The following is a 56,907-nucleotide window of genomic DNA, read 5'->3' on the forward strand; positions in this document are numbered from 1 at the left end:
TACCTCTATTCGGTAATCTCGACTTTACGCCGGATCGGAGTGACCAGGCGCCGTGTGTGTCCCGTGAAGGCGACTGAGGAGGTGCGTCCTGTGAATGCAGATCCGAGAGGAAGTCAGGACACACCCGAATTTCCCGACGAATCCGAAAGTGAGAGAGGGCGCCGCGCATCAGTCGAGTTGCCGATGACCGCGAAACTGTGTCGACAGTGTTTGAGGCTGGCGGAAGTTCAAGGGGCGGCGATCACAGTGCTCAGCAGCTCTTCGTCGAGGGAATTGATGTACGCGACGGACTCGGTGGCACAACATCTCGACGAACTACAGTTCACCGGCGGTGACGGTCCGTGCGTTGATGCATTTACAACTGAGCGACCGATGTTCTGCAACGACACTTCCAGTGATTCCGCCAATGACATCTGGCCGGGGTTTGCCAGCGAGGCAGACAAAGCCGGTGTCGGATCGGTGTTCGCCTTTCCGCTCAGGGGCGGAGGTGATGTCTTCGGTGTGCTCGAACTGTACCGTCTCGATCCCATTGGCCTCGACGACGAGCAGATCGAATTGGCGACTGCGAGTGCCGCTGCGATTTCGATGGCGATTCTTGCCGAACTTCCTGTCACCGGTGATCTGGACGCCGGGATGCTCGTCAATGCCTTTCACCGACCCGAGGTGAACCAGGCAGTCGGGATGATCGCGATCCAACTTCGTGTCTCGGTCGAAGAGTCGCTTTCTCGGCTTCGAGCCGCCGCGTACTCCTCGGGGAGGCCGATTTGGGAGATCGCCGCAGATGTCGTGAATCGGCGGATCCGATTCGCACACGGTGGTGACGACGGATGACATCTGATTCGGAAAGATCGCGCAATGTCTCTGCAGTACTTGACGATGGGAGCCCAGGATGAACACCCCCGCAATACAATTGAGCATTGCCGAGGTGACTCATCTTCTCACCACCGACTTCGATTCCCTGCGTGTACTCGAGACGATCGTTGAGCGATCGAGACAGAATCTGAGCGGTGTGTGGTGCGTCCTCGTCGTGCGAAACGGGGAGCAAGGTTATCTCGATGTGTTGGTGGAGTCGGCAAATGCCGAGTTCGTTCCCGACCGGACTCTTGCCATATCGGGTCCGGCTGCGCTGAGCGCTGAGAGCGGAGCGGTTGTGATGGTCGACAGCTTCAAAGACGTGGGGGAGCGGTGGCGGAAATTCGGTCGCTCAGGACTCGAACATGGGCTGGGCGGGTGCCGCTGCTTTCCGATGAGGTTGGGTCGGACATCGCTCGGATCACTCGTGGTCTTTACTCACGATTCGTGGCACAGCGCGGAGCGTAGTAATGCATACGGGCAGTCGATGGCAGATTTGGCCGCTCTGACTCTGTCCACGGACAGTCGTCAGGATCGTCATTCGCAGGTGGTGACGGCGGTCAAGAAGCTGATCGCGGTCCGCGGCGACGTGGAACAGGCAGTCGGCATGATCGCCGAACTCGACGGTATTTCGATCGAACTCGCAACTGCACGGCTGGCGGAGAACGCGCGGCGACGAGGGATCAGCGCCGCGGCGTACTCGTCGTTGGTGCTGGCGAACCCGGATGCCCGGTGAGGCAGAGCCTCCTAGGTGGCACGAGCATGAAGTGATCCTTACCGGGAAGTTTTCGTATCGTATGCACTCTCAGACCCGGTCGTGCAGTCGTTCCCGAAAGAGCTGTTAGACAACGTATTCGGATACAGAGATGCCTCGGGTCGGCAGGGCGTTCCCTGCCCGGTTGGTGTAGTGCACCAGTCGGACAGGGAACCTCAGCGTTCGTCGTCGAGCGGGGCGGGTGTCGATTGTTCGAGCAGATCTCCCTCGGGCGCCGGCCATGGGGTGTCGAGTTCTGTGGTGAGGGCTTCGAGGTCGACGGCATCCACTGCATTCGGGTCGGCTGGGATGGTTTGTTCGAGGTAGTCGGTGTCGGGTGTCGCGTCGAGGGCTGAGCGAATGCGGTTGTCTTCCATGGCGGTGGCCCTTTCTCTGTCGGGCGATCACGGACGTTTCTCTGTGTCGTGTGTGTTTTTCCGGCGTAGGTGGGCGTTGTCTGCGCGTAGCCGGGTGTTGTCGCGGCGTAGTAGGGCGGTGCTGTCTTCGAGTTCGAGGACTCGTTTGATGCCGACGAGGTTGATGCCGTCGGCGATGAGTTCTGTGATGCGGCCCAGACGAGTAAGGTCCTCGTCGTTGTAGCGGCGGGTACCGCCGCGGGTGCGGGCGGGGGTGATCAGGCCGTACTGTTCGTAGAGTCGCAGCGTGCCGGCGGTGAATCCGGAGAGCTCCGATGTCACCGAGATCGCGTACAGGCCAGGGGGTTCGGCGATAGCGGGGTTGCGCGCCATGATGGTCCTCCCATCAAAGAAATTTCGATATCTGCGGGCAAGCTCTTGATCCGATGTGTGTTTGATGATATACCAAATCTACAGCATCTACTGTAGAAGTTCGGTGGATGCGGTGGTGGTAGTCAGTGAACGGTTCCAGTGACTTTTCCTGGAGGTGACCGAAAATGTTGATGCGCACCGATCCTTTCCGTGACCTTGACCGCCTGACCCGACAGCTGTTGGGTACTGCTTCGCAGCCGGCGGTGATGCCGATGGATGCATGGCAGGAAGGTGAGCAGTTCGTCGTCGAGTTCGATCTTCCCGGCATGGACCCGGATTCACTCGACCTCGATGTGGACCGCAATGTGTTGACGGTGCACGCCGAGCGGCCGGTTCGCGCCAGCGAGGCGGAGATGATTGCCGCTGAGCGCCCGCGCGGGGTATTCAGTCGTCAACTGTTCCTGGGCGAGAACCTCGACACCGACAATATCGAGGCCGGCTACGACGCGGGCGTACTGAGGTTGACGATCCCGCTCGCGGAGCGGGCCAAGCCCCGCAAGATCGAGATCAGCAGCGCCGGGAACAGCAACGGGAGCAGCAAGGAGGTGGGCCACAAGCAGGAGAGCAAGCAGCTCGATGCGTGAACAGCACGCCGGAACAGTCCGCAGTCCACAACAGCAGGTTTCGAGAGGGTGCAGCGACAATGACTGGGGTCGATGACGTCGAGATCGACCGCATCGCCGAGGATGAGCGTGAAGTAGCCGGCAGGGGTCGGCGCGGCGACTCGGAGTGGGAGAGGCTGGGTATCCGCCTCTGGCACGAACTGGAATATGCTGCCGTGGTGGAGGATTCGGATCGGATTCTCGCCGATGCGCTCACTCCGGCGGCGTGGGTGTTGCTCACCCGGATTGCCGGCTGCACCCTCGACCCCGGCTTGGTGGCCCCGCCGATCATGATGTCCCGGTATACGTATCGGGTTCCGGTGATGCGGCCTCGGGCGACCCAACGCTCCCCTCCACAGGGTTAGGGGCGTGGGCGGGTTTCTCGTTGCCCGGCCCTCGACGGCGCAGCGGGGGACCCTCGGGTGTGAGGACTTGCGGGCAGGGTCCGTGGGTTCTTGCGCGGTGGTTGCCGAGACGCTCACACACTGTGACGTCTTTTGCGAGTACCGAGCAGCAGCGGGTACAGGCCTTGGACGGTAGAAAGTGCGAGAGGTGTGACCGGCTCGGCAATCACCTTTTCCGGCGCGCAGCGTGAACGCATACCGTGCAGAGTTTCGTCCGAACACAATGTCTACGAGTTATTTTCGGTCTACCAGCTTCTTTCGACAGACGGCGAGGTTGCGTGATGGAACGGTACAGGTTCACGTTCGCGGACGGATCGACCGCCGAGGAGTTCTTCGATTCGGACAACGAGGCGATCGTGGCGGCGACGGCGGCCAACGGCGGTAGTAGTGGGGGATTGCATGTCCAGCGCTACGACCACCTCGGGGCGTTGTTGCCCACGAAACTGCCTCCCGGCGGGCACCGCGGCACATGGTGCCCGAAGATCGGCATGCCGAGCCCGGCGCTGGTGGCGGAGTCGACGGTCGATCCGACGTCGAAGCTGTGAAGGGTTTACAGGACCGTAGGCGGGGTAACAGGTGGTCAGAGGACATGAAGGAGTACTCGCATGGATGTCGATGACCTCGATGTGGTGGTGTGGCCGGAATCCGAGGAACGTGAAGCGTGGTGGCGTCAGGTCGTCACAGGGGGCAGCGCGGGTGCCGCGACGTCGACGATGACACCGAATCGGAGTATCGAGGACGCCTCTTCTCGGATTCTGCACGCTGCGTAGATTCGTCGAGAGCGCAATCCCACCCGCCATGGGCGGTGGCGTGTGTCCGCCGGTGGGGGTCGATAGTTCCCCGTCTGGAATCTATCGACGCCGTTGGCGGAGTGCAGTTGTGCGTCCTTCCCGTCGGCAAGGGCGTGCAGGGTCCGTCTGGTCGTTACTGACGAACGATCAGACGGACCTACCCGGCTCATGTCGTGTGGTCTGACGCCGTTCGGCCGAACCGCTTCTAATCTTCAATCCTCAATGTGTGAAGGACCTTTCAGATGAACGTTCAGACTTCGAGATCGAACTCGTGGCCGGCTGTGCACAGCGGTTCGATGAGTACTGCCGAGATCAAGGCTCGTATCGAGTCGATGTACGCCGACCGAGGCGCTCTCGTTCCGAAAGGCACCGGAACAAAGTCCTGAGTATCGGCTGGGACCGAGTTGGGAGCGGCAGTAGGTCGATCCGTGGCCGAGCCCCGGGAGTTCGCGGGTCAGGGTGCGGTGGGGAAACCGTAGCGGCGGCGCATGTGGGCGACGTCGTCGTCGGTGCACGCGGTGGCGGCGATCCATCGGCAGGCCTGCTGAGAGTCGGCGTGCGTCCCGGGCTCGGCTCTCACCGGCGATGCCGAGGTAGGGGCAGTGTTCTGCGGGTGCTGCGTACGAGGATGTTATCCAATCGCAGCTGCTGATTATCCGCGAGGCGAATTTTGTCGTAGAGCACAGTGTGCGGAGTTCCGGTCAGCGAGGTGTGACCGGTTGCGGGCGACCTTTTCGGGGGTTTCGCTGGGTGTGGGCGATTCGCCGGCTGCTGGTGACGGCAGCCGACGAATCGGGCGTATCCCGTTGGCTCGCGTCGTGTGGGATGCGCGCGGGCCGTTACCGGTTGGTGCTTGCCGGGAAGGGCCCTGTTCGGCGACTCGTTGCCTGGGCAGCGTTCCGCCGTCAGGGCGGATTACCCGGCAAGGCGGATGGTGAAACCGGTGCAGCGTCAGGACTGATGCGCGTACACGTCAGTTCTGTCGGCGGCCGCGGATTCTCCCGGGAGTGGGGGGCGGTGTTCGTTGACGATTGCCGATGCGCCGCGTGGACGTCGTCTGTGCGGGGTATGGCCATGGACAGGGGAAAGTCGGCGGGAATAGAGAAGGAGAGAGGGCCATGAGTGGGCTGGAATCCGGTGCGGCGACGGGTACACGGGACAAGGACTACAACTTGATCTGGTTCGTCGAAGCGTCGTTGAGTAATGCGTTGCGTATGCAGACCTACATCGACGATGCCGAGCGTGACGGGGACGGCGAAGTGGCCGATCTGTTCCGTAAAGCCCAGAGCGAGAGCCCCAAGGGTGCGGAGATCGGGAAGAAGTTGCTTCTCGACAGGCTCGCCCAGACTGCCGTATGAGTCTGGTTCACCGTGCGTTGGGACTGACTGACCCCACACGGTTGCCAGAGGGGAGATCGTGATGATCAATGTTGCAGTGCTGGTGATCGTGTTGTGTATAGGGTTGGCTGTCGTTGCGCGCCTGGACTTCCGGGAGCGCTGATCGGCTGGGTGTGGCGGATCCGAACTTCCGGTATGCGGTGGTGACGGTCGGGTCTTCGGGGGATGCAGCATCGCACTCGACTCGCAGCCGAACAACCTTTCGCCGGTTGAGGGATGCCTGTCGCAGCGTTCGGGGATAGGAGGCGCGGCGGTGCGTCGCCCGTTTCGGTGCGGTTGGCGACACCAAAAAGTGTTGGAGTGCGGTTTGTTCGGGTCAGGTGTCCACCGTCGTGAGTGACAGAGTGCGGGTGAGGGCCTGTGTGCGACTCACCGAACCGTTCGCCGCGTGGGGTAGTTACCGAGGGGCCGGCGGGCTGAAACATCGGCGGTGGTGTATTCGGATGCGTGATGCGTCAGCATCCGCGGTCTAATGGTGGTTGCGTGGGTGCTGTGGTTCGTCGGGTTGTTTCTCGGGGCGGCCGAGATGCAGTTGGTGTGCGAAGAGAAGTGGGTAGCAGCACCACAATGTGATTGCCAGAAGTACGGCGCAGCCGCCGGCGATCAGGCCTGTGCTTTTGTTGACGACTACATCGAAAGTCAGGGTGAGAACGCCAGTCAGTGCGCCGCCGAGTAGGAGAAGGCCGGTGACGGCGAATCGTTGACCCTGCTCGACGAGGACGGGGAGGGCGTGACGCCTGAAGAGTAGGCGGTGCATGGCGACAGGTGATACGAGCACGATCGTCGCTGCCGTAGACATTGCCAGCGTGATCAGATACAAGTCCTTCTCGAAAGCTTGTAGATCCGAGAAGCGTTGTTGGAAGGGCAATGTCAGGAGGAAGCCGGTGAGGATCTGCATGCCGGTCTGGACTACCCGGAGCTCTTGGAGGATGTGGGACCAGTTGCGGTCGAGACGTTGGGTGGGTGTCTCGTGGCGGACGCGATAGTTCCATTCTGAATCGGCGCGTGGCGGTGCAGTGGCCTCGGGACGCGGTTCGGGGCGTGGGCGTTGCGGCCGGGCTCCGTCGCCGGTTGGTGCGTGTCCGGTGCTCATCTGGGTGAGCTACCCGCTCAGTGCGTGCGGAAAACAGGCTTCCCCGTGCCACGCGCAGGGCTGGGCACCTGCCACGTGAAGGGTAGGCAGTGATTCCTGTGGTGAGTTGTTCGTTGGGATCGTCGTGTGGTTGAGGTAGCGGGTTTTCGCAAGCTGCCCGTATGGGGGCGTTGCTCTGGTAGTCCTATGGGAGAGCCCCCAGGTGATGGGTGTGCGCAGAGCCGAAGGAAGTCATCATGACGCTGCCTTCGCAGGACCCAATTCGTATGGTCCAGACCCGCATCAGCCTTACGGGCAATCGCCTCAACAGCCCTACGGTTCAGCAGCCAATGTGCCCGACTCCCTGACTTGATTACGGGATCACCGACCCGGGGTACGCCGATACGAAACAACGAGTTCGGGAGGCGCTCAACGGATGAAGGATGTCAGAAAGGCGATGACGGAGACAGAGTTGGTCGAGGAGCTGCATCGACTCGAGAATCTCACGAAACGAAACCGATGTGAGCAGATCCGGCTAGAGATCGTGCACGACGAATTGGTCGGTCGCCAGACCGACTATCGCCGAATGGCCAACAACCATTAGTACGGAGTTCGATAATCCGAAAGTACTAGCGCACAGACTATTTCATTTGTCGGCGGCGTACAGCTTTGCCTGATTACCCGAAAGGATTCAGGCAATGCATACCGATTGTGCGGTTTATAATGGAAGGTGCGGGGCGGATAACTGGCCGCGCATCGAAAGAGGGTCATCTGAGTTGTGTGCTCAACGCAGATGGCGTTTCACTGCCCCGGCTCTGATGTGCAGAGCCGGGGTTACGGTTGCGGCACTGTCGAGCCGCCACAGCTGACCGTCCCTGCCGAGTGGTCCGTTCGGGGGCAGATCTGTTGCAGCTCGACAGAATCCCAGCCGTATCGTTCACCGATAACTTATATTATGTCATTCTATATATGAAAGTCGATGCACTGCAATGAAATACATCCACGGTGAACGTAAATCGTCAGTATCGAGTGTTGGCGCTACCAGAGTGAGAGCGGACGTCCCGCAGCCTCGGCCGCAGCGATATGCTCTTCGATGACATCGCTTCTTACGTGCTGTTCGATCCCGGTACGGATCGCGGTGGCGATGGCGCGAGTGCGACCCGCGGGTCCTCGAACGTCGGCGAGTGGGCTCGCGATGTTGCGTCGTCCTCGCTGACCCCAGGGAAGAAACGGCAGGCGACCAAAATGAAGGGCGACGGCGTATCCATGACCGAGATCGCCGAAGTGCTGAACACCGCCCGCAGTACTCTGTGCCGAAACCTGTAGCGGGAAACAACAGTCACGTTGCAATCGATCGGGCTACGACAATCGCCACCGCGATCCGCTCGGTGCCATCCCAAACCTGATACAAGCCAAACCCGGATATCGGACTTTCAAGCGCGAAGTCGCGTGAGCAATCAGTCGCTGCTCCTCTTCCGCATCCATACCCAAATCCTTCTCCGTCCAGGACAGAACCTCAATGGATCAGCGGTCACGAGCTACTGAGGCGGGGTTTGCGTAACGACGGAATTGGCTATCATTTCTTTGCTGCGGCGATTCTGAGTGGTCAGTTCAGTCGCGCACGGCCTGCCTTCCGGCTGTCGACTCGCCGGGGGTGGGCCCTTCCTCTGTACATCGAAATCGGACCCTGATCTCACCCTGAGGGCGGGGTCACCTTCGTTCGTTTGGTGGATTTCTGTCCAATTTGCGAGTTTGCCTGATGCTTGCCGAATACGTTCGATGAGTCGGATTCGATCGAGGGGTCGGAACCGACATGTAGTTGGTCATTCGTGTTGTGTGCTCAGCACGGGTGGCGTTCGATGGGAACCGGTCACAACTTGGCCAGGCCGGGTCCCCAACCTAGCGCCGGTCTGACCTGATCCCAGCCGTTGTATGGGGCACTGAGGATCCAGCCCTCGGTGGCGTACGGGTTCATCCACTTCGGGTGATGTCCGCTGGCGGTGTTGTCGCGACGATGGGGCGAAGAGTTCGCATTCTGAAGGTAAGGGATGGAGTCGGCCTGTGATTCATTCGTGCACATTGCCAATCTTGAACTCCGACCTGCGTTCTTGAATTCCGGCCTACGTTTTGTGTTCTCGATTCGGAACCGCCGACCGTCTCTTGAGGAGTCCTGATGCCCGCTGATTTCGCCGACCGCACCGATTTCGACAATGCCGGCCGTGGACTGGTTGCAACCCTCGAGCCCGCGCAGGTTCGCGCCGGCGACGGTCGGATTGTGTACGACGCAGCAGGATTCGCCCAGGCGACATCAGGAGATTGTCCTGACACAGTGAACCCCAGCTTGTGGCGTCAAGCGCAGCTGACTGCGATCCACGGATTATTCGAGGTCACCGGCGGCATTTACCAGATCCGCGGTTACGACCTGTCCAACATGACTCTCGTGGAGGGCGACACCGGCGTGATCGTGATCGATCCGCTCGTCTCCGCCGAATGCGCATCGGCCGGTCTGGCACTGTATCGAGAGCACCGTGGCGACCGCCCGGTCACCGCAGTCATCTATACCCATTCACACATAGACCACTTCGGTGGGGTGCTCGGCGTTGTCGATGCTGACACGACGGTGCCGATCATCGCTCCTGAACATTTCCTCGAACACGCGGTCTCCGAGAACGTCTATGCGGGCGGAGCGATGTTGCGGCGCGGGATGTTCCACACCGGCATCGTGCTTCCGGTAGGGGCGGACGGAACACTGGGCGCGGGCCTGGGGCCCAGTACGTCGACTGGAACCGTCGGACTCCTTGCACCGACCTTGGACATCACGCACACCGGCCAGGAAGAAACATTCGACGGCGTGCGCATGATTTTCCAAGTCACTCCCGGTACCGAGGCTCCCTCGGAAATGAACTTCTTTTTCCCCGACCACCGTGCATTGTGCCTGGCGGAGAACGCAACTCACAATTTGCATAACCTCCTGACGTTGCGTGGTGCGGAGGTGCGCGACGCCCGTAACTGGTCGCGCTACCTTGCCGAGGCAATCGAGATGTTCGGCTACGATTCAGACGTCGCCTTCGCCTCGCATCATTGGCCTACCTGGGGCACCGACAATCTGATCGGATACTTGACCGAGCAGCGTGATCTCTACGCCTACCTCCACGATCAGACGTTGCGCCAGCTCAATCAAGGTCTCGTCGGCAGCGAGATCGCCGAAGACTTCGAAATGCCGCCGGCCCTCGACGCGGCGTGGCACACCCATGGGTACTACGGATCAGTCAGCCACAATGTGAAAGCGATCTACCAGCGCTACCTCGGGTGGTACGACGGCAACCCCGCGCACCTCTGGCAGCACCCGCCGGAAGGAGCCGGTGCACGCTACGTCCGCGCGATCGGAGGCATCGAGGCGGCCGTCGCGCGGGCCCGCGAGTTCGCCGATGAAGGGGACTTACGCTTTGCCGCTGAGCTGGCAAGCCACGCGGTGTTCGCCGATCCGGGCCATGCCGGCGCGAAAGCGGTTCTGGCCGAAGCGTTGACACGTCTTGGTTACGGTTCCGAGTGCGCAACGTGGCGAAACAACTATCTCGTCGGGGCCAGCGAAGTCGATGGTCCGCCGCACCCCGCTGAAGTCAGCGCCGCCGGGATGGCGTCCGCGCTCACCATCACCCAAGTCTTCGACAGTGTTGCCATCCGGATCAACGGTCCGAAGGCGTGGGACACGACAGCGACGATCCGCTGGCACTTCACCGACGTCGACCAGTCGTATCGAATGGAGCTTTCGAATGGCGTACTGATCCATTACCCCACGGGGCGGTCCGATCCGGCTGATCTCGTAGTGACACTGACGAAGTCGCAGCTGCTCGGTCTGCTGTCCGGCTCTGGTAGCGACGGTATCGCGATGGACGGGGACGCTACGACGATCAGCAGAATTGTTGCCCTGACCGACCGACCAGATCCTGCATTCCCGATCGTCACGCCATAACGCACGAACATTACGAGCCGGATTTCTTTTGGCGAATACGCCAACCACCCCGCTTACTATCTCGCCTACCGAACTGCTTTGGGCGCGCCGCGAAGTACGGGCCCCGAATCGGCGTGGCTCGCGAGAGCTATCGCAGGAACGTGGTGCTAGCGGCGTGCATCAGCCATGCCCTCGCCACCGAAATCACAGCGACACCTGCTGGCGGCGGTCAGCGCATCCGTGGGCGTCGATTCTGCGGGTCGCTCGATGTCCACAACAGTTCCGATTGCGGGCAACGGCTTAGCCGAAGTAACTTTCGGTGACTAGACGGCTCCCGAATGGGTAGACATCAGTACGGGGATAACGCAACACCATGTCCAGCTCGGCGCTAGTGCGGCATTCGAGGCCCAAAGGAAGGCAAAATAGCCACTCCAGCCGTCGAATTAGCATTCGAAAACCCGGCGTAGATGACGCTCTGGCGCCAAATGAGCAGGGGCATAGCGACTGTCGATCACGGTCTTCATCCGCGCCGTCGCGAGGATTTCTATTTTGAGGTGAGAGTTGACGGCATGCATCAAAATCGTCCGGCGCGTTTCGACGGCGTGTTTGCGCTGTCAGCGGGAAGCCTCTCCGGTGTGGTTGTCGGCGCCATGAGTAGCAGCCTTTGGGAGGGGATCTCCACCGGTTCCGCGATTGCCGCAGCCTTTGTACTGGCACGCCTGCTCATACGGAGTTTACCCTGGCCATCGTTGACAGCGGGGGCGTAATCTTCGACCGTTCATCGGTACCGTTTGTCGGATTGGGAGGGATGCAAGCCGAAATCGGGTGGCTCACCCTCGCGCACGAAGTGACCGCCCGCGAAGCTGTCGCCCATGCTCGCCGTCGCGACCCGCCGCGCCTAGGACGCCGGACAGATCGCACCCTCACGGGTGAATCGGGTTTACGGCCGAGTCGAGCGCGCCGCCGCACTGCACGGAATCCGATTCCGATGGTGAACGCGCCGAGGGCAGAGACGATGGTGGATCCGCAGATGTTCACCGGATGCGTTCTCGCGGGATGCCCGAATATCGTGGCCGAGGACGGAGAAATCTGCTCGCAGTGCCGCCGCATCTTCGGCGACATGATCAGGCCCGTATCCGAGCGAGAGTGCACCGAGACCACCGAACCCCACGGCCCGCCGCGACCGGAGCGCAGTTGTTGACCCGACGCAATCAACGGTGCTGGTTGTGCGAGCAACGCCGCACCTGTACCCGGGTCGGTGGGCAGTGGGAGTGCTGCGACTGCACGCGGCCGGTGGAAAGGTGACGCCTGCCCGGCGGCCGGCCACCTTCGGTGTCCCCCGACATGAACTCCGCTGCGCTCCGTTCTGTGAAAAAGCATTGATTTGTTTCTCCTTCTGGCCTTCCGATTCTCGTCGGCGGTGACCTGCGCGCAACCCCTGGCGGCGCAAGCGCCGGCCGATGGCTCCGAGAAATTTTCGCCACTCGCAAGCTCCCGTCAAAATTTTCTCGGCCCAGGGGTGGCACTCCAGCCCCCTCATGCCGACGCGATTCTCCTTTGCCAGAAGGCGAAAAAAATTGGCGGGGCACGAGGCCCGGTCACTTTCACAGCAAGGGGAACGACATGCAGAACATCCGTTTGAGGACCGCCACCGACGTCTTGGCCGCAATCCCGGCGTTGCTCGGATTCGTCCCCGTCAGTTCCGTCGTGATGATCGCTCTCACCGGATCACCGGCCATGCTCGCGTTCGCTGCGCGCACCGATGTCATCGGTGCCGATGCGGCAGCCGACTACAGCACCGCACTCGAGCAAGCCGCAGCCACGTCGGTTATCTGGGTTGTCGTCGGCGCCGGTCCGGTGGCAGCCGCCGGACTCGATCAGATCGAGGCAGCTCAGCGCGAGCTCGACAGCAGGGGAATCCGCAGCGTCCGCACCCTTTTCTCGGAGTCTCTTGAGGTCGGAGCGGGGTGGTTCGACACCAACGGCGAGGTGCCTGATTAGCACTGCATGTCCTGCGTCTCATGCCATTAGTTGCCCTTTCGTGGGTTCGCTTCGGCCATGGGCCGGGCATCTTCGTTTCGTCCGTGTTGGCTGACTGGGTTAGGTGACCATTCAGAAGTCGTTTGTCCGAAATGTCGTCCCCATCGGGGACGCCTCAACCCCGAGACTTCAGCGCCGCCCGCGCGGCATTGAACCCACCCATCCCGTGAACCCCGCCGCCCGGCGGAGTTGCGGACGAGCAGAGGTAGACGCCCGGGGCGCCGGTGGCATAGGGGTCCAGTCCGAACCGGGGGCGCGCGATGATCTGCCGCGCAGTGTTCGCCCCCGCGGAGATGTCGCCGCCCACATAGTTGGGGTTGTACGCCTGCATCTGCGGCACATTGCGCACGTGGACGCCCACGACCCGGTCCCGGAACCCCGGCGCAAAGCGCTCGATCTGACGCGTGACCGCATCGGTGGCGTCACCCGGATAGCCATGCGGTACATGCGCATACGCCCACACGGGATGGATGTCTCCGACGGAACGGGAAGGGTCGGCCAAGAACTGCTGGCCCAACAGAATGAAGGGCTTGTCCGGCATCTGACCCCGAACGGTCTGGCGTTCGACAGCAGCAGTTTGCGAAATCGTCCCGGACAGATGCAGGGTGCCGGCCTTGCGGGCATGCGGATTCGTCCACGGCACGACGCTTCCGTCGGAATCACCACGCACGGCGTAGTCGACCTTGTAGGCGGCGGTGCCGTAGCGGAATTTGCGGTAGGCCCGGGCGATGCGGTCGGGCTGCCGACCGTCGAGCAGACGACCGGCAGCGTCGGGTGCGATGTCGAGCATGACGATGTCGTAACCGGCGATCTGGGAGTAGTTGGTGACCCAGTTCCCGGTTTCGATGGTGCCACCGAGGCTGCGCAGGATCGACGCGAGGGCGGCTGCAATTGAGCCCGAACCACCTTGCGCGACAGGCCAACCGTGAGCATGAGCGGCCGCAGTGAGCATCGAGCCGACAGCACTGGAGAGTGGAAGGGTCAGCGTCCCGAACATGTGCGCCGCGACGCCACCGAACAATGCCCGCGCCTGTGGGGTCTTGAACATCCGCGCGAAACCCGTCGCGGGAAGCAGAGCGCCCGTCCCGAAACGGGCGAGCATCAGCGGGTGCTTCGGGACGTGGACGATCGGCTGGAAGACGTCCTGCACCAACTCGTCGAAGTTCTCGGATAGGTATCCGAAGACGTCGAGCCACCTCTTACCGTCGGCACCCAATCCGTCAGCGGTCCGGTTGATGTCGCGCCACAGAACCCCGGCGGTGCCGTCGTCGAGTGGATGGACCAGATCGATCTCGGGCCACAGCCACGTCAGGCCATGTTTGGCGAGCCCGAATTCGCGGTCGAGGGCCTTGAAGTAGGGAGAAGCCAAAGCGGTGGGATGGAAGCCGGAGCAATCGTCGTGGACGAGTCCGTCGACTATGTATTCGCTGCTGCGGGTGCCGCCGCCGATCTTGTCCGCACCCTCGATGACATGGACGTCGATTCCGGCGCGGGCAAGTTCGATCGCCGCCGCGAGACCGTTGGGGCCACTGCCCACCACTACTGCTGTTGTCATTTGCTCTTCGCCACCCGTCTTCTCAAGGGTGAGCCTACGGAAATTACAGCGATGGCATTCTGCGAGCAAACAATTCAGGCCTAGACCTTGGTTGATCGATCAACTTTTGTTACAGTTCGAGGCGCACTGGCCGCAGCTGATTCTTATCGCTGCGGCCAGTTGTTGCATTCATCGCCCATCGCGCCTGTTTCCTGCGGATTCGGTATCCTGTGAATCGGAACTTCTCTGCACAGACGCAGCTCCGAAATCTGTCGAGGGGCCTTCTGGCTCCCTGCATCGCCGCAGTTCAGAGCAATTATAGGGCTACCTTAGTTGCGCCCGTGCCGGGGTTCTGAATTATCGTTTTCGTTACACGGTTGACTCACAAAAGTTTCAACCGACCGAAGACTCACGTCGCCGGGTGCCAGAACGCACACCATCGCGTCTGCGCAGGGCGGCTACTTCGGTGGTACCGAACACATCGTCGTGTCGGTGCTTTGAAGGACTTGCATTGCAAGTTGATGGCCATCAGCGCTGCTGGTCGTCGGTGCATCTTTATGGCATACGAAGGCTGGGTATGAAGCAACTTCCAGGCCCCCAGGGCCTCTATCACCCGTCCAATGAGCACGACTCCTGTGGAGTCGCATTTGTTGTCGACATGCATGGTCGCCGCAGCAGGGACATCGTCGAAAAGGCGATCACCGCTCTGGTCAACCTCGAGCATCGCGGCGCTGCCGGATCCGAACCCAACACGGGTGACGGTGCGGGCATTCTGCTGCAGGTTCCCGACAAGTTCTTCCGAGCTGTCGTGGACTTCGCGCTGCCCGCCGAAGGCGCGTACGCAACCGGTATCGCATTCCTCCCGCAGGGCGATGCCGATGCACACGAGGCTGCTGCTGCAGTCGAGAAGATCGTCGTCGAAGAGGGCCTGAAGGTTCTCGGCTGGCGCGAGGTCGGAACCGACGACTCCTCGCTGGGCGCATTGGCGCGCGACGCGATGCCGACGTTCCGTCAGATCTTCATCGGCTCCGAGGGTGACAAGTACACCGGCATGGATCTCGAGCGTCGTGCATACGTGGTGCGTAAGCGCACCGAGCACGAACTCGGCTCCGAAGGCGCCGGCAAGGGTGGCCCGGGTAGCGAGACCGTGTACTTCCCCAGCCTGTCCGGCCAGACGTTCGTCTACAAGGGCATGCTCACCACCCCGCAGCTCAAGGGTTTCTACCTCGACCTGCAGGACGATCGTGTCGAGAGCGCACTGGGCCTGGTCCACTCGCGCTTCTCCACCAACACGTTCCCGTCGTGGCCGCTGGCGCACCCGTTCCGCCGGGTCGCTCACAACGGTGAGATCAACACCGTCACCGGCAACGAGAACTGGATGCGCGCTCGCGAGTCCCTGATCGACAGTGACGTCTTCGGTGGCCGCGAGAACCTGGACAAGATCTTCCCGATCTGCACCCAGGGCGCCAGTGACACCGCTCGTTTCGACGAGGTGCTCGAGATGCTGCACCTCGCCGGCCGCAGCCTGCCGCACGCAGTTCTCATGATGATCCCGGAAGCCTGGGAGAAGCACGAGAGCATGGACCCCGCTCGTCGGGCGTTCTACGAGTACCACTCGGCTCTCATGGAGCCCTGGGACGGACCGGCGTCGGTGTGCTTCACCGACGGCACCGTCATCGGCGCCGTGCTGGACCGCAACGGTCTGCGTCCGTCGCGTCTGTGGATCACCGAAGACGGCCTCGTCGTCATGGCGTCGGAGGTCGGCGTCCTGCCGATCGATCCGTCCACCGTGGTCCGCAAGGTCCGCCTCCAGCCCGGCCGCATGTTCCTCGTGGACACCGCGCAGGGCCGGGTCATCAGCGACGAGGAACTGAAGAACGAACTCGCTGCCGAGCACCCGTACCAGCAGTGGATCGACGAAGGTCTGATCCACATGGACGACCTGCCGGACCGTCCGTACACGTACATGTCGCACGAGCGCGTCGTCCTGCGTCAGCAGCTCTTCGGTTTCACCAACGAAGAGGTCAACCTGCTGGTCAAGCCGATGGCTCTCTCCGGTGCCGAGGCACTGGGCTCGATGGGTACCGACACTCCGATCGCCGTGCTCTCGTCACGTCCCCGGATGCTGTTCGACTACTTCTCGCAGCTCTTCGCTCAGGTCACCAACCCGCCTCTCGACGCGATCCGTGAAGAGGTCGTCACCAGCCTCGGCGCGACCATCGGCCCCGAGGGTGACCTGCTGCACCCGAATGCGGACTCCTGCAAGCAGATTGCGCTCCCGCAGCCGATCCTGCACAACGACGACCTGTCGAAGCTCGTTCACGTCAACGACGACGGCGAATTCCCGGGCTTCCGCAGCGTCGTGATCCGCGGCCTGTACCCCGTCAAGGAAGGCGGCGACGGTATCCGTCGTGCGCTCGAGGGCATCAAGTACCAGGTCTCGCAGGCAATCGAGGGTGGCGCACGCATCGTCGTGCTCTCGGACCGTGAGTCCACCGAGGATTACGCGCCGATCCCGTCGCTGCTCCTCACCTCGGCCGTGCACCACCACCTGGTTCGCGAGAAGTCGCGCACCAAGGTCGGTCTCATCGTCGAGGCCGGCGACGCCCGCGAGGTGCACCACATGGCGCTCCTCATCGGCTTCGGTGCCGCAGCGGTCAACCCGTACATGGCTTTCGAGACCATCGACGAGTTCCTGCAGAACGGCGAGCTCGAAGGTCTGACCCTCGAGAAGGGCATCGCGAACTACATCAAGGCAGCCGGCAAGGGTGTCCTGAAGGTGATGTCCAAGATGGGCATCTCGACGCTCGCGTCGTACACCGGTGCTCAGCTGTTCCAGGTCATCGGCCTCTCGCAGGAGCTGACGGACGAGTACTTCACCGGTCTGCAGTCGCAGCTCGGTGGCATCGGCCTCGACCAGATCGCAGCCGACGTCGAAGCACGTCACCGCATCGCGTACCTCGATCGTCCCGAAGAGCGCGCTCACCGCGAGCTCGAGGTCGGCGGCGAGTACCAGTGGCGTCGTGAAGGCGAGTACCACCTGTTCAACCCGGACACGGTCTTCAAGCTCCAGCATGCAACTCGCACAGGTCAGTACGAGGTGTTCAAGGAGTACACGACCATGGTCAACGACCAGTCGGAGCGCCTTGCCGCTCTGCGTGGTCTGTTCGACTTCAACATCGGCAAGCGGCCGTCGATCTCGATCGACGAGGTCGAGCCGGCCAGCGAGATCGTCAAGCGTTTCTCGACGGGTGCGATGAGCTACGGCTCCATCTCCGCCGAGGCTCACGAGACTCTCGCCATCGCGATGAACCGTCTGGGCGCCCGCTCCAATTCCGGTGAGGGCGGCGAACATCCGTCGCGCTTCACGCCGGACGAGAACGGCGATCTGCGTCGCAGTGCCATCAAGCAGGTCGCGTCGGGACGCTTCGGTGTCACCTCGCACTACCTGAGCAACTGCACCGACATCCAGATCAAGATGGCGCAGGGAGCCAAGCCCGGTGAGGGCGGCCAGCTTCCGGCTCACAAGGTGTACCCGTGGGTGGCCGAGGTTCGGCACTCCACGCCTGGCGTCGGGCTGATTTCGCCGCCGCCGCACCACGACATCTACTCGATCGAGGATCTCGCTCAGCTGATCCACGACTTGAAGAATGCCAACCCGCAGGCCCGCATCCACGTGAAGCTGGTCTCCGAGGTCGGCGTCGGAACGGTCGCGGCCGGTGTCTCCAAGGCACATGCCGACGTCGTTCTGATCTCCGGTCACGACGGTGGCACCGGTGCCACCCCGCTGACCTCCGTCAAGCATGCGGGCGCACCGTGGGAACTCGGCCTCGCCGAGACCCAGCAGACGTTGCTGCTCAACGGTCTCCGTGACCGCATCGTCGTGCAGGTCGACGGCCAGCTCAAGACGGGTCGCGACGTCGTCGTCGCTGCCCTGCTCGGCGGCGAGGAGTTCGGTTTCGCCACCGCACCGCTGGTGGTCTCGGGCTGCATCATGATGCGCGTCTGCCACCTCGACACCTGCCCCGTCGGTGTCGCGACGCAGAACCCGTTGCTGCGTCAGCGTTTCAGCGGCAAGCCGGAATTTGTCGAGAACTTCTTCATGTTCATCGCCGAAGAGGTTCGCGAGCTTCTCGCGGAACTCGGTTTCCGCACGCTGCTCGAAGCCGTCGGCCAGGTCGACATGCTGGACACCACGCGCGCTCTCGATCACTGGAAGGGAAGCAAGGCAGGCAATCTCGATCTGTCGCCGATCCTGACCCAGGTCGAGTCCGCGTTCATGGACCAGGACGTCCACTGCACCGGCACGCAGGATCACGGTCTGGACAAGGCACTCGATCAGCAGTTGATCGTCTCGGCCCGCAACGCACTCGACAAGGGTGAGGCGGTCTCCTTCGAGTCCGCGATCACCAACGTCAACCGCACGGTCGGCACCATGCTCGGCCACGAGGTCACCAAGGCGTTCGGTGGAGAGGGCTTGCCCGAGGGCACCATCGACATCACGTTCACCGGTTCCGCCGGTAACAGCTTCGGTGCTTTCGTGCCCAGCGGTATGACCTTGCGCCTGCACGGCGACGCCAACGACTTCGTCGGCAAGGGCCTTTCGGGCGGACGCATCGTCGTACGCCCGCCGCTCGATGCAGCGGAAGGCTTTGTCGCCGAGGACAACATCATCGGTGGCAACGTCATCCTGTTCGGCGCCACCAGCGGCGAGGCTCTGCTTCGCGGTGTCGTCGGCGAACGCTTCGCAGTCCGTAACTCCGGCGCCACTGCCGTCGTCGAGGGTGTGGGCGATCATGGTTGCGAGTACATGACGGGTGGAAAGGTGGTCATCCTCGGAGCCACCGGACGTAACTTCGGCGCCGGCATGTCCGGTGGCGTCGCGTACATCTACAACCCCGACAAGGCATTCGAGAAGAACCTCAACACCGAACTGGTGGACCTCGAGGATCTTTCGGGCGACGACTTCACCTGGTTGAAGGGCGCCATCGAACGTCATCGCGACGAAACCGGCTCCGAGGTTGCAACGCGCATCCTCGCTGACTGGTCGCAGCAGGTGGGTCACTTCGCAAAGGTGATGCCCCGCGACTACAAGAAGGTTCTTTTGGCCATCGCGGCCGCAGAGAAGGATGGCAAGAACGTGGACGAGGCAGTTATGGAGGCAGCTCGTGGGTGATCCAAGCGGCTTCCTGAAGCACACGTCGCGCGAACTTCCGGTTCGCCGGCCGGTGCCGTTGCGCCTGCTCGACTGGAAAGAGGTCTACGAGGAGTTCCCGAAGGAAACCCTCAAGACCCAGGCCAGCCGTTGCATGGACTGCGGAATTCCTTTCTGCCACAACGGTTGCCCTCTCGGAAACTTGATTCCCGAGTGGAACGACCTGGTCTACAAGGACCACTGGCACGACGCCATCGAGCGTCTGCACGCGACCAACAACTTCCCGGAGTTCACCGGTCGTCTGTGCCCCGCACCCTGTGAGGCGTCCTGTGTCCTGGGCATCAACCAGGATCCGGTCACCATCAAGCAGGTCGAGGTCGAGATCATCGACAAGGCCTTCGACGAAGGGTGGGTCAAGCCGGTTCGCGCCGCGCACGCCACCAACAAGAAGGTTGCGGTTGTCGGCAGTGGTCCGGCCGGTCTGGCTGCAGCGCAGCAGCTGACCCGCGCCGGTCACGCAGTGACGGTCTTCGAGCGGGCAGACCGCATCGGCGGCCTGCTGCGCTACGGCATCCCCGAGTTCAAGATGGAGAAGCGGCACATCGACCGCCGTCTCGAGCAGATGGAAGCCGAAGGCACCGTCTTCAAGACCAACGTCAATGTCGGCGTGGACATCACCGCGGACGAGCTGCGTGAGCAGTTCGACGCAGTGGTTCTGGCCGGCGGCGCCACCGCAGCTCGCGATCTTCCGATCCCGGGCCGCGAACTGGACGGCATCCACCAGGCGATGGAGTTCCTGCCGATCGCCAACCGCGTGCAGTTGGGTGACCTCGACGCTCCCACCATCACCGCTGAGGGCAAGAAGGTTGTCATCATCGGCGGCGGCGACACCGGAGCGGACTGCCTCGGCACCTCGCACCGTCAGGGTGCGGCCAGCGTCCACCAGTTCGAGATCATGCCGCGTCCGCCGGAGACTCGCGCCGAGCAGACTCCGTGGCCGACGTACCCGCTCATGTTCCGCGTGGCTTCGGCTCACGAGGAGGGCGGCGAGCGTCTGTTCTCCGTCAACACCGAGAACTTCGTCGGTGAAAACGGCAAGGTCACCGGACTCAAGGCTCACGAGGTCGAGATGAAGTCGGGTCGCTTCGAGAAGGTCGAGGGCTCGGACTTCGAGCTCGAAGCCGATCTCGTGCTCCTGGCAATGGGCTTCGTCGGTCCCGAGAAGCCGGGTCTGCTCACCGATCTCGGTGTCGACTTGAACGAGCGTGGCAACGTCGCCCGCACGTCGAAGTGGAACACCAACGTCGACGGCGTGTTCGTGGCCGGCGACATGGGCCGCGGCCAGTCCCTGATCGTCTGGGCCATCGCCGAGGGACGTTCCGCAGCAGCCGCTGTGGACACCTACCTCGAGGGTGTCACGGCCCTTCCGTCACCGATCCACCCGACAGCGGCTCCGCAGCGCTAGAGGCTCTCACAAAGCCGCACCCCACCGCATTCGGTGGGGTGCGGCTTTGTTTCTGCAAGCAATTCGCACGATCTGTAACAAACCTTCATCAATCGTGCATCGGACAGACACAACGCCCAGACAGTATGATTCCGGAGCACCGATAGTGGTGTATGGGTTGCTGAAGGTAAAACAGGGGAGTTTCATGCGTGCGAGGCGTCTCGTTGCGGTGTTGTCGGCATTTGCTGCGGCAGTAGTGGTACCGGTTGTCAGTGCTCCCGTGGCGTCGGCTGATCCCTGCCCCAGCCTGTACGTCGTGGCCATCCCGGGAACCTGGGAGCCCTCGGGCACCAGGCCCGGCGCCGGCATGCTCGCCCCGGTGACCAACGGGCTTCCGGGCTCCGTTCGCACCGATTACGTCACCTACTCGGCGACGGCCTTCCCGTGGGAGTCCAACGTCTACGCCAAGTCGAAGCAGCAGGCTGTCGACAATGCCCGCGGCATGATCGGCGCTATGGCCGCCTCGTGCGGTGACACTCGCTTCGCCATCGTCGGGTACAGCCAGGGCGCCGACGCGGCAGGCGATCTCGCCGCCGAGATCGGAACCGGCATCGGCGTGGTCCCCCCGACTCGCGTCGAGGGCGTCGGCTTGCTGTCAGATCCCCGTCGTTCCGAGTCCGACGTCCTGATCGGCCCCGCTGTCGGCGGTAACGGTGCCAGCGGCCCTCGCATCGGTGGATTCGGTTGGCTGTCAGGCAAAACGGTGACGCTCTGCGCGGTCGGTGACCTGTACTGCTCGACGCCGAAGGACGATTTCGTGATGCGTCTGGCCGGATTCATGGCTCAGGCGTCCGATCCCACTCCGGCCAGTGCGCTCGCGCTGCGCGACGAAGCGGCCGTGATCGTCAACGATCTGATCACCGCAGGCGGGCTCCCCGCTCTGATGGCCCAGCTCGATCCGGGCGCGAATTCGCGTCGCATCGATCAGCTGGTCGACTTCTACGGCTCGCAGGTCCACACCGACTACACGCGTTACGTCGTTGACGGCGCAGGCAATTCGGCTACATCCTGGCTGCACGGCTGGTTGGCCGGCAAGGCCTGATCAGCAGTACGTCTGCTCCGCCGTGTCGACGTAGATCTCGGCAATGCGCTGCGAGGACATCGGCGTGATCTGTGAGTACACCTCGCCGACGGAGTTGAACTCCGCCAGCACTTCGGACCGAGGCATACCGTCAGCGAGAGCCTTGCAGGTGCCGTCGGCGTAGAGGATCTCTGCGGAATCCATTCCGGCGGGCGGGATCCCGGCCAGACGCAGCGCGGCGATATACCGCTGTCCCTTCTCGCCTGCGTTCGCGACGATCTCTTCCGGTGAGCGTGCATCGATTGGTGCGTTCGCCGGTGGCGCTACCGGTAGTGATACCGCCGGTGGCGTCGATTCGACGACGCTCGGCGCGGCTTCCGGTGTTGTTGCGGCGAGCGGGCTGGTCGGCAGCTCGGAAAGCGTACTGGGGGCAGTCGAACTCGACGTCGCCGCGACCGACGTGCTGGTGGCAGCAGAAGTGGATTCCGATGCGTCGCTGTCGGATTGGCTGCTGCAGCCGCTGAGGAGTAGGCCCGCTGCCGCGACGCAGAGGACCAGTCTGTTCGTGTTCATCACCCGTGAGTGTTACACACCGTACCGCTTATTTTGTCCGTTTTAAGGAAACTCCCTTTTGCCCTGTTTTTAAGTCGAAGTCCTGTGATATACATCTGTTCAGTTGTTACTTGTGAGTAGGAGCACACCGCAAAGACCTTGTCGGCGGCGGTCGAAACACAAGCAATGACTGCGAGTTTCGTCCCCCATCACATAAACGGCAGGGAGAAATCAGTGCAGAAATCTCACAAGAACGGCAACAGACGTCTCGGCACGCGCGTGGCCGTCATTGCAGGTACCGCAGGTGCGGTCCTCGCGTTCGCGGCGCCGATGGCCTCGGCTCAGGATCCGGTCGACAATTCGATACCCGGTGCCGCAGTGTGTCAGGCTACTGCCGAATCCTGTGTGTCGGTTGTGGTTCAGAGCGGAACCTTCGACAACAACGGCTTCAACCTCCCGATCGGAAAAGGCGACATGATCATCGCCGCCGAGGCCGGCTCCGGTGAAGGTGAGTCCACCGTTCTTCTCCCGCGCGACGACGGACACCACGGTGTCTACTCCAAGCCGTTGACCGTTCCGGGTGGAGTCCTCGGAATCGACCTGCCGTTCGGCAATCTGTTCGGCCTCGCCGCAGTCACCGCCGAGGTGGAGGCGACCGCTGCCCCGACCCTCAACGGCATCATCACCGACATGGATCTGAGCATCCCGGTGCGGATGAAGATCAACAACGCGTTCCTCGGCGACAACTGCTACCTGGGCTCCGCGGCTGCGCCGGTGAATCTTCGTCTCGCGCCTGACCCGTCGGTGGTACCGACCTACACGGTGCTCCCGGACAATGCACTGAAGGTGAGCCCGGTCGGGAACCAGGCCACCGGCTTCGCGCTGCCCGCCGCCAGTGGTTGCGGACCGTTCGGAGTGCTGAACCCGATCGTCAACTGGCGAGCAAAGGTACCGGCCACGTCGGGAACCTCGCTCAGCACGATCTCCGACGCCTACCTGTACCCGGGCGGCCTCACCGGTAGCGATCCTCTCGACGATCTCGGTGGCGGAACAGGATCCAGCGGTTCCAGTGGCTCGAGCGGTTCGTCCGGAAGCTCCGGTTCCTGAAAACTCGGATGCCTTGAAGCAGCGGTGGTGGCGGAATGTCACCACCGCTGCGGCGTCCGACCTGTAATAACCTGTGCCTCAGGGTGGGCGAAGGCGGACTCCATCAGGAGCACCTGCGCGGCCACGAAATCACAGGGGAGTCCTCAAACATGTTTCGAGACAGCGTTCTTGCGAGTCCGGTCCTGCGCCGGGGTGTGACGGCACTGGCAGTTGCGGCCGCAGCCACCATGTTTGTCGGTACTGCAGCGACGGCGGAGCCGGCAGCAGTTGTCGGTGAGGTGTCCGCGGACTCCATCGCGGCAGCCCGTGCGCAGGCCATCGGAACGACGGTCACCGTCGTGGGAACCGCGACTACGCCGTCTGGAGTGTTCGAATCCAGCTTCTACGACAAGGGCTTTGGTCTCCAGAGCGGCAATTCGGGCATTTACATCAGCGATCCGAACAATTCCGGGGTTGTTCTCGGCGATCGGGTTCAGGTCACCGGAGTCCTCGCGGATCAGGAAGGCCTGCTCGTCGTCCGCCCGACTGCCGTCGAGGTAATCGGCACGACTACCCAGATCAGCCCGGCGCGACTGCCCCTCAATGCAATCGGTGAGGGCAGTGAAGGTCGTCTCGTGACGGTGTCCGGAATCGTGAGCGGACCCGTCGTCGACGATCTGCCGTACGGCCACAAGATCCTGGTCTCGGGCGCCGAGGGAAACACCGTCATCTTCGTCAACACACAGACCGGAATCGACCTCGATGCCGTCGCCGTCGGACGCCCGATCACCGTCACCGGTTTCAGTGGCCAGTACGCCAGCACCTACGAGGTTCTTCCCCGCTCGGAAGCCGATGTGCAGCAGGGTTTCACGGGCAGCCTGAGTTTCGGAAGCTGACCTAGATCTCGAACCGAGCTCCGACGCGCATCGACCCGGGAGACAACCGGCTGATCGTGCGTCCGAGCTTGGCTTCGACGGTCACGGGTACGACGGCCTTGTTCGTGCGAACCGCTTTCACGATGGCACTGGCGACTCGGTCAGGCGTGAAGTTGCGCTTGCGGTAGAAGTTGTCGACCTTGGTCTGGTTCTCGAGCTGCTCCTCGGCGGTGGTCCCGGCGAACTCGGTGGTCTTGAGGATGTTCGTGTGAACGAGGCCGGGGCAGATGGTGCTGACGCCGATGCCGTGTGGAAGCAGCTCTGCCCGTAGGCAATCCGAGAGCATGAATACCGCTGCTTTGCTTGTCGAATACGCGGTGAGGGCCTTCTGTGGTGTGTACGCGGCGGCCGAGGACAGATTGACGACGTGCCCTCCTGTTCCCCGGTCGATCATCATCGGGGTAAATGCCCGGCAGCCGTAGACAACTCCCCAGAAGTTGATGTCCATGACGCGCTCGAACTGGCGCTGCTCGGTGTCGGCGAATGTCCCGGAGAACCCGATTCCAGCGTTGTTGACGACGATGTCCGGTACGCCGTGATGTGCCGCGACGGTCTCCGCGAACCGAATCACGGCCTGTTCGTCGGACACGTCCACCTGATAGGCGTGGGCACCGCCACCGAACACTGCTTCGGCGCCGCCCGCTTGCGAAGGGATGTTTACAAGTGCCGCAGTGTCCTGCGCGCTTTCGAGATTGATGTCGGAGACCACGACGATAGCTCCCTGGGCGGCGAAGGCGAGGGCCGTTTCACGCCCGATGCCGCTGCCCGCACCGGTGATCACCACCAGCGTGCCGGTGAGATCGCGCAGTCGACGCTGCAACTTCGTTCCGCGTCGCCAGCCGGTGACGTCCTTCAGTAACCCCATTGGTTGCCCTTTTCGTGTGTACGTTTGTGGCGTGTGTCTCTAGCTGACTTCCCCTCTGCGAAAGGTATCCGATGAGCGAGCTTCGTGTAGTTGCAACCATCCCGGCCAAGTCCGGTTCCGAGGACGACGTCCGATCGGCTCTGACAACTCTCGCGGAGGCGAGTCGGTCCGAGGACGGCTGTGTGTCGTACGAGTTGTTCGAGTCAGCGGCTGCGCCCGGCACGTTCGTCACGATCGAAACTTGGCGCGGGCAGGAGGAGTTGGACGCTCACATGCAGTCCCCGCATCTACAGGCCGCGCTGGCCGCTGCCGGACCACTTCTCGACGGCGCTCCGGCGATTCATCCGTTGAAAGGCGCCTGAATCAGAATGAATTCCTGACCTTCGCTAAGGGTCTGACCTGCGAATGTCGCTCGAAAACTGACCAATCGTCGCGCTTCATTCCACTGAGCGGGACCTGCGACTAATACCTGTGCCTTAAGTCACAAACTGTCTCGACAATGCTTCACATCACAGTTTCTGACCTGGAGGTTTTGAATGAGTCGCAGTTCTCGGCGCGGTCGCCGCAAGGTTGCCGCCGTCGCGCTGGCAGTCTCCGCCGGCCTGTTCGTCTCGTCGTGCGCTGACAGCGGGAACGGGGGTGGGAGCGGCGACGCACCGGACTCCGGTTCGGGATTGTCCATCGGCCCGGTCAACGAGCAGTCCGGCGAGGGCGATCCGGTCAAGGGCGGCACCCTCACGTTCAGCGGGTACTCCGCCGTCACCAATCTCGATCCGGCGAAGACTCAGATCGCCGGTTCGGTCGCCGGTTCGGAGTTGGGCGCGATCTACGACACGCTCCTGCGGTACGACCCGGCGTCCAAGGAATTCGTTCCGAAGCTCGCAGAGTCGATGGAGCCGAGTTCCGACTTCAAGACGTGGACCCTCGAACTGCGTGACGGTGTGAAGTTCAGCGACGGGACGCCGGTGGATTCGGCGGCCGTCTCGGCGAGCCTCAATCGCTACGTCACCAACAAGGGACCGCAGTCGAGTCTGTACGCGTCGAAGGTCGCGTCGGTCGACACTCCGGATCCGTCGACGGTCGTCTTCAATCTCGTCGACCCGTGGACCGGTATCGAGTCACTGCTCTCGACGGGCCCCGGCATGATCGTCGCGCCGAGCGCCCAGCAAGGTGATCAGTTCACCCCGATCGGCGCGGGTGCCTTCACCCTCGAGAAGTTCGCTCCCAACGAGGAATTGATCCTCGACGCTCGGGAGGACTACTTCGACGGTGCCCCGAACGTGGACAAGCTGCGGTTGATCAGCATTGTCGGTTCGCAGTCCACCACCGAATCGCTCAAGAGCGGCGGCACGGACGTCGCATACATGCGTTCGCTACCGAACGTGCTGGATCTGATCGACTCCGGCTACCCGGGCTTCGTCGACATTCCGTCGCTGTCGTACCTGTCGCTGGTCAACACGGCACCCGGTCGTCCCGGTGCCGACGTGCGCATCCGTCAGGCATTGGCGCTCGCAACCGATCCCGTCGCACTCGACAACCGACTCAACGAGGGCAAGGGTCTGCCCGGACAGGTCATCTTCCAGGACACCTCCCGCTGGCATAACGACGTCGCTCCGATCGGCGTCGACACCGCCAAGGCGAAGCAGCTTCTCGACGAGGCCAAGGCCGACGGTTACGACGGCAAGATCACATACCTGACGCTGCAGGAGAATTCGGCGCAGGCGATGGCTCTCGCACTGCAGTCGATGGCCAACGCCGTCGGATTCGATTTCCAGATCGAGTACGTCAACTCGGTTGCCGACGTCGTCAAGCGTTTGTACGCCGACCGCGACTTCGACATGGCAACAGGTTCCGCCAGCCTCGCGGAAGCCGATCCTTTCGAGCGTCTGTATTCCAATCTCAAGTCGGGTGGACGGAACAACGCCACGAGCTTCTCCGACCCCGAGATGGATACGCTGCTCGATCAATTGGGTGTCGCGACGTCGACCGACTCGAAGATCGAGGTGCTCGCCAAGATCCAGGAGCGCGCCAACGAGGTTGTGCCGTGGCAGGTTTACGGCAACACCCCGTGGCTCGGTGTGTGGGGACAGAACGTCCACGGCATTCAGCAGAGCCTGGACGGAATCATGTTCTTCGACAAGGCCTGGAAGAACTGAAGGCTTCTGAAGAACTGAAGAACTGAAGAACTGACTGGACCCGAGAAGCGTCCCTGCGGGGACGCTTCTCGGCATCAGAGAGTGTGATCGATCAAGAAGTGAGATCGAGGGCGGCGCGGACGATGCTGTCGGAGTCGAGGCCGTGGTACCGGTAGACGTCCTCGAGCGAACCGACCTGACCGAACCGGCTCACTCCGAGCGCAGCACCCGGAACGTTGTTGATTCCAGTCAGGAACGCGAGGGTGTGCGGGTGCCCGTCGAGAACGGTGACCATCGGCGCGGACCGGCTGCTCGGAAAGACCTGATCCAGGATCCACGACGGACCGTCCGCGAGACCGCGCCGAGACTGGAGTGCTTCGAAGAGCAAGCCGGGGCTGGTCACGCACACGACGTCGGCGGAAATACCTTGCTCGCCCAGCCTTTCGGCTGCGACCAGTGTTTCGGTGACGGTGGCACCCATGCCGACCAGGGTGACGGCCGGATCAGGGTTGTGCCGCAGTGTGTACGCGCCGGCCACCACCTGACGTCGACGGCGTTCTCGCGCAGCCGGATCGGTCGGTACCGCGGCCAGGGCCTGATCGACCGGACGGGTCGACAGACGCAGGTACGACGAGCTGCCGTCTGGTCGGCCCAGGCGTCCGATGCTGTCGAGGAGCGTCCACTCGACGTCGACGGCGAATGCCGGTTCGAAACTGACGCATCCCGGCTGTTCCAGTCCGATGGATGGGGTCTTGATCGACTGGTGCGCACCACCTTCGGCGGCCAAGGTGACGCCCGACGGAGTGCCGACCATGATCGACTGGCCACCGGCGTAGATGCCGTACGACCACGGTTCGAGAGCCCGCTCGATGAAGGGGTCGTACATCACGCCGATAGGGAAGAGTGGCTGGCCCCAACGACTCCAGGTCGCACCGAGTTCGCCCATCAACCCGACCAGGTTGGTCTCGGCGATACCGAGTTCCATGTGCTGACCGGTGGGCTTCTCACGCCAGTGCATGATCGTTTCGGCGTCGTCGGCAAACCAGTTGTGCCGCTCGTCGGGGGACCACACGCCGACCTTGTTCAGCCAGCCTGCGAGGTTGGTTGTGGAACTGACGTCCGGGCTCAGTGTGACAACACGTTTCGCGGCGTCCGGCGCTTCGCGGCTCAGGTCGAGTAGCACCCGGCCGAGAGCTGCCTGAGTGGTGGACGTGCCGGAGGGCGTACGGCCGATGTCTTTCGGAACTGCCGGGGGCACCAGATGCTCCACCTTCGGGCGAGTCAGGCGCCCAGCGGTTTCGGCGCAGATGCGGCCGGACGGGCTGTCGGTCTCGAACCGTTCCCAGGGCTTCGACGGGTCCATGCCGAGTTCCGACGCCAGGTGCTCGTACTGCTCGGCGGTGAGCAGCGACGAGTGGTTCTGCGGATGACCCTGCGTCGGCAGGCCCCGACCCTTGATGGTGTACGCGATGATCACGGTGGGACGGGTGTCGTCGATCTGTGCGTACGCCTCTCGCAGAGCGTCGAGGTCGTGGCCACCGAGATTGCGGATGGCCTCGAGCACCGTGACGTCGTCGAGGTCGTCGATCAGCGCCGTGATCGCGTCGGCGTCCGCCGCGTCGCCGGGCAGTCTCAGACGTACCTCGTCGGCCGTGCATCGCAGCAGGCGCTGGTACTCCGGATTCGGCATGTCCAGGATTCGTTCGCGCAACGCGGTGCCGCCCGGCCGGGTGAACAGTGATTCCAGCAGCGCACCGAACTTCACGGTGATGACCTGCCAGCCGGCACCCGAGAACATGCGCTCCAGGCGGGTTGCCGCGATGTTCGGCACCACCCGGTCGAGTGATTGGCGGTTGAGGTCGACTATCCACACGATCTCACCCAGTTCGGCAACCGAATGATCGAGAACTGCTTCCCACACCGCGCCCTCGTCGAGTTCGGCGTCACCGACCAGGGAGTACTGACGCCCGGTTCCGGCGCCGCCGAGGGAGGCGTCGAGGGAGGCGTCGACGTATCGGCGAGCGATGGCGCCCCAGATGGGAGCCGTCGCGCCGATGCCCACCGAACCGGTCGAATAATCCACCGGATCAGGATCTTTCGATCTACTCGGGTAGCTCTGCAGGCCCCCGAATTCGCGCAGAGTCGTCAGGTAGGACTCGTCGAGTTCGCCGAGCAGATAGTTGATGCCGTGGAGCACCGGCGCCGCATGCGGCTTGACGGAAACCCGGTCGCCGGAACGAAGTTGGCCGAACCACAGCGACGTCATGATCGAGACCATCGACGCGCACGAGGCCTGATGGCCGCCGACCTTGAGCCCGCTGGGATTCGGACGGACACGGTTGGCGTGATGGATCATCGCGGTCGACAACCACAGAACGCGCTTCTCGATCTCCGCCAGTGACTCGGGAGCGTTCTGGTCGATGTTGGGGCTGTTCACGGCCGGTCCTGCCTTCAGTAGTGGACATCGATCACCGCACCGCCTGTACCCCAGATCGTGGGGCCGACGATGTGGTTGTGATGTTTGGCAGGACTTCCTGAGGCCGAACCGTTCGGTGCGGCAAAGTCCAGCCGCACCTGTCGATCTGTTGTGCAGATTCTGCGTCAAAGTCCATCATCGGCATACAGATTGGGCAATAGCTACCCGGTGGATTGAGCAATGTGCGCAACACCGAGGGCTGTGCGCCGTGACAGGTGGGCACTATGCGCAGTGCACCGCCAGTCGCGCGCGGTCAGTCCATCAGGTCGTGGACGTAGCACCAGCGCCAGGATTCGCCGGGCTCGTGTGAGCGCATGACCGGGTGCCCGGTTTCGCGGTAGTGGTTGGTGGCGTGCTGATGAGGGCTGGAATCGCAGCATCCGACGTGGCCGCAGGACAGGCACATGCGCAGGTGAGACCAGTTATCCTCACCCAACTCGGCGCACTCCTGGCAGACGCCGGGCGTCAGCGCCGCCGGGTCTGTTTCGGGCGCATTGGTTAGTTCCTCGCAACCGGTGGGAGCGGGTGCGGGCTGCTGTGTGCGAGCTGCTGCTCGCTTCAGGATTTTCTTCATCGCCTTCCATACTGCATGCTGCCAGGGTGAACGGCATATTACTGGGGGTTGTAGTAGCGGCGTTGCTGGTGGCGGCGGTCGCGCGAAGGTTCGGGCTGTCTTCGCCGCTGATCCTCGTCCTGGTCGGTTTGATCGCCTGTCAGATACCGGGTGTTCCGGAATTGGAACTCGATCCCGACCTCGTCCTGTTCGTCGTGTTGCCTCCACTTCTGTACTCGGCAGCACTGGACAGTTCATACCTGGCTTTGCGCTCGAATCTGCGTCCGATCGGATTTCTCGCGGTGGGGCTTCCGCTGGCGACGACGGCTGCGGTGGGCTTTGTCGCCTACCTGATCGTGCCGGAGTTCTCGATAGCGGCTGCTCTGGTTCTCGGCGCCATCGTGGCGCCGCCGGACGCGGTGTCCGCGAGCGCAATCGGACGCAAGCTCGGCCTGCCGCGCCGGATCATGACCCTGCTGGGCGGGGAGAGCCTGCTCAACGACGCCACCGCTCTGACGGCGTACAAGGTCGCTCTCGCGGCTGCCGTCGGTACGGGTGCGACGCTGATCGGCGGCTTCGAGACCTTCCTCGTCGCGGCGGTCGGTGGAACGGTGATCGGCCTCGCGGTGGGGTTCGTCATCTCGAAGGTTCGCGGCAAGCTCCAGGATCCGGTGATGGAGAGCGGAATCGGATTGGTGGTGCCGTTCTTCACCTACCTGGCTGCGGAAGAGGTCCACGCGTCGGGCGTCATCGCGGTCGTCGTAGCCGGATTGTTCCTCGGCCAGCGCTCCACCCGCGCGAGTTATGCGACGCGTTTGCAGGACACGGCAGTGTGGAGGGCCGTCGACCTGATCCTGGAGTCGTTCGTCTTCCTGTTGATCGGTCTCCAATTGCCCAGTGTCGTCAACGGATTGCAGGGGTACAGCACTTCGATCGTCGTCTGGGCGTCGGTTGCCGTTCTCGTGACCGTCGTGGTGGTCCGAATCGCCTGGGTGTTCCCGTTCACGTACGTACCGCGCTGGCTGTCGCCGCGTATTCGAGCGAGGGAGCCGGAGATTTCGGCGCGGGCGGTGTTCGTCGTGTCGTGGGCCGGTATGCGAGGGGTCGTGTCGCTGGCAGCTGCCTTCGCCATTCCGCTGACGGTCAACAGTGGGGAGGACTTCCCGGGCCGTTCGCTGATCCTCTTCCTGACGTTTGTCGTCGTGGTCGGCACACTGTTGCTGCACGGCCTGACGTTGCCGTGGGTGATCCGTGTCCTCGGCGTGCAGGGGGACGAAGAGCAGTCCGACGCCCGCGCCGAGGCGGCAGCCCAGGACAAGGCTGCACGGGCCGCTGCGGCGCGGCTGGACGAATTGGTCGGAGCCGACGCCGACGACGTCCCTCAGGTCCGCAATCGTGCCGCGGACATCTTGCGAAGCTGGAACACCTACCGCGCGAACTCGGCGTGGGAGCGACTGGGACGCAGCGACGAGGATCTGGGGGAGAGCCCGTCGAACGCCTTCCGCTCGCTGCGCCTCGAGATGATCGATGCGGAGCGAGGCGTCTTCATCGCCGAACGCGATGCCGGCCGGATCGACGACGAGGTCCTCCGGAAGGTGCTTCGCGAGCTCGATCTCGAGGAAGCGACGCTCGACCGGGACTAGACCGGCTGGTCTGCTGTCCACGAAGGTAACCGCTGGCCAGGGTCGGTTTACCTGACTGTTGAGGCCTGCAACTTAACCGATTCCACTGAGCGAGACTCGATCCAATTTTCTGTGCCTCCCATCACAGACTGTTTCGTGTTCAACATCACGTCACGGTCTTACCCCGCCTTGGAGGCATTCGAATGAGTCGTAGTTCCCGCCGCGGAAGTCGCAGATTGGCTGCGGCTGCGCTGGCGATCACCGCAAGTATGTTCCTGGCGTCGTGCGCCGACAACGGCTCGAGCAATGGCGGCGGCGAATCCGCTGATTCCGGTTCCTCGCTGAAGATCGGCATGGTCAACGAGCAGGCTGATCCCGGCACTCCCACCAAGGGCGGCACGCTGACGTTCAGCGGTTACTCGGCGGTCACGACTCTCGATCCCGCGAAGGCTCAGGTTGCCGGCGCCACCGGTGGCAGCGAGCTCAGCGCCATCTACGACGTGCTCATGCGTTACGACCCCATCGGGCAGAAGTTCGAGCCCAAGCTCGCTCAGTCGCTCGAAGCGAGTTCGGACAGCAAGACCTGGACGCTGAAGCTCCGCGACGGTGTGAAGTTCAGCGATGGTACAGCTCTCGACTCGAAGGCCGTCGCCGACAGCATCAACCGCTACGTCACCAACAAGGGACCTCAGTCGAGCCTGTGGGCTTCCAAGGTTGCCTCGATCGACACCCCCGACGCGACGACCGTGGTCTTCAACCTCGTTGATCCGTGGACAGGCATCCAGTCGATGCTCGCCACCGGACCCGGCATGATCGTCGCCCCGAGCGCCCAGCAGGGTGACCAGTTCACCCCGATCGGCGCCGGCGCCTTCACCCTCGAGAAGTTCGCTCCCAACGAGGAACTGCTGTTGGCTGCTCGCCCCGACTACTACGACGGCGCACCGAACATCGACAAGCTCAAGCTGATCAGCATCGTCGGAGCTCAGCCCACCGCCGAAGCACTCAAGACGGGCGGCATCGACGCCGCGTACATGCGTACGCTCACCCCGATCCTGGATCTGATCGAGTCGGGTTACCCCGGCTTCCTCGACATCCCGTCGCTCGGTTACATCGCCAACGTGAACATGGCCCCGGGCCGCCCGGGCTCGGATGTCCGTGTCCGCCAGGCGATGGCGCTGGCCGTCGATCCGGAGACGCTCAACACCCGCGTCAACAACGGCAAGGGACTGCCCGGCCAGGAGATCTTCCAGGACACCTCGCGCTGGCACAACGACGTCGCACCGATCGGCGTCGATCCCGCCAAGGCGAAGGAACTGCTCGATCAGGCCAAGGCCGACGGCTACGACGGAAAGATCACCTTCCTCTCCATCCAGGAACCGTCCGCACAGGCAACGGCTCTGGCCATCCAGGCGATGCTCAACGCAGTCGGCTTCGACGCTCAGATCGAATACGTCACCGGTGCAGGTGATCTGGTCAAGCGGATGTACGCCGATCACGACTACGACATGAGCACCGCAGCACTGAGCCTCGCCGAGGCCGATCCCTACGAGCGTCTGTACACGGGCATCAAGTCCGGTGGCCGTAACAACGCGACCGGCTACTCCGACGCCGAAATGGATGCTCTCTTGGACAAGTTGGGCGTCGCAACCACCGACGAGGACAAGAAGGCAGTCCTGGCACAGATCCAGGAACGCGCCAACGAGACCGTCCCGTGGCAGGTGTGGGGCAACGTCGCCGCACTCGACGTGTGGAACCAGAACGTTCACGGACTCGAGCAGAGCCTCGACGGAATCGTGCTCTTCGACGGAGCTTGGAAGTCCTAGAGAGCCTGAAGTTCACAGCCGGCCCCGCGCCCGTATTGCAGCGGATCGGGGCCGGCTGCGAACGAAGAAATGAAATCAGAGGAACTGCTGTGTATTGCGAGCTCGCTGTCCGAAGGAGACGAAATCGATGAACATCGGCGCAATAGGTAAGAAATTGGGCCAGCTCGTCATTGTGATCCTGATCGTCAGCTTCGGAACCTTCGTGCTGGCATCACTGATCCCCGGCGATCCCGCTGTCTCCGTTCTCGGTGAAGGCCGAACGCCTGCCGAGTACGAGGAAGTTCGGCAGCAGCTCGGACTCAACGATCCACTCCTGGTTCGCTATTGGGACTGGCTGACCAGCGCTCTCCAGGGCGACCTCGGCAACTCGCTCGTTCCCCCGCAACAGGACGTCCTCACCGCGATCAGTTCCGCTCTCCCCGTCAGCGTTCAGTTGGCAGTGATGGGTCTGGTCATCGCACTCGTCGTCGCAGTTCCGCTCGCACTCTGGTCGGCGCACCACGAAGGCGGCGTCATCGACCGCGTCATCAGCGCCGCGACATTCGGTGTTCTTTCCGTCCCGAGCTTCCTCGCCGGTCTGTTGCTGATCATGGTCACCGTCAACTGGCTCGGCTGGTTCCCGCGATCACAGTGGGTGCGCATCGGCGACAGCCTCTCCGGAAACCTCTCACACGCAATACTTCCCGCGATCACCATCAGCCTCCTCGAGATGGCGATGTTCACTCGCGTTCTCCGATCCGACCTGGTGACGACGCTCCGTGAGGATTACATCCTCGCGTCGAAGGCCAAGGGAATGCCCACGCTGCGAGTGCTTTTCAGTGACGCGCTCCGCCCGTCGTCGTTCTCGCTCATCACGATGATGGGTCTGGCTCTCGGCGGCATGATCGGCAGCACCGTGATCGTCGAGACGCTGTTCTCGCTGCCCGGAATGGGCACGCTCATCGTCCGCGCAGCGCAGCAGGGTGATTCGCCGATGCTGCTCGGCGCGGTGGTCGTGATCGCGGTCATCTACGTCCTCGTCAACAGTGCGATCGATGTTCTGTACACCTATCTTGACCCGAGGAGTCGTCGTGTCCATGTCTGAAGTGACGCCAGACGGAGCGGCCCCGTCGCCGGCCCCGTCCGAGGTGATGACATACCGGCAGCAGACAGTCCTGCTGGCTCCCGGTCCCGTCGAGACGCTGGAACAGCCCAAGAATCTGGTCCTGATCGGATCGATTCTCACAGTGGTCGGCGTTGCGCTGCTCGGCACCGCACTCTTCGGTTCAGCGATCATGATGACCGTCCGCATCGTGCTCGCGCTCGTTGCCCTGGTTTTCCTCTTCAAGGGGCTCGGCAAACTCGGTACGTCCAAGTGGGGCAGTCAGTTCGATCTCTCGTACTGGTTGGCGTGCATCTGGCTGGTCGCGCTGATCCTGGCCGCGATCTTCGCGCCGCTGCTGCCGCTCGGTGAGTACAAGGACACGGTCAAGACCTTGGCCGAGCCGGGCTTCGCATCGCCGAGCCTGCTCTCCGATCATCCGTTGGGTACCAACAACTTCGGTCTCGACCTGCTCGCCCGCGCCCTGTTCGGTGCGCGCGCTTCCTTGACTGTCGCCATCTGCGCCGTGCTGATCGGCATGATCATCGGTGGCACCATCGGCGTCATGGCCGGCTATTTCCGTGGCAAGGTCGACGCCGTGGTCGGAATCCTGACCAACTCGCTGCTGGCCATTCCTTCTCTGGTGCTGCTCATCGCACTGGCCGCGGTGCTCACGTCGAACCTGCGCAACATCACCCTCGCACTGTCGATTCTCTGCATTCCCAGCATGGTTCGAATCGCCAGGGCAAACACCATCGTCGTCGCCCAACGGGAGTTCGTGCTTGCCGCGAGAGCCATGGGCGCCACCAAATGGCGCGTCATCTGGCGCGAGTTGGTTCCCAACGTCCTCGTTCCCGTCGCCGCGCTCGGCCTGGTGGCCGTCTCCGGCCTGATCGTCGCGGAAGCATCACTGAGCTTCCTCGGACTCGGTATCGCACAACCTGATCCGACCTGGGGCAACATGATTGCGGAAGGTCAGGGCGGGATCGTGGAGAAGCATCCGTTCATCGTCCTGGTACCAGGCGTCTTCCTCTTCCTGACGGTGTTCTCCTTCAACCTCATCGGCGAGAAGTATCGGAGTAAGCTGTGACCACTTCAGCTCAGCACGGCGTTCCGCTACTGCAGGCGGACAACATCAGAACCGTATTCGCCACTCCCCGTGGCCAGTTGCGAGCAGTCGACGGTGTCTCGATCCACGTCTCCGCCGGCGAGACTCTCGGCATCGTGGGTGAATCCGGTTCCGGCAAGTCGGTTCTCGGGCGCACCATCATGGGACTGCTCCAGAAGGGTCCGGCTCTCGACATCAGCGGGACGGTGACGTTTGCCGGCCGCGACATGTCGACGATGAGGAAGTCGGAGATGAAGCACTTCTGGGGACCCGAGATCGCCATGGTCTTCCAGGATCCGATGACCTCGCTCAATCCGTTCAAGCGCATCGGTACCCACATCACCGAATCCTTGAAGTTCCACCTGGGTCTGAAGAAGGACGCGGCGCGCGATCGCGCAGCGGAACTCCTGTCGATGGTGGGTATCCCCGAGCCCAAGCGTCGGCTCGACCAGTACCCCCACGAACTTTCGGGAGGTATGCGACAGCGTGTGGTCATCGCGATGGCGCTGGCCTGCGAGCCGAAACTGCTGATCGCCGACGAGCCGACCACCGCTCTCGACGTGACGGTGCAGAAGCAGATTCTCGATCTGCTCGCCTCACTGAATGACAAGCTCAACATGGCCGTCATCCTGATCAGCCACGACCTCGGTGTGGTCTCGGGGCGATCGGACCGTGTCGCCGTCATGTACGCCGGTTCCGTCGTGGAAACGTCGGCAACCGAAGAGTTGTTCACTCGTCCTCGCCACCCGTACACCGAAGCGCTGATGGCCGCGATTCCGCGACTCGAATCACCGACGCACACAGTGCTGCAGACAATTCCGGGTGGACTCCCGGACATGACGAAGCCGATCACCGGTTGCCGCTTCGCCGCTCGCTGCCGATACGCCCAGGACGACTGCCTGACCGGCGACCCGGCCCTGGCTCCCGGCGGACCGGGGGACAACACAACCGAAAGCCACACGTTCGCGTGCCACTACCCGGTCGACACCCCCGAAGGCACAACGGCATTGGTCGCCAACGAGAAGGCCGGCACTACCGCAGCGGGCCTGACGCTCGCGGTGAAGGAGATGGTCTGATGACTGCATCAGTGGATACCAGGAAGTCCGAGACGGTGGACGCGGCCCTGACGGTCGAGGACTTGGTCGTCGAATTCAACGTCGGCAAGGGCCAGACCGTTCACGCCGTGTCCGGGATCAGCTTCACCGTCGCTCCGGGCGAAACCTTGGGCGTGGTCGGTGAATCCGGCTGTGGCAAGTCCACGGCGGGCCGGGCGATCATGCAGTTGCCCTCACCGACGTCGGGCTCGATCCGCCTCGGAGAGACGGAAATGACGGCACTGGGCGCGGAAGAATTGCGTCGCAGCCGCACTCAGTTGCAGATGATCTTTCAGGATCCCATCTCCTCCCTGAATCCCCGTCGCAAGGTCAAGGCTCTCATCACCGAGGGTCCGTCGATCTGGGGTGGAAAAGACAAGGCTGCCATCGAAGCTCGGGCGCGCGAGGTTCTTGCCGAGGTCGGGCTGGACCCGGACATGGTGTGGGACCGAACCCCACGCGAACTCTCGGGTGGTCAGTGCCAGCGCGTGTGCATCGCCCGCGCATTGATGCTCGACCCCAAGGTCCTGATCTGTGACGAGCCGGTCTCGAGCCTCGACGTGTCCGTGCAGGCGCAGATTCTGAACCTGCTCGAGGACGCGAAGAAGCGTCACGGGCTGTCGCTGCTGTTCATTGCGCACAACATGGCCGTCGTGAAGAACATCAGTGACCGCGTGATGATCATGTACTTGGGCCGCGTCTGCGAAATCGTTCCCGCAGAAGACATGCAGAACCGCGCGCTGCACCCGTATACGCAGCTACTGCTGGCGTCGATTCCCGATCCCGACGCCACCGTCACTGCGGCGCAGAACGTCGAGCAGAAGGTCATCGAACTGCCCTCGCCGCTCAATCCGCCCAGTGGCTGCCGCTTCCGCACGCGGTGCCCGCTGGCTACTGATCTCTGCGCCGAGGTAGTTCCCGAGCTGCGTCTCGTCGAGGGCGGCCATCAGGTGGCGTGCCACAACGTGTGACTACACGCGAAGCATGTTGCGTACGTGACCGGTTTCGTTGATCGACCCGACCCTGCGGCTTCCGTTTCGCGACACGAGAATGCGCGTGACGGACACGTACTCGATCGGGAAGGTCAACGGGCGCTCCAGTCCGAGCAGTTCCTGCAGAACGATGTTGACGACGCCGCCGTGGCAGAAGATCGCCACGGTGGCGTCGTTGTCCGTTGCCGCGACTATCTCGTCGATCGCACCGAGGACTCGCGCACGAAAGGCGTCGCCGTCCACCGACTCGGGGAGCCAGCCGGCTTTGATTCGCGCATAGGTTTCCGGCGCCCGCTCCAGGACCTCGTGCATCGGGATGTAGTGCGGCTGCTCGTAGTCGTATTCCGCCAGACCCTCGCGCTGGGTGACCGGAAGGCCCAATATCTGCGCTACCGGGGCTGCGGTCTCGAGTGCGCGCTTCTGCGGGCTGCTGAAGAGTCCGGTGATCCGGTACGGCGCCAGTGCTGCGGGCAGCCGTAGTGCCTGGGCACGACCTTCGTCGGTCAGCGAGGGATCTGCGCGGCCTTCGGTGACCTCGGCCAGTTCGGGGAGCGCGTGTCGGATCAGGAGTAGTTGCACCTACGTCACCTTGCCATGTAGAGATCGAACGCCACCACGAGGTTTCGGCCGTCGCGTTTTGCCTGGTACATCGCGTTGTCGGCGATATCGAGCAGAGTCTCCATGCCCGGCATCGCGCGATCGGCCCAGGCGACGCCGATACTGACCGTTCCCGCGAAACCGCGAATGGATCGCGCGTGGGCCTCTTGCGCCTCTCTGATGCGCTCCGCGAGGTGGATGGCTTCCTCGAAGGTGCAGTCGGCGGCGGCGACGGCAAATTCTTCACCACCCAGTCGGCCGGAGAGTCCCAGCCCTTCGGTAGCGGCGAGGAGGGTGTTTCCGAACTGTTCGAGGACCGAATCGCCGGTGAGGTGACCGAGGTTGTCGTTGATCGATTTGAAGTGGTCGAGATCGAGCATCATGACGGCGATCGGTCGTTGTGCCGCGTGCTGGGCGTCGAGGAGTTCCTGCGATTGGGTCCAGAACGCGTGGCGACTCAGCGTTCCGGTGAGGGCGTCGCATTCGGCGATGCGTTGGAGTTCTCGCTCAGCGCGCCGCTGTGCGCCAGTGGCGACGGCTACGGCGATGGGGGAGAGTGCCATCAAGATGACGGAGATCCGGGTGGTCACCCCCTCACTGAGTAGGTGCACCGGATCTGCCAGTGCCAGACGTCCCTTACCCGCCATGACCAGTGCCCACGCGCTCCATCCGGCTGCCAGGAGTGAAGTGCTGAACAGTGAGACACGCATTGCGCACCACAGGAGCGCCGGCATCGGCAGCAGCAGCGCAAGGGCTCCCTGAACCTCCAGGGCGAGTGGCAGACAGGCCAGGAGAGCGGCCAGAGGCGCCAGGATCTGTGCGAGCCGCCTCAAGCGCAGACTCTGCCGCACGGACGGCCCGCAGGTTCTTCGAATGTGTTCGAGCGTCGGTGCCGACAGAACGATCGGCAGCACGATCAGATACGTACACAGGTCGGCGAAGAACCACCCCACCAATTCCGTTGCCGCACCGCTTCCTTCGTGGAGTTGAGTGCGTAGTGCGCTGGCGGACCCGGCCGTGAACGACGCCAGAACCGAGATGAGGAAGATTCTGGCCGTGTACTTCGTCTCGGAGATTCGCCGCGGAAAGCAGCCGAGCAAGTTCGCGGCGATCAATCCTGTCGTGACGCCGACCAGATTGATCGCATTCAGTTCGAAGGCCCTCTGCACGGGGCTTCCGGTCGCAAGATCCGCCGTCAGCAGCGCTGCGCCGCCGACAGCGAGTCCGATCGGCGCAAACGAGCGCGGGTTACGGAGGAGAATGCCCAGAAGGATCGCGTTGGCGGGCCAGAAGGTCGACAGAAAACCGGGCGGACGGGCGGCGATGCCCGCCAGGGCGACAACGAGGATCGCCACGAAAATCAGGCACGAGCGCACCCGACGTGTCGAACGGTCCATGGTCAGCCTGTCGTAGAAAGCAGAAGCTGTCCGAGACTAGCAATGATCCGGCTACTGTCCGAGTTGTAACTTTAAGTGTCATCCCCGACGATTCGGCTGCGTGAGGCGCCGAATCAAGTTCGCCAACTCCTCGGGTTGGTCGATCATCGCGTGGTGATGCGCCGGGCGCAGGACGTGAAAACTCCCACCGAGGTAGGTGGCGAGTTTCTGCTGCTTTGCCATCCAGGCGATGGACCAGGGAGTGGTGTGGCCAGTGTGTGCAGCAACGACGCTGAGGTCGATGTCGGGCAGTGGATGCTTGCTCGAGCGTCGTAAAGCGGTGAGCTCCAGCGCCATATCGGTGTACGCGACGTATTCGATCATCGCCGCTTCCAGATAATGAGGCTCGCGGTAGATCTTCCGCACCCATTCGAGAGTGGCTTCGGACGACCCGCTCGGCGGCACGGACTGGTTGAGGATCTTGCGCGTCGTCGTACCGAGGAGTCGTTGGAGCCCGGTGGTGCTGAACGAAGCCGCGGCGGCTCGGGAGGCGATCAGCAGCAGGTCGCGGGGGAAAAGACGTTTCGGCTCCTTCTCGGCACTGGAATCGAGGAGGAGCATCCCCGCCGCCCGATCGGGGAACAGGCGCGCGAAGCCTTCGACGTAGAAGCCGGCGATGGAGTGGCCGACCACCACGGCCGGACCACTCAGTCCCAGAGTGTCGAGCACGTCGCGGATCCGCTGAGCTTCGCCGCGGACGGTCGGAACTTCGGAAGTAGGCTCGCTGAGCCCGAAGCCCGGGCGATCGAAGCGGACGACGGTGTGGTCCGACTGAAGATGACGCGCGCAGTCATCCCAGTCGAACCAATTGCCCGCCAGCCCACCGCACAGGACGACGACGGGGCCGTCGCCCTCGGCAAGAACATGCAGTCGGCTCTCGCCGACCTGCAAGATCTCGCCCGGTGGTTTCACGTGGAACAATTCCGGCACGCGAGAATCCGGACTACTGACGCGGTTTCGCGAGGGGGAAGGCCAGCGTCTCGCGGATGCTGCCACCCGTGATCAGCATGACGATTCGGTCGACGCCCATCCCGAGACCACCCGTCGGCGGCATCGCGTGTTCGAGGGCTTGGAGGAAGTCTTCGTCCAATTCCATCGCTTCCGGGTCGCCGCCGGCCGCGAGCATCGACTGCTCGGTGAGCCGGTTGCGCTGATCCACAGGGTCGGTCAGCTCGCTGTATGCGGTTCCGAGTTCGACGCCCCACGCCACCAGGTCCCACTTCTCGGCGACGCCGGGGATGCTGCGGTGCGGCCGGGTGAGCGGCGACATCGAGGTGGGGAAGTTGGTGTAGAACGTCGGAAACTCCGTGTAGTCCTCGACCAGATGCTCGTACATTTCCTGCGCGATGGCGCCGGTATCCCAGCTGGACTGGTACGGGATCTCGTTGGCGTCGCACAACTTCTGCAGGTCTTCGAGACTTGTCTCGGGGGAGACGTCGACACCAAGTTTTTCGGCGACGGCGCCGTGCATCGTCTTCACCGGCCACTCACCGGAGATGTCGACCTCGACCAGTTCGCCGTCCGGGCCGGGACGCATGATGATCTCGCGACCGAATGCTGCGACGGCCGCCGCCTGGATCAGCTCGCGGCACATCCGCATCATGCCCTCGTAGTCGCTGTGGGCTTCGTATGCCTCGAGGATCGTGAACTCGGGATTGTGTTTGAAGTCGACGCCCTCGTTGCGGAACACGCGGCCGATCTCGAACACCTTCTCCATACCGGCGACGCACAACCGCTTCAGGTACAGCTCGGGTGCGATGCGGAGATAGAGGTCGAGGTTGTACGCGTTGATGTGTGTCAGGAACGGAGCGGCATTCGCGCCGCCATGCACCTGCTGCAGAATCGGGGTCTCGACTTCGAGGTATCCGCGACCACCGAGTGAATCGCGCAGCGACTTCACGACGGCGCTTCGGGCCTCGAGCAGTTCGCGGGCCTTCGGGTTGAGGGCGATGTCGAGGTACCGCTGGCGGACGCGGGTCTCGGGATCCGAGAGGCCTTTCCACTTGTCCGGCAGCGGGTGCAGGCACTTGCCGTTCATGCGCCACTCGACGGCAATGAGCGACAGCTCGCCCTTGCGGCTGCGCCCGATGGTTCCGCTGACTTCGATCAGGTCACCGAGATCGAACTCGGCAGCGAACTCCGCCAACTTCTCGCGGCCGACGTTGTCCTGATCGACCAGAACCTGGATGTCGCCGGACCAGTCGCGCACGTCCGTGAACACCACTCCGCCGTAGTCGCGGACCCGCAGGAGGCGTCCCGCGATTCGCACGCGGGTGCCCTCCGGTGACTTCGCTGCGGCGGCAATCGTGTGGGTCGGCGGATAGGCGACGGGGTAGGCGGCGATCCCTTCGTCGGCCAGTTGCGCAAGTTTGTTCATGCGCACCCGGACCTGCTCGGGTCGACGCGGACCGTTGGTCGTGAACGTCGGCGCCGAGTCCGGCGGGCTGCCGTCGGCATGCAGTCCTTCGGACGTCACCAGAGCTGCCGGCACCGCCGCATGCGTGCCCGTGTGCTTGACGACCTGGCTGGACTTGCGCCCGAAACTGGGCAGAACCACAAAGCCTTCGGCGATGGCCGACGCGAATCCGACGCGCGGCAGTTCGCGGTTGTCCTCGAAGCAGAGGAAGCGCGGCGCCCAATCCGGCTGGTATTTCACGTTCGAGCGGTACAGCGCTTCGAGCTGCCACCAGCGGGAGAAGAAGACGAGCACCGAGCGCCAGATGCGGAGGATCGGGCCCGCGCCGATGCGCGAACCTTCCTCGAACACCGAGCGGAACACGGCGAAGTTGAGCGAAACTCGCACGACGCCGATCTCGTCCGAACGTGTGGCCAACTCCGAGACCATCAATTCGACGACACCGTTGGGCGCCGTCGGCTTACGGCGCATCAGGTCGAGCGAAACACCGTTCGGTCCCCACGGCACGAGCGAGAGCATGCCGACGACGCTTTCGTCCTCGGTGCCGTCACCCATGACGGCTTCGACGAGGAGGCAGTCGCCGTCGAGGTGATCGCCCAGTCGGCCGAGCGCCATGGAGAAGCCGCGCTCGGTGTCGGTGTCGCGCCAGTCGTCGGCGCGGATGATGACGGCTGCCATGTCCTCGGGCGGGATGTCGCGATGGCGTCGCATCCGCACGGTGACGCCGTGACGCCTCACGCGAGTGACGGCCTGGCGCACCGGGCGCATGTCGCGTCCGTTGAGATTGAACTCGCGGGTGCGCAGGATCGCTTCGTCGCCGAGCTGCAGGACGCTCAGGCCCGCCTTCTTGTATGCCGTCGCCCCGGTTTCGCTGGCGCCCATGACGGCCGTCGCCCAGCCGTACTGCGATGCGAGCCCCTGCCACGCTTCGATGGCGTGCGGCCACGCTTCAGGATCACCGATGGGATCACCACTGGCGAGGCAGACGCCGATCTCGACGCGGTACGTGATCGCGGCCTTGCCGCTCGGCGCGAAGATGACCGCCTTGTCGCGGCGGGTGGCGAAGTAAGCGAGAGAGTCGTCGGCACCGAAGTTCTGGATCAACCCGCGGATCGCGGACTCGTCATTTCCGGTGAGGGCGTTGTTGGAGCGTTGCGCGCGGAAGAGCGTCATGACCGCGGCGAGTAGCGCGATGGCACCGAGGAGACCGAGGACCGTGTTGACGAAGACACGCGGGTGGCCGTCGAACACCTCGTTGTCGACCGAAGCTGCAGCGGTGACGCGGTTCAGGGCCCAGAGGAATCGCTGGTTCTGCGGCAGGTCACCTGGGAAGAGTTCGACAAGGCCCCAACCGATCACGGTCGCGACAGCCATGCCGCCGATCAGCACGCCGAGTGCTTTCCAGCCGGCGCCGCGCCGTACGCGTGTGTAGAACTCGGGCCTCGCCGCGATGAGAATTCCGATCACGACAAGCAAAACGACAACGGCCACGGCGTTGTTCGGGTTCTTGTCGACGATCGCGGAGGCGATGTTGGTGAGGGTGATCAGTGACAGGTAGATCGTCAGCAGCCACCAGGCGATGCGCTTGCGGCTCGCGAGGGCGGCGGCGAGCAGGGCGACGACGAGCGCCCACGACAGGCTCGTATCCGGTGCGTCGAAGTAGTAGCTGTCGATGTATTCGCGTGGGACGCGGAGGATGTGCCGCAGTACCGGCGAGATGCTCCACAGGAACACCAGTACGGAGAAGACTCCGAGGATCAGTCCCGAGATATGGGGAACCTGGCTGAACCGCCCTTTGCGGAATCGACGCGCCTGGCGCGGATTTTCGGGTGGCGATTCCACCAACTCTGCAGTGGTGTCCGATACCTCGGTCAATGGTGCCATCGAGCTTCCTCTCCTACCGGTCGATCAGATCCTCACGCTAAGTGTGGTCTGTCGTGTCCAGTTTTGTGGGAGGAGGAAGATGATTGACATGACCGACAACATTCCAGCAGTACCCATCCGCGACGAAATGATTCGGCTCGGTCAGTTTCTCAAGCTCGCGAACCTCATCGAATCGGGCGCGGAGGCCAAGGAAGTGATCGCCGACGGCATGGTTTCGGTCAACGGTGAGGTCGAGGATCGCCGTGGCCGTCAGCTTCGTGACGGCGATGTCGTCGAGATCGGCGGGATGGCCGCCAAAGTGGAAGCCCCCGCCTGATCCCGCGACTTCTGACTAGCTTTCGCGAACGACGACGCCGTCCTGGTCGCTGTAGACGATCTCGCCGGGGTTGAAGGTGACTCCGCCGATTTCGATCGGCACGTTCTTCTCGCCCGAACCGGTTTGCGTGCTCTTGCGCGGGTTGGTGCCCAAAGCCTTGACGCCGATGTCGAGGGTGCGCAGGATCGCGGAGTCGCGGACGGCTCCGTTGACGATGACACCGGCCCAACCGTTGTCGACGCCGCGGCCGGCAATGATGTCGCCGACCAGGGCGGTGTGGATGCTCGCGTCACCGTCGACGACGAGGACTCCGCCGTTGCCCGGTTCGCTGAGGGTCTGCTTCACGAGCAGGTTGTCCTGGAAGCACTTGATGGTGGTGATGGGGCCGGCAAACACTTCACGTCCACCGAACTGGGTGAACTGCGTGTCGCAGCTACGGATGTCGGGTCCGATCTCGTCGGCAAGGTCAGCGGTCGCTACAGGCTCGGTCATGCCCCACAGGATAGTCGGCGGGGCTCGGGCCTAGTGGGCCTCGGGGAGTATGCCGTTCAGCACTATGTCGGCAAGAGAATCGGCAAACGGTCCCGGGTCCGAGACGTCACGAACCGACAGCGCGAAGATGGCCGCGCCAGCCATGATGTCGAGAAGAGCGTCGGCGTCGACGCCGCTTCGGATGTCGCCGCGCTCTCTCGCCGCCTCGAGTCGACGGTTCAGCTCGACGCGGACTCCGGCCAGTTGCCGCACCACGAGAACGTCGCGTAATTCCGCGTTTGTTCGCACTTCGCTCATCAATCCGGGAGCAGCGGCTCGTGTGGCGGGAGCTGCGAACAGAGCAACCGCGCCGTGCACCAGCGCGCGGATCTGATCCGTGATCGTGCCCTCGGTGCCGAGTTCGGTGTCGATGTCCGCGCCCTGTTCGACGTCGAGTACGGGATAGATCGCGTCGTTGACGATGTGTGCCTTCGACGGCCACCGACGGTAGATGGCTGGACGTCCTACTCCCGCACGCGTGGCTATGGCGTCGATGGACGTGCCCGCGTACCCCTTTTCTTCCAACAGTTGCCTGGTCGCGTCCAGTACTGCGTCGTCGATTGCAGGGTTTCGCTGCGGGCCCAGGCGGTGCTGAGTTTCGGAATCTTTGGACATTTTGGGCAAATCCCTTGCGGTATCGCTGTGATGGCCGTTACATTCTGTCACGGCTTTAGTCGATACATATTGTATCGACAATCGGCACGTGCGCATCGGCGCCACCGAACCACGAGGAGTGGTGATGAACCTTCGAACCGAAACAGAAACCTCCGGCGAAGATCCCGACTACGCCGAATTTGCCAGGCCCGGCGAATCCCGCAACGACCCGGCGGAGATGCGGCGCAGCCTCGAAGGCTGGCTCGCGACCGTGCTGTGGCGAGGTTCGAAACCTTCCGTGACCTCGGTCGAGGTGCCGGCCGCGAACGGCATGTCCAACGAAACTGTGCTTTTCGATGCGACGTGGATCGAGGACGGGATTCGAGCCGAGCATCGCTTGGTCGCCCGTATCGCCCCGCGGGACAGTGCGGTACCGATCTTTCCGTCTTACAACCTGGACCAGCAGTTTCGGGTCATGAGCGCCGTCGCCGCTCACACGTCGGTGCCGATCCCGCGGGTGTACTGGTCCGAGAGCAACCCGGACGCGCTCGGCGGCGAGTTCTTCGTGATGGAACGGCGTGAGGGCGAAATCCCGCCCGATGTCATGCCGTACACGTTCGGATCCTGGCTCTCGGAAGCTTCGGCCGACGACTGTTCTCGACTCCAGCAGTCATCGGTCCGGGTGCTCGCCGAGCTACACGCTATGGCCGATCCGCACCTCGCACTCCCCGAGTTGTGCCGCGATGGTGCCGAACCGACTGGGGCAGAAGCACTTCGCGCGCACCTCGAGGACCAGCGGCGCTATTACGAGTGGGCAACAGCCGACGGACCAGCATCTCCTTTGATCGAGCGCGGTTTCGACTGGATCGAAGCGAACTTTCCCGTCGATGCCGGTTCCGCAGTGCTCTGCTGGGGTGACTCGCGGATCGGAAATGTCATCTACCGCGACTTCGAGCCGGCGGCGGTCCTCGATTGGGAGATGGCCACACTGGGGCCGCGTGAGCTGGACCTCGGCTGGATGATCTTTCAGCACAGGTTCTTCGAGGATCTCGCTGCCATGGCCGGACTCCCCGGAATGCCGGACTTCCTTCGTCGCGAGGACGTGGCAGAGGCCTACGGCTCGCTTTCCGGCCACCAGGTTGCGGATCTAGATTTCTACATCCTTTACGCCGCGCTGCGGCACGCGGTGATCATGTTCCGAGTCCAAAGCCGCGCAGTGGCTTTCGGTCAGGCCGAATTCCCCGACAACCCGGACGAGATGATCCTGCACCACAAAACACTCGAAGCCATGCTCGACGGCACCTATTGGGAGTCGCTCGCAACATCCCCGCTCACAACAGGAGATGCACGATGACACTGTCCCCGCTCGACGACTACCCGGTACATCAGATCGCCGAGACCATCCGCCACGTGGGCACCTCGGATCGAAACTTCTACGACCGCTACTACTTCAACTGCCATGCCGGCGTCGACGGCGACACCGAGCCGCTGTTTCTCATCATCGGTCTCGGTCAGTACCCCAATCTTGGTGTATGCGACGGCTTTGCGGTTCTTCGGCGCGGCGAAGACCATATTGTCTTCCGGGCATCCCGAGCCTTGGGTGACGATCGTATGGACCTGTCAGTAGGCCCGCTGCGAATCGAAATCATCGAGGGTCTGCACCGCCTACGTGTGGTGTTGGACCCGAGTCCCGAAGCGCCGGACCTGAGCTTCGACCTCACCTTCGAGTCCGACGGCCCCGCCAATCTCGAGGCCAGACATTTCCATCGCCAGCTCGAACGAGTCACCTTCGACACGCAACGATTCGTGCAGACCGGAACATGGTCCGGATCCCTGACCGTCGACGGCGACGTCATCCCGGTCACCCCGGAGACGTGGCGGGGTAATCGCGATCGGTCCTGGGGTGTGCGACCGGTCGGCGAAGCGGAACCGCCTGGACGCAAGGCAGATCCGGCGATAGCCAGCAGTCAGAACTTCTTCTGGATTTACTCGATCATGCAATTCGGCGACTTCACCATCGTCACGATCGTTCAAGAAGATCAGCAGGGACGCCGAATCCTCGAAGATGCGACTCGCGTCTGGGCGGACCGCTCGCGCGAGCCGGAGTGGTTGGGTCGACCGGACCACCAGCTCACGTTCATTTCCGGTACTCGCGAGGTGAAGAGCGGAACTCTGTACTTCCGGCGCCCCGGTGCACCAGGCGAATCCGACCACATCCTGGAGATCACCTGCGAACCGATACTGCCCAACTACATCGGTGTCGGCACGGGCTACGGACTCGAGCAGGATTGGCGCCACGGGATGTGGCAGGGCGAACTGGTGGTTCAAGGCCTGCGGGAAAAGGTTTCGGACATCGAATTGTGGAAGAAGATGCTGTGCCCGGTCGACAACCTGGCTCGGTTCACCCTCGTCGAGGACGGCGTAACCCGCACCGGGACAGGCCTGTTCGAGGTAGCAGTCATCGGACCTCACCAGCGATACGGATTTACCGGCATCGGTGATGTCGCTCCGTAACTCCAGATCACCACACCACAAATCCCAAACTGCAGAGAGAGGCACTGCCACATGTCCACACGCACACGAATGTTGTTCGCTCGCACTGCAAAGGCCGCCGCATTAGTCGTTACAGGTGGTCTGATGTTTGCTGCTCCCGCCACGGCAATCCCGCTCGACCTGGGCTCTCTCAACACAGGCTCGCTTGGAGCGGTCGATCTCGGCTCGCTCGATCCTGTCCTCGCGCCGACACCGAATTTGGCCTCCGTGGCCAACTTTCGCGACGTCGCCGGCAACGACGGTAGGGGATACACCACCGTCGACGGCTCACACCTCAAGCGCGGCGTCATCTACCGGTCCAATGCGCTGACCGCGACCACCGACGCAGACAAGACGACACTCACCGGCCTCGGACTTGCCGACGCCTATGACCTGCGCGGCGCAACCGAGATCTCCAACCCGTTCATCGGTGGCGCGGACAAACTCCCGGACGGTGTGACGTACACGAACATCCCCATCGAGTTCAAGGATCTCACCCAGCTCGCGACGACGATCAAGTCGCCGGAGGAGGCCAAGCAGTTCTTGGTCGACACCAACCGCAGTTTTGTCACCGATCCCGTTCGCCGTGCCGGCTTCAAGCAGGTCCTCTCGGACATCGCTGCGAGTGACGGGGTGCAGTTGTTCCATTGCACCTCAGGCAAGGACCGCACGGGTTGGACCGCGATGTTGCTGCAGTCCATCGCCGGTGTCCCCGCCCAGACGATCATGGACGACTATCTGTTGAGCAACACCTACCTTCAGGCGACCAACGAGAAGATCCTTGCGCAGATCGCTCAGGCCCTGAGCCCGCAGGTAGCGACCAATCTCGAACCGGCCCTAGGTGTCGACGCTTCGTACCTGGAAGCTGGACTCGCGCAGATAGCCAGCGATTACGGAACCGTCGACGGTTATCTCACCGAAGGTCTCGGACTCACTGCGGACACGATCGCACTTCTGAAGGCCAAGCTCGTCGACTAGTTGCGGGCCGCTAAAACGCTTGAACGAACGAGTACCAGTCGCCGTCGAACTCCTGGTATCCGATCTCGCCGCCGCGGCGGGGCTTGCCGAGATATGGTGCGCCGTCGGGTAAGTACGCCAATCCGATCGAATCGATCAGACCGCCCTCGATGTGGAAGCGACACCCGTTGCCGACGGGCCAGACCCGCAGGACCCGGTAGACGCCAATTGTTCGGTTTTCCAACGACTTCTGGCAATCCGCGGCCACTGCTTCGAGCGAATCTTTCGACAATGCAAACGCAACATGCGAAGGGACGGACAAGGTCACGAGCGCACCGGTGACGAGCACGATCACCGGCGCGATCGTGCTCAAACGCAGAGTTTTGTACTTCATCCAGCCAATCAGGCTGAGTATCAACCACACTCCGCCCAAACCGAGCAGTACTGAGGCTGCGAGCGCAAAGAACGGAAAGTACACAACCGGCGGCATGAAGGACCACACGATGACGCCGCATGTGAGAGTGACAAGCACTGCGGTGACAATCGCTGTCACCTTCCACCCGGATGCCGGACCTCCACGCTCAGTTGTCGGATCACCGTCAGTCATCGGACAACCCTTGCACAACGCGGTAACTGCGGAGCGGCAACGAATGGAATTGTTCCACTGATTTACGTCGGGGTCGTCCTGCGTGGATCCGAAAATTGAACACTTTCGGCCCGGTCAGTGCGCTGACGCCTGAGGGTATGGTCGGATTGTGAACCAGGATCTGATCATTCGCCGCTACGTATCCTCGGATGAGGATGTGGTCGTCGACTTGTGGTCGCGCGCTGCCCGTGAAGCCCACCCGTTCCTTGCGGGTGAGGGAACGGGCGAACGGGAGCAGAAGATGCGAGAGGTTTATCTGATTCAGGCCGACAATTGGGTCGCTGAGCACAACTCCGCTGTCGTTGGACTGTTGGGAATGATCGGCTCCGAAATCGGGGGACTGTTCGTCGCGCCGGCGTCACAAGGGTTGGGCGTCGGGCGGGCGTTGGTCGAACACGCCACAACCATGCACGGCGAGGTGACACTCGAGGTCTACACCCTCAACGATCGCGCCCGCAGGTTCTATGCGCTGATGGAGTTCGAAGAAGAGGGGCGTCGACACGACGCCGAGACGAACCATGAATTGATCACCCTGCGTCGTACTGGTCGCGACTCCTCCCTCATCTAGGCATGAGAAACGCGAATCAGCCCGGGTGCCAGGAGTTCCACCACTCCACGATGGGAACCTGCTTACGCTTGGGCCTGCTGGTCTGCCTGCAGGTGCTTGACCGGGCATCCCGTGGGGAAGGTGCCGAGGTCTTCGACCTTGTAACCGCTCGGGTAGCTGCGGATGTTGGGCAGCTCGCGGGCGAATTTCCGCTTCGTACGCACGGGGAAGAACCGCAGCAGGCGCGCGCGGACCTTCAGCGCACCGCGCGAGACGACGCGCATCGCGGTGCTCGGGTGCTTGTAGTGGAAGGCGTCGAGTAGGTGATCGTCCATGAGCGCGAAGGCGAATCCCTTGACCAGAGCCTTCGGTGCCAGGTTGTTGGGCGGGAAGGTGCACATCAGGTCGAGGGTGGAATCAGCGACGGCTCGGGCGCCGGGATCGAATGAAAAGTGTTCGCGCTCATAGTCGTCGAGAAGTTTGACGAAGCCCTCGTAGGTGTCCGGCGTGTCTTTGATGTTCATGTACCGACCCAGGTGGCGGTAATAATTCGTCGACCCGACGATCTCGTTGTCGGTCATCTTCCGCCAGCCGTACTCGTCGAGCCATCTGACCGGCGTGACGACGAAGGTGGCCAGGACATAGAGCATGTCGTCGTTGGAGATGTCGTACGAGCCGTGCATCTGATTCATTCGACGCACGCTCTTGCGGCCTTCGGTGCTGCTGAGGCCGTGCTCGAGGATGGCGTCGAGGATCAGGCTGGTGTCGTCGTAGCGCTTCTGAACCTTGTCGGTGAACTCGCCTGTGGAGAAGAGGAGCTTGCCGATCGAGGGGACAGCGTATGTGCGGAACAGTGCGAAGCTGAGCGCCTGATTGATGTCCCAGGGAAACTCTTGCGCCGCGAGAATGCGCGACATCTCTTCGTAATCGGTTTCGGGATCGAGTTGATCCGTGCGACTGCGGAGGTCGTAGCGCTTCATCTGAACACTCCCTGGGACTGGTCTGCGCGCGGCAGAGATAGGTGTGAGCTGCACCACCGACTGTAGTTCTGACAACACGCGTTGTCTAGGGGGTGTGAATAGTCGTCTTTCCTTCGTTTCGGGCGTTGTACCAGGGGTATCCGGAAAGTGTTGTCGACCCGAGGAGCAGCTATGAGCGTCACACGCACGGCCGGGGTTTTTGCGGCCATCGGACTACCGATTGCCGCGAGCGTCATGTTCGCCGGAGTCGCCTCGGCTGATCCGCCCCACCCTTTCGGCGGCGCCGCCGTCACTATCGGGTGTCCGAATCAGGGGTCGCTGGCCTCGTTGACCGGGCTCACCGGCCAGTCCGGGCCAGAATCCAATCCGCCCATCGCCAAGGGTGACATTCGCTTCGATTCGTTCCCGGCCGCTGCACCCATCCCGGCGGCGGGTCAGGTGACTGTTGCGTGGGTCAACACCGACACGGGCAAGTCCGGAATCGTCGACCTGGTCGGTACTTATCCGTACCTGTCCGCGACGGTGAACACCGGCGTCGGCAATGTCGTTGCGACGGCGTTCGGTTCGATCAACTGGGGCAGTAGTCCCATCTGCCAGTCGAATCCGACGATCGGCAGGTTCATAGCCTGATCTTGAGCCTCATCGTCGCGGCCTGGACGGGCACAGGGTTGGCGGTATCGCGTGATTATCTGTCATCTCGGAGATACCGCCGGGTCCGTCCCATCCCATATTCTGAAACATGTTAGGTGAAAGCATATTTCAGGGATGGAAAAGGTGGCGACGTGAACGGGTCGAGCGCGCGTCAGTTGATGAGCCAGATGCTCGTCGAAAAACGAAACAGTCTTGCGCCCGAAAAGGTCGGCATGCGCTGCGAGGGTGCTCGCCGAATGCACGGCCTCAGTCGGCGCGATGTCGCGCAGATTGCCGACATCAGCTTCAATCACTATCAGCGGCTGGAACAGGGTACGTCCGTTGGTGTTTCGGCTCCGGTCATCGTGAGGATCTGCGACGCCTTGTTGATGGAAGACGACGAGAAGGCGCGCATGCTGGCATTGCACCAGGTATGGGCGCGCCCTCGTCGACCGCTGGCTGGATCCCGAGTTGCCGGATCTCAGGCTGCCGGTGAAATCTCCGGCAGGCAGCGGGCCAGTTCGTCCGGCGTGTAGAAGAAACTTCCGGCGCTCACCGGAGCGCACGGGGCAGCAAATGCTGTCTCGCGCTCGTTGTAGAGCATTCGGACCAGACGCTTACCCTCCGGTCCGGCGTACACGTCCCACTGCACGTTGGCGGCCATCGGGCTGACCTGCGATCCGCGCCAGGGGTTGTTCGCATAGGTGTAGAGGTCGCCCTCCGCCTGCGAGACGGTGCTTCCCGGCAGTTTCAAGAGTGCCGCGAAGGGGATGATCGTTTCTGCGTGTGCAAATCGGAAATCCGCTCCCGGGACGGCGTCGTCGCCGGTATGTTTCTGCAGGCCGCGCAGGAACTCGTCGCGCAGGACAGTTGCCATCCGGTAGGTGACGTCTTCACCGGTGAAGCCCGGGCCCTTGGCGTAGAAGTCCTCGGCATCGTTCGTGTATGCGAGCCACTGCGCGTCAGCAGGTTCGATGAACCGCTCGAAATTCCACTTGCCTTCTTCGGCCATGCCCGGAGTGATGATGTACGTGTTGTACAGCATGTACGCGGCGTCGACTTCGTTGTCGATCGTGCTGGAACCCTTGCCACGGTCGACGAGTGAGAACTCGCCCGCACTCAGCCGGTTCACGAAGTCCTCCGAGTAGAGCCTGAGCATCATGTGCCGCGAGACCTCGCGGGTGCGGGGAAGATCGGCGATCTGGTCGTCGACGGCTTTCAGTCGAGGATCGGACTCTTCGTAGTCCTTGTAGTCGGCGTTTGCATCCGAGTCGTGGAAGTAGAGAAGGTCGGCATCCGTGGTCACCGGTGCAACATCGCCGGCGACGGCTGGAAACGCACCGGTCAGCCCTTGCGCGAAGTTCTCGGCGCTGTCCACGGCACGGTCCACACCCGACGAGGTCAAGGTGATGGTGCCCTGTTGCGCTGCGATGGCGTCGAACAGTTGGGGGAGGCGTTCAGTGACCCGCGCGCCGAGCTGTCTGTGTTCGGTGATCCCGCGTCCGCTGAGGTTGCCGTACCCCAGCTTCTTGTTGGCGGCCATGAGATCACGGAGGGCCGGGCCGAATTCCTTGCCGACGGGAGTCAATGCGTTCTCGGCTTCGGCGATTTCCCACAGCTGCAGGCTCAGGTCGTCGTACTTCAGGCTCGACAGTGCTCTGGAACCATGGCGCGCAACACTTTCCGTGTACACGGGGGAGTATCCCGTCGGCGGCGCCTGATAGTCGGCGATGCGCTGGCCGGGAGTGTAGGGCGTCTTGGACGTGAAGCCGCCGTCGCTGACGGTTGGTATCTCTGTCGAACCGGAACTCGAACCGGCGTCGAGCGAACCGAACGGTGACGCCGTGGCGATGGACTGGACGCTGCTGGTGACAAGCACTAGTCCGACAGCGCCGGCAGCGGCCAGCACGCCGAAGCGTGAGCTTCGCATGGTGAGTTGATCCTCTCCGTCGGTGCCGAGGTGACACGACGGAAGGAAAGTTAGAACAGCTAAGCGTCCGAATTGCACCTATTTGCCCATGTGCAGATGGACGCGGGGTTACAAGTTTCGGATTCGCAGAGCTCAGGAGGGTTTGGCGGCAATCCCGATCGACACGGAGAGCGACAAAGCGATGAGGGTCATGGCCAGCCACTGGTAGCTCTTGGGCGTGGGCTGCTTCTTACGTCCGAATTTGCTCACTGATGTCTCCCGTTTGTCCGTGGGTACTCAGCACATATTACTGTTCCATTACCCCAATGGCGCGGTCGACCGGAAACTGTGCGCGATCAGACAGCAGGCGGACCGCGAAGTCCGCCCGCTGCCCCGCGATCAAGAGATCGTGCGCAGTTCCCGTCGCAGTATCTTGCCGGTGACGGTCTTGGGCAGTTCCTCCACCAGCACCACGGAGCGTGGGTACTTGTACGCCGCCATCCGCTGCTTGCAGTGATCGATCAGATCTTCCGGGGTGACGGACGCCCCCGCGACGAGGCTGACAAACGCCTTCACCGTCTCACCGCGGTATTCGTCGGCGATCCCGACGACTGCCGCCTCACGGACTGCGGGATGCTCGGCAAGAACGTCCTCGACTTCGCGTGGCCACACCTTGTAGCCGGACGCGATGATCATGTCCTTCTTACGGTCGACGACGTAGAACCAGCCGGCTTCGTCCATGAAACCGACGTCGCCGGTGTGGAACCACCCGTCGCGAATGGCCGACGCACTCTCCTCCGGCTTGTTCCAGTAACCGCGCACCACCTGTGGACCTCGGACGACCAGTTCGCCGATCTCTCCGATCGGCAGGACCGCACCGCCCTCGTCTTCGATGCGGACCACGGTGTTGGGTACGGGAACGCCGACAGACAGTGCTCCGGATGTTGGGTCGACCGGCGTATCCGCACCAACGGGAACGGCATGGGTCGGCGACGTGGTCTCGGTCAGCCCGTAGATGTTGTGCAGCGCAGCACCGGTCATGGCGCGGACGGCCTCGGCGGCAGTCGGCGAGATGGGTGCGCCGCCGGAATACAGCAACCGCATGGAGGAGAAGTCTTCCGGCGCGCAACCCGGAGTGTTGAGCAGTGCCGTAAAAGCAGTGATGGCGCCGACTGTGAATGTCGGTTGGTGCTCACGAATCGCGTCGAGCATCACCTCGGGCTGGAAGCGATAGGCAAGCACCAGCGGCATTCTCGCCAGGACGGACACCGCGATGTGACCGATCAACCCCGTGATGTGGAAGAGCGGTGCAACTCCGAGAACCGTGTCTTTCGGGGTGAGCCCCAACCAGTCCCGGTACACCTGGGCGTTGAAGGTCATATTCGCGTGAGAGGTCATCGCTCCCTTCGGCGGACCGGTGGTTCCCGACGTATACGTCAGTACCGCAATGTCTTCCGGTGCAGCGTCAGTGGTGATCGGATCGCCGAGACGATGTTCGTCGATCAGCGTCGCGAGATCGTCGGTACCGAGATCCTTCTTAACAATTCCGTCGAAAATCCTCGGATCGTTGCGACTTTGGTACTCGAGTTCCGAGGTGGTGATAACTCGCCTGACCGGCGAGTCGGAGACGACATTGCGGCCGACGGACTCGTAGAGCCCCTCGAGAGCGATCAGAACCGCTGCTCCGGAATCTTCGAGTTGGTATCCCAGTTCTCGTTCACGGCTCATGGGATTGATCGAGACTGCGACGCCGCCGGCTTTCCAGATTCCGGCGAGCGCAAGCACGAACTGCGGAACGTTCTGGAGGAACAGAGCGACGCGGTCACCCTTCACCAGTCCACCGGCTCGGAGTGCTCGGGCCAGGGCGTCACTCTGCTGATCCAGTTCGGCGAAACTGAGTTGACCGTCGAAGTACTTCACAGCCGTGGCGTCCGGATCAGAGCGGACCGCCGCTGCCAACATTTCGAGCATCGTGGGGTGCTCTACGTCGATGTCGGGGGGAACGTCGTTGCGGTACAACGCCAACCAAGGGCGATCTTCGTATGTCATTTGATGGCAACCGGATTCACGGGAGAGCCGCTGGCCTTGGCAACCTTGAGTGGCGCGGCGACGTACAGGAACGTGTACTGGCCGTCGGCCGCGCAGTCCGCGGCCAACTTCTCCAGATCGCAGATCTCGGTGAACACCACTCCGAGGTTGCGCATCAATGCGTTGTGGAGGACCAGTGCCACACCGTTTTCGGGGTCGGTGGTGACCTCGTTGGCAATGGTGTCGGTGACAAGGTTGGGGATCTCCATGTCCTGGAACCACTGGACGAGTTCGGGGCTGTAGATCAGGCCGGGCTCGCAGAAGCCCTCGTAGAAGGCTTCGCCCTGGTCGAAGAACAGCTTGAGGAAGTTGGTGCGGATGACGAGGATGTCACGCTTCTCGATGGTGACCCCCTGCGCTTCGGCACAGGCCAAAAGATCATGGTGCGTGAAGGTTTCGGCCTTGTCGAGGTTTTCCTTGCCGCGGAACTTTGCCATGTCGAGAAGTACTGCGCGTCCGACGACGCCGCGGTCGGCAATCGGTTCGACGCTGGCCTTCTCCAGGCCGCCGACAGTGGTATCAGCCGAGTATCCGTTCCACAGGGCGCCGTCGTACCAGACATGGCCGAGTGCGTCGTACTGCGTCGAGCCCTGCAGGAACGCGTCGATCTTGTCGTCCGCGTAATGCAGGCCGCCGGGGAAGTTGGGTGCGTCGTC

At 62.7% G+C, this 56,907-nt stretch carries 52 protein-coding genes (1 of these 52 cut by a window edge); 33 read left to right on the forward strand and 19 right to left on the reverse strand.

Features of this window, described 5'->3' with window-relative positions:
* Positions 1–183: 183 nt before the first annotated feature.
* Together RHP72_RS00310 and RHP72_RS00315 are read left to right on the forward strand one after the other, a co-directional pair.
* On the forward strand, positions 184–831 hold the full coding sequence (locus tag RHP72_RS00310; RefSeq protein ID WP_075835087.1) for a GAF and ANTAR domain-containing protein: 648 nt from the start codon (positions 184–186) through the stop codon (positions 829–831).
* A 58-nt stretch (positions 832–889) separates the two neighbouring features.
* A complete protein-coding gene (locus tag RHP72_RS00315) occupies positions 890–1,588 on the forward strand; it encodes a GAF domain-containing protein (protein ID WP_042445280.1) in 699 nt (232 codons plus the stop codon).
* Between the two features lie 194 nt (positions 1,589–1,782).
* Here RHP72_RS00315 and RHP72_RS00320 read toward each other — a convergent pair whose 3' ends face one another.
* Positions 1,783–1,983, reverse strand: a complete 201-nt coding sequence (locus RHP72_RS00320) for a hypothetical protein (protein ID WP_042445278.1) — start codon at positions 1,981–1,983, stop codon at positions 1,783–1,785.
* Between the two features lie 27 nt (positions 1,984–2,010).
* Positions 2,011–2,355 (reverse strand): MerR family transcriptional regulator, encoded by a 345-nt coding sequence (locus RHP72_RS00325; protein WP_054781737.1) that lies wholly within the window; start codon positions 2,353–2,355, stop codon positions 2,011–2,013.
* A gap of 164 nt (positions 2,356–2,519) precedes the next feature.
* Between RHP72_RS00325 and RHP72_RS00330 the strand changes: the two genes are divergently transcribed.
* The 6 genes from RHP72_RS00330 (at position 2,520) to RHP72_RS00355 (ending at position 5,549) form a co-directional block, all read left to right on the forward strand.
* Entirely contained in the window at positions 2,520–2,978 is a 459-nt protein-coding gene (locus RHP72_RS00330; RefSeq protein WP_058036959.1) for an Hsp20/alpha crystallin family protein, read from the forward strand.
* Positions 2,975–3,361 carry a hypothetical protein gene (locus RHP72_RS00335; RefSeq protein ID WP_058036960.1) on the forward strand — a complete coding sequence of 129 codons (387 nt, stop codon included), beginning with the start codon at positions 2,975–2,977 and terminating at the stop codon, positions 3,359–3,361. The genes RHP72_RS00330 and RHP72_RS00335 overlap by 4 nt, the downstream gene beginning before the upstream one ends.
* A gap of 320 nt (positions 3,362–3,681) precedes the next feature.
* Positions 3,682–3,945, forward strand: coding sequence for a hypothetical protein (locus RHP72_RS00340; RefSeq protein WP_054781739.1), 264 nt, complete (start codon positions 3,682–3,684; stop codon positions 3,943–3,945).
* Positions 3,946–4,005: 60 nt separating this feature from the next.
* Entirely contained in the window at positions 4,006–4,170 is a 165-nt protein-coding gene (locus RHP72_RS00345) for a hypothetical protein (protein WP_156423042.1), read from the forward strand.
* 263 nt (positions 4,171–4,433) lie between these two features.
* Positions 4,434–4,577, forward strand: coding sequence for a hypothetical protein (locus RHP72_RS00350; protein ID WP_164490684.1), 144 nt, complete (start codon positions 4,434–4,436; stop codon positions 4,575–4,577).
* Positions 4,578–5,309: 732 nt separating this feature from the next.
* The gene (locus RHP72_RS00355) at positions 5,310–5,549 is read left to right on the forward strand and encodes a hypothetical protein (protein WP_042445260.1); all 240 of its coding nucleotides are present in this window, start codon (positions 5,310–5,312) and stop codon (positions 5,547–5,549) included.
* 508 nt (positions 5,550–6,057) lie between these two features.
* Here the strand turns inward: RHP72_RS00355 and RHP72_RS00360 are convergent.
* Positions 6,058–6,681 carry a DUF6328 family protein gene (locus RHP72_RS00360; protein ID WP_223304630.1) on the reverse strand — a complete coding sequence of 208 codons (624 nt, stop codon included), beginning with the start codon at positions 6,679–6,681 and terminating at the stop codon, positions 6,058–6,060.
* 415 nt (positions 6,682–7,096) lie between these two features.
* On the opposite strand from RHP72_RS00360, the gene RHP72_RS00365 reads away from it, so the two are divergent.
* The 5 genes from RHP72_RS00365 (at position 7,097) to RHP72_RS00385 (ending at position 12,613) form a co-directional block, all read left to right on the forward strand.
* Positions 7,097–7,264: a hypothetical protein gene (locus RHP72_RS00365; protein WP_156888899.1), complete on the forward strand. Its 168-nt coding sequence runs from the start codon at positions 7,097–7,099 to the stop codon at positions 7,262–7,264.
* A 479-nt stretch (positions 7,265–7,743) separates the two neighbouring features.
* Positions 7,744–7,986, forward strand: coding sequence for a hypothetical protein (locus tag RHP72_RS00370; RefSeq protein ID WP_054781540.1), 243 nt, complete (start codon positions 7,744–7,746; stop codon positions 7,984–7,986).
* 847 nt (positions 7,987–8,833) lie between these two features.
* Positions 8,834–10,633, forward strand: coding sequence for an alkyl/aryl-sulfatase (locus tag RHP72_RS00375; protein ID WP_063315320.1), 1,800 nt, complete (start codon positions 8,834–8,836; stop codon positions 10,631–10,633).
* 787 nt (positions 10,634–11,420) lie between these two features.
* Positions 11,421–11,813, forward strand: coding sequence for a hypothetical protein (locus RHP72_RS00380; protein ID WP_054781538.1), 393 nt, complete (start codon positions 11,421–11,423; stop codon positions 11,811–11,813).
* Between the two features lie 422 nt (positions 11,814–12,235).
* On the forward strand, positions 12,236–12,613 hold the full coding sequence (locus tag RHP72_RS00385) for a DUF4192 family protein (RefSeq protein ID WP_064688044.1): 378 nt from the start codon (positions 12,236–12,238) through the stop codon (positions 12,611–12,613).
* A 154-nt stretch (positions 12,614–12,767) separates the two neighbouring features.
* On the opposite strand, the gene RHP72_RS00390 is transcribed toward RHP72_RS00385, so the two are convergent.
* Positions 12,768–14,207: an NAD(P)/FAD-dependent oxidoreductase gene (locus RHP72_RS00390; protein ID WP_311094175.1), complete on the reverse strand. Its 1,440-nt coding sequence runs from the start codon at positions 14,205–14,207 to the stop codon at positions 12,768–12,770.
* 556 nt (positions 14,208–14,763) lie between these two features.
* On the opposite strand from RHP72_RS00390, the gene gltB reads away from it, so the two are divergent.
* From gltB to RHP72_RS00405, 3 genes are all read left to right on the forward strand, one after another.
* On the forward strand, positions 14,764–19,362 hold the full coding sequence (gene gltB, locus RHP72_RS00395; RefSeq protein ID WP_083058061.1) for a glutamate synthase large subunit: 4,599 nt from the start codon (positions 14,764–14,766) through the stop codon (positions 19,360–19,362).
* Entirely contained in the window at positions 19,355–20,806 is a 1,452-nt protein-coding gene (locus tag RHP72_RS00400) for a glutamate synthase subunit beta (protein ID WP_003943594.1), read from the forward strand. The genes gltB and RHP72_RS00400 overlap by 8 nt, the downstream gene beginning before the upstream one ends.
* Before the next feature lie 184 nt (positions 20,807–20,990).
* Positions 20,991–21,887, forward strand: coding sequence for a cutinase family protein (locus RHP72_RS00405; RefSeq protein ID WP_185564487.1), 897 nt, complete (start codon positions 20,991–20,993; stop codon positions 21,885–21,887).
* Here RHP72_RS00405 and RHP72_RS00410 read toward each other — a convergent pair whose 3' ends face one another.
* On the reverse strand, positions 21,888–22,439 hold the full coding sequence (locus tag RHP72_RS00410) for a DUF732 domain-containing protein (RefSeq protein ID WP_058227389.1): 552 nt from the start codon (positions 22,437–22,439) through the stop codon (positions 21,888–21,890). It abuts the gene before it with no gap.
* A gap of 213 nt (positions 22,440–22,652) precedes the next feature.
* Between RHP72_RS00410 and RHP72_RS00415 the strand changes: the two genes are divergently transcribed.
* Positions 22,653–23,525 (forward strand): hypothetical protein, encoded by an 873-nt coding sequence (locus RHP72_RS00415; protein WP_311094176.1) that lies wholly within the window; start codon positions 22,653–22,655, stop codon positions 23,523–23,525.
* 149 nt (positions 23,526–23,674) lie between these two features.
* On the forward strand, positions 23,675–24,400 hold the full coding sequence (locus tag RHP72_RS00420; protein WP_054781541.1) for a hypothetical protein: 726 nt from the start codon (positions 23,675–23,677) through the stop codon (positions 24,398–24,400).
* 1 nt (position 24,401) lies between these two features.
* On the opposite strand, the gene RHP72_RS00425 is transcribed toward RHP72_RS00420, so the two are convergent.
* Entirely contained in the window at positions 24,402–25,304 is a 903-nt protein-coding gene (locus RHP72_RS00425) for an SDR family NAD(P)-dependent oxidoreductase (RefSeq protein WP_003943614.1), read from the reverse strand.
* 71 nt (positions 25,305–25,375) lie between these two features.
* On the opposite strand from RHP72_RS00425, the gene RHP72_RS00430 reads away from it, so the two are divergent.
* Together RHP72_RS00430 and RHP72_RS00435 are read left to right on the forward strand one after the other, a co-directional pair.
* Entirely contained in the window at positions 25,376–25,666 is a 291-nt protein-coding gene (locus RHP72_RS00430) for a putative quinol monooxygenase (RefSeq protein ID WP_003943546.1), read from the forward strand.
* Between the two features lie 174 nt (positions 25,667–25,840).
* Complete coding sequence (locus RHP72_RS00435; RefSeq protein ID WP_311094177.1) at positions 25,841–27,460, forward strand: ABC transporter substrate-binding protein; 1,620 nt, start codon at positions 25,841–25,843, stop codon at positions 27,458–27,460.
* 91 nt (positions 27,461–27,551) lie between these two features.
* Here RHP72_RS00435 and RHP72_RS00440 read toward each other — a convergent pair whose 3' ends face one another.
* Together RHP72_RS00440 and RHP72_RS00445 are read right to left on the reverse strand one after the other, a co-directional pair.
* Positions 27,552–29,876, reverse strand: coding sequence for a transketolase-like TK C-terminal-containing protein (locus RHP72_RS00440; protein WP_311094178.1), 2,325 nt, complete (start codon positions 29,874–29,876; stop codon positions 27,552–27,554).
* A gap of 292 nt (positions 29,877–30,168) precedes the next feature.
* On the reverse strand, positions 30,169–30,489 hold the full coding sequence (locus tag RHP72_RS00445) for a UBP-type zinc finger domain-containing protein (protein ID WP_003943615.1): 321 nt from the start codon (positions 30,487–30,489) through the stop codon (positions 30,169–30,171).
* A gap of 26 nt (positions 30,490–30,515) precedes the next feature.
* On the opposite strand from RHP72_RS00445, the gene RHP72_RS00450 reads away from it, so the two are divergent.
* The 6 genes from RHP72_RS00450 (at position 30,516) to RHP72_RS00475 (ending at position 38,167) form a co-directional block, all read left to right on the forward strand.
* Positions 30,516–32,111 (forward strand): Na+/H+ antiporter, encoded by a 1,596-nt coding sequence (locus RHP72_RS00450; RefSeq protein ID WP_311094179.1) that lies wholly within the window; start codon positions 30,516–30,518, stop codon positions 32,109–32,111.
* 182 nt (positions 32,112–32,293) lie between these two features.
* Positions 32,294–33,913: an ABC transporter substrate-binding protein gene (locus RHP72_RS00455; protein ID WP_218695327.1), complete on the forward strand. Its 1,620-nt coding sequence runs from the start codon at positions 32,294–32,296 to the stop codon at positions 33,911–33,913.
* A gap of 127 nt (positions 33,914–34,040) precedes the next feature.
* The gene (locus RHP72_RS00460; protein ID WP_003943571.1) at positions 34,041–34,997 is read left to right on the forward strand and encodes an ABC transporter permease; all 957 of its coding nucleotides are present in this window, start codon (positions 34,041–34,043) and stop codon (positions 34,995–34,997) included.
* Positions 34,990–36,084: an ABC transporter permease gene (locus RHP72_RS00465; protein ID WP_007735813.1), complete on the forward strand. Its 1,095-nt coding sequence runs from the start codon at positions 34,990–34,992 to the stop codon at positions 36,082–36,084. Before RHP72_RS00460 ends, RHP72_RS00465 begins: the two co-directional genes overlap by 8 nt.
* Positions 36,081–37,178: an ABC transporter ATP-binding protein gene (locus tag RHP72_RS00470; RefSeq protein ID WP_311094180.1), complete on the forward strand. Its 1,098-nt coding sequence runs from the start codon at positions 36,081–36,083 to the stop codon at positions 37,176–37,178. The genes RHP72_RS00465 and RHP72_RS00470 overlap by 4 nt, the downstream gene beginning before the upstream one ends.
* Positions 37,178–38,167, forward strand: coding sequence for an ABC transporter ATP-binding protein (locus RHP72_RS00475; RefSeq protein ID WP_058227385.1), 990 nt, complete (start codon positions 37,178–37,180; stop codon positions 38,165–38,167). The genes RHP72_RS00470 and RHP72_RS00475 overlap by 1 nt, the downstream gene beginning before the upstream one ends.
* On the opposite strand, the gene RHP72_RS00480 is transcribed toward RHP72_RS00475, so the two are convergent.
* From RHP72_RS00480 to lysX, 4 genes are all read right to left on the reverse strand, one after another.
* Positions 38,168–38,767, reverse strand: a complete 600-nt coding sequence (locus tag RHP72_RS00480) for a histidine phosphatase family protein (protein WP_003943544.1) — start codon at positions 38,765–38,767, stop codon at positions 38,168–38,170.
* A gap of 5 nt (positions 38,768–38,772) precedes the next feature.
* Entirely contained in the window at positions 38,773–40,182 is a 1,410-nt protein-coding gene (locus tag RHP72_RS00485) for a diguanylate cyclase (protein WP_054188716.1), read from the reverse strand.
* Between the two features lie 78 nt (positions 40,183–40,260).
* A complete protein-coding gene (locus RHP72_RS00490; RefSeq protein ID WP_007735816.1) occupies positions 40,261–41,151 on the reverse strand; it encodes an alpha/beta fold hydrolase in 891 nt (296 codons plus the stop codon).
* Positions 41,152–41,164: 13 nt separating this feature from the next.
* Positions 41,165–44,521 carry a bifunctional lysylphosphatidylglycerol synthetase/lysine--tRNA ligase LysX gene (gene lysX / locus RHP72_RS00495; RefSeq protein ID WP_311094181.1) on the reverse strand — a complete coding sequence of 1,119 codons (3,357 nt, stop codon included), beginning with the start codon at positions 44,519–44,521 and terminating at the stop codon, positions 41,165–41,167.
* 88 nt (positions 44,522–44,609) lie between these two features.
* Here lysX and RHP72_RS00500 point away from each other — a divergent pair, with 88 nt between their 5' ends.
* Complete coding sequence (locus RHP72_RS00500; RefSeq protein ID WP_003943569.1) at positions 44,610–44,837, forward strand: RNA-binding S4 domain-containing protein; 228 nt, start codon at positions 44,610–44,612, stop codon at positions 44,835–44,837.
* Between the two features lie 15 nt (positions 44,838–44,852).
* On the opposite strand, the gene rraA is transcribed toward RHP72_RS00500, so the two are convergent.
* Together rraA and RHP72_RS00510 are read right to left on the reverse strand one after the other, a co-directional pair.
* The gene (gene rraA, locus RHP72_RS00505) at positions 44,853–45,329 is read right to left on the reverse strand and encodes a ribonuclease E activity regulator RraA (RefSeq protein ID WP_003943552.1); all 477 of its coding nucleotides are present in this window, start codon (positions 45,327–45,329) and stop codon (positions 44,853–44,855) included.
* Positions 45,330–45,359: 30 nt separating this feature from the next.
* Entirely contained in the window at positions 45,360–45,983 is a 624-nt protein-coding gene (locus RHP72_RS00510; RefSeq protein ID WP_065351730.1) for a TetR/AcrR family transcriptional regulator, read from the reverse strand.
* 124 nt (positions 45,984–46,107) lie between these two features.
* Here RHP72_RS00510 and RHP72_RS00515 point away from each other — a divergent pair, with 124 nt between their 5' ends.
* From RHP72_RS00515 to RHP72_RS00525, 3 genes are read left to right on the forward strand one after another with little or no spacing between them, the layout of a single operon-like run.
* The gene (locus RHP72_RS00515; protein ID WP_311094182.1) at positions 46,108–47,316 is read left to right on the forward strand and encodes a phosphotransferase family protein; all 1,209 of its coding nucleotides are present in this window, start codon (positions 46,108–46,110) and stop codon (positions 47,314–47,316) included.
* Positions 47,313–48,476, forward strand: a complete 1,164-nt coding sequence (locus tag RHP72_RS00520) for a hypothetical protein (RefSeq protein WP_311094183.1) — start codon at positions 47,313–47,315, stop codon at positions 48,474–48,476. The genes RHP72_RS00515 and RHP72_RS00520 overlap by 4 nt, the downstream gene beginning before the upstream one ends.
* A 51-nt stretch (positions 48,477–48,527) precedes the next feature.
* Positions 48,528–49,472, forward strand: coding sequence for a tyrosine-protein phosphatase (locus tag RHP72_RS00525; RefSeq protein WP_397517602.1), 945 nt, complete (start codon positions 48,528–48,530; stop codon positions 49,470–49,472).
* A 10-nt stretch (positions 49,473–49,482) separates the two neighbouring features.
* On the opposite strand, the gene RHP72_RS00530 is transcribed toward RHP72_RS00525, so the two are convergent.
* Entirely contained in the window at positions 49,483–50,058 is a 576-nt protein-coding gene (locus tag RHP72_RS00530) for a hypothetical protein (RefSeq protein ID WP_311094185.1), read from the reverse strand.
* A 148-nt stretch (positions 50,059–50,206) separates the two neighbouring features.
* Here RHP72_RS00530 and RHP72_RS00535 point away from each other — a divergent pair, with 148 nt between their 5' ends.
* Entirely contained in the window at positions 50,207–50,665 is a 459-nt protein-coding gene (locus RHP72_RS00535; RefSeq protein WP_042920782.1) for a GNAT family N-acetyltransferase, read from the forward strand.
* 62 nt (positions 50,666–50,727) lie between these two features.
* On the opposite strand, the gene RHP72_RS00540 is transcribed toward RHP72_RS00535, so the two are convergent.
* Positions 50,728–51,624 carry an oxygenase MpaB family protein gene (locus RHP72_RS00540; RefSeq protein ID WP_064113857.1) on the reverse strand — a complete coding sequence of 299 codons (897 nt, stop codon included), beginning with the start codon at positions 51,622–51,624 and terminating at the stop codon, positions 50,728–50,730.
* Between the two features lie 171 nt (positions 51,625–51,795).
* Between RHP72_RS00540 and RHP72_RS00545 the strand changes: the two genes are divergently transcribed.
* Positions 51,796–52,254 (forward strand): hypothetical protein, encoded by a 459-nt coding sequence (locus RHP72_RS00545; RefSeq protein WP_003943607.1) that lies wholly within the window; start codon positions 51,796–51,798, stop codon positions 52,252–52,254.
* 152 nt (positions 52,255–52,406) lie between these two features.
* Positions 52,407–52,790, forward strand: coding sequence for a helix-turn-helix domain-containing protein (locus tag RHP72_RS00550; RefSeq protein ID WP_058227381.1), 384 nt, complete (start codon positions 52,407–52,409; stop codon positions 52,788–52,790).
* Here the strand turns inward: RHP72_RS00550 and RHP72_RS00555 are convergent.
* From RHP72_RS00555 to RHP72_RS00565, 3 genes are all read right to left on the reverse strand, one after another.
* Complete coding sequence (locus RHP72_RS00555) at positions 52,736–54,184, reverse strand: histidine-type phosphatase (RefSeq protein ID WP_003943593.1); 1,449 nt, start codon at positions 54,182–54,184, stop codon at positions 52,736–52,738. The genes RHP72_RS00550 and RHP72_RS00555 overlap by 55 nt on opposite strands.
* A gap of 378 nt (positions 54,185–54,562) precedes the next feature.
* Positions 54,563–56,212: a class I adenylate-forming enzyme family protein gene (locus tag RHP72_RS00560; RefSeq protein ID WP_054780982.1), complete on the reverse strand. Its 1,650-nt coding sequence runs from the start codon at positions 56,210–56,212 to the stop codon at positions 54,563–54,565.
* On the reverse strand, positions 56,209–56,907 hold the 3' portion of the coding sequence (locus RHP72_RS00565; RefSeq protein WP_007735859.1) for a cyclase family protein. Its footprint extends 255 nt past the window's final position; the window shows 699 of its 954 coding nt (coding positions 256–954); its start codon lies off the right edge, out of view; the stop codon is at positions 56,209–56,211. Before RHP72_RS00565 ends, RHP72_RS00560 begins: the two co-directional genes overlap by 4 nt.

Source organism: Rhodococcus sp. SG20037, assembly GCF_031763325.1.
In the GTDB taxonomy this organism is placed as follows: domain Bacteria; phylum Actinomycetota; class Actinomycetes; order Mycobacteriales; family Mycobacteriaceae; genus Rhodococcus_F; species Rhodococcus_F qingshengii.

What these genes read in the sequence shown, in the direction of transcription:
- RHP72_RS00310 (WP_075835087.1), top strand. Translation starts at nt 184, where the DNA reads ATGACCGCGAAACTGTGTCGACAGTGTTTGAGGCTGGCGGAAGTTCAA.
- RHP72_RS00315 (WP_042445280.1), top strand. Translation starts at nt 890, where the DNA reads ATGAACACCCCCGCAATACAATTGAGCATTGCCGAGGTGACTCATCTT.
- RHP72_RS00320 (WP_042445278.1), bottom strand. Translation starts at nt 1,983, where the DNA reads ATGGAAGACAACCGCATTCGCTCAGCCCTCGACGCGACACCCGACACC.
- RHP72_RS00325 (WP_054781737.1), bottom strand. Translation starts at nt 2,355, where the DNA reads ATGGCGCGCAACCCCGCTATCGCCGAACCCCCTGGCCTGTACGCGATC.
- RHP72_RS00330 (WP_058036959.1), top strand. Translation starts at nt 2,520, where the DNA reads ATGTTGATGCGCACCGATCCTTTCCGTGACCTTGACCGCCTGACCCGA.
- RHP72_RS00340 (WP_054781739.1), top strand. Translation starts at nt 3,682, where the DNA reads ATGGAACGGTACAGGTTCACGTTCGCGGACGGATCGACCGCCGAGGAG.
- RHP72_RS00345 (WP_156423042.1), top strand. Translation starts at nt 4,006, where the DNA reads ATGGATGTCGATGACCTCGATGTGGTGGTGTGGCCGGAATCCGAGGAA.
- RHP72_RS00350 (WP_164490684.1), top strand. Translation starts at nt 4,434, where the DNA reads ATGAACGTTCAGACTTCGAGATCGAACTCGTGGCCGGCTGTGCACAGC.
- RHP72_RS00355 (WP_042445260.1), top strand. Translation starts at nt 5,310, where the DNA reads ATGAGTGGGCTGGAATCCGGTGCGGCGACGGGTACACGGGACAAGGAC.
- RHP72_RS00360 (WP_223304630.1), bottom strand. Translation starts at nt 6,681, where the DNA reads ATGAGCACCGGACACGCACCAACCGGCGACGGAGCCCGGCCGCAACGC.
- RHP72_RS00365 (WP_156888899.1), top strand. Translation starts at nt 7,097, where the DNA reads ATGAAGGATGTCAGAAAGGCGATGACGGAGACAGAGTTGGTCGAGGAG.
- RHP72_RS00370 (WP_054781540.1), top strand. Translation starts at nt 7,744, where the DNA reads ATGCTCTTCGATGACATCGCTTCTTACGTGCTGTTCGATCCCGGTACG.
- RHP72_RS00375 (WP_063315320.1), top strand. Translation starts at nt 8,834, where the DNA reads ATGCCCGCTGATTTCGCCGACCGCACCGATTTCGACAATGCCGGCCGT.
- RHP72_RS00380 (WP_054781538.1), top strand. Translation starts at nt 11,421, where the DNA reads ATGCAAGCCGAAATCGGGTGGCTCACCCTCGCGCACGAAGTGACCGCC.
- RHP72_RS00385 (WP_064688044.1), top strand. Translation starts at nt 12,236, where the DNA reads ATGCAGAACATCCGTTTGAGGACCGCCACCGACGTCTTGGCCGCAATC.
- RHP72_RS00390 (WP_311094175.1), bottom strand. Translation starts at nt 14,207, where the DNA reads ATGACAACAGCAGTAGTGGTGGGCAGTGGCCCCAACGGTCTCGCGGCG.
- gltB (WP_083058061.1), top strand. Translation starts at nt 14,764, where the DNA reads ATGAAGCAACTTCCAGGCCCCCAGGGCCTCTATCACCCGTCCAATGAG.
- RHP72_RS00405 (WP_185564487.1), top strand. Translation starts at nt 20,991, where the DNA reads ATGCGTGCGAGGCGTCTCGTTGCGGTGTTGTCGGCATTTGCTGCGGCA.
- RHP72_RS00410 (WP_058227389.1), bottom strand. Translation starts at nt 22,439, where the DNA reads ATGAACACGAACAGACTGGTCCTCTGCGTCGCGGCAGCGGGCCTACTC.
- RHP72_RS00420 (WP_054781541.1), top strand. Translation starts at nt 23,675, where the DNA reads ATGTTTCGAGACAGCGTTCTTGCGAGTCCGGTCCTGCGCCGGGGTGTG.
- RHP72_RS00425 (WP_003943614.1), bottom strand. Translation starts at nt 25,304, where the DNA reads ATGGGGTTACTGAAGGACGTCACCGGCTGGCGACGCGGAACGAAGTTG.
- RHP72_RS00430 (WP_003943546.1), top strand. Translation starts at nt 25,376, where the DNA reads ATGAGCGAGCTTCGTGTAGTTGCAACCATCCCGGCCAAGTCCGGTTCC.
- RHP72_RS00435 (WP_311094177.1), top strand. Translation starts at nt 25,841, where the DNA reads ATGAGTCGCAGTTCTCGGCGCGGTCGCCGCAAGGTTGCCGCCGTCGCG.
- RHP72_RS00445 (WP_003943615.1), bottom strand. Translation starts at nt 30,489, where the DNA reads ATGAAGAAAATCCTGAAGCGAGCAGCAGCTCGCACACAGCAGCCCGCA.
- RHP72_RS00455 (WP_218695327.1), top strand. Translation starts at nt 32,294, where the DNA reads ATGAGTCGTAGTTCCCGCCGCGGAAGTCGCAGATTGGCTGCGGCTGCG.
- RHP72_RS00460 (WP_003943571.1), top strand. Translation starts at nt 34,041, where the DNA reads ATGAACATCGGCGCAATAGGTAAGAAATTGGGCCAGCTCGTCATTGTG.
- RHP72_RS00465 (WP_007735813.1), top strand. Translation starts at nt 34,990, where the DNA reads ATGTCTGAAGTGACGCCAGACGGAGCGGCCCCGTCGCCGGCCCCGTCC.
- RHP72_RS00475 (WP_058227385.1), top strand. Translation starts at nt 37,178, where the DNA reads ATGACTGCATCAGTGGATACCAGGAAGTCCGAGACGGTGGACGCGGCC.
- RHP72_RS00485 (WP_054188716.1), bottom strand. Translation starts at nt 40,182, where the DNA reads ATGGACCGTTCGACACGTCGGGTGCGCTCGTGCCTGATTTTCGTGGCG.
- lysX (WP_311094181.1), bottom strand. Translation starts at nt 44,521, where the DNA reads ATGGCACCATTGACCGAGGTATCGGACACCACTGCAGAGTTGGTGGAA.
- RHP72_RS00500 (WP_003943569.1), top strand. Translation starts at nt 44,610, where the DNA reads ATGACCGACAACATTCCAGCAGTACCCATCCGCGACGAAATGATTCGG.
- rraA (WP_003943552.1), bottom strand. Translation starts at nt 45,329, where the DNA reads ATGACCGAGCCTGTAGCGACCGCTGACCTTGCCGACGAGATCGGACCC.
- RHP72_RS00510 (WP_065351730.1), bottom strand. Translation starts at nt 45,983, where the DNA reads ATGTCCAAAGATTCCGAAACTCAGCACCGCCTGGGCCCGCAGCGAAAC.
- RHP72_RS00515 (WP_311094182.1), top strand. Translation starts at nt 46,108, where the DNA reads ATGAACCTTCGAACCGAAACAGAAACCTCCGGCGAAGATCCCGACTAC.
- RHP72_RS00520 (WP_311094183.1), top strand. Translation starts at nt 47,313, where the DNA reads ATGACACTGTCCCCGCTCGACGACTACCCGGTACATCAGATCGCCGAG.
- RHP72_RS00525 (WP_397517602.1), top strand. Translation starts at nt 48,528, where the DNA reads ATGTCCACACGCACACGAATGTTGTTCGCTCGCACTGCAAAGGCCGCC.
- RHP72_RS00530 (WP_311094185.1), bottom strand. Translation starts at nt 50,058, where the DNA reads ATGACTGACGGTGATCCGACAACTGAGCGTGGAGGTCCGGCATCCGGG.
- RHP72_RS00540 (WP_064113857.1), bottom strand. Translation starts at nt 51,624, where the DNA reads ATGAAGCGCTACGACCTCCGCAGTCGCACGGATCAACTCGATCCCGAA.
- RHP72_RS00545 (WP_003943607.1), top strand. Translation starts at nt 51,796, where the DNA reads ATGAGCGTCACACGCACGGCCGGGGTTTTTGCGGCCATCGGACTACCG.
- RHP72_RS00555 (WP_003943593.1), bottom strand. Translation starts at nt 54,184, where the DNA reads ATGCGAAGCTCACGCTTCGGCGTGCTGGCCGCTGCCGGCGCTGTCGGA.
- RHP72_RS00560 (WP_054780982.1), bottom strand. Translation starts at nt 56,212, where the DNA reads ATGACATACGAAGATCGCCCTTGGTTGGCGTTGTACCGCAACGACGTT.